Raw genomic sequence first — 57,671 nt, forward strand, 5'->3', positions numbered from 1 at the left:
TTGGAGCGGCACACGAGGTTCGAACTCGTGACCTCGACCTTGGCAAGGTCGCGCTCTACCAGCTGAGCTAGTGCCGCATTCCATAGTTAGCTCATTATATTGTCGGTAATTACGCAAGGTCGCGTTGATTACCTACTGCAGCTGAGCTAGTGCCGCATCACATTTTTTAGTTTATACACCTAAAGTAAGTGTTTGGAGCGGCACACGAGGTTCGAACTCGTGACCTCGACCTTGGCAAGGTCGCGCTCTACCAGCTGAGCTAGTGCCGCATTCCATAGTTAGCTCATTATGTTGTCGGTAATAAAGGCAAGGTCGCGTCCTTACCTGAAGCAGCTGAGCTAGTGCTGCATTACATTTTTTAGTTTATACACCTAAAACAAGTGTTTGGAGCGGCACACGAGGTTCGAACTCGTGACCTCGACCTTGGCAAGGTCGCGCTCTACCAGCTGAGCTAGTGCCGCATTCCGATATAGCTCTTAGTTTTCCGCTGGGCGCAACCTTGAGGTCGCGTCTAACGTTTTAGCAGCTGAGCTAGTGCCGCATCACATATTTAGCTCTGGATTTGTCGGTAACTACGCCAGATCGCGTCTTTACCTATAACAGCTGAGCTTATACTGCTTTATTAATGCTCAAGAAACCCCGCAAGGCTTGTCATCTCAAGCGGGGCAGGATTCTACAAGATAAAATTTGCTTTGCAAGTGTTTTTTAAACTTTGAAGAATTTTTCTTGGTAAACTTTCAGCTCCATGATGGAGTCTTTGATATCATCCAGTGCTAAGTGAGAGCTTTTTTTCTTTATCTCACCCAATAGTTCAGGCTTCCAGCGTCTCGCAAGTTCTTTTATCGTACTGACGTCCAAATTGCGATAGTGGAAATAAGCTTCTAGCTCTGGCATGTATTTGTTGAGGAATCTACGGTCTTGACCAATAGAGTTACCACACATTGGTGAAGCACCTGGCGGCACCCACTCTTTAAGGAAATCTAGTGTTTGCTTAACTGCATCTGCTTCCGTGAATTTACTCGCTTTACAGCGAGCAGTCAGACCTGAGCGACCATGTTGATTGGTGCACCACTCATCCATATTGTCCAACAGCTCATCACTTTGATGAATTGCCACTACTGGACCTTCAGCTAAAACATTGAGATCACCGTCTGTGATCACCGTCGCGATTTCTAAGATTTTATCTGTTTTCGGTTCTAGCCCCGTCATCTCTAGATCGAGCCAGATCAAGTTTGATTCATGAAAAGTCATACTTTACCTTAGCGGTACTTTCCTTTAGATCCAATGCAATTAGATATATCATATTAGTTTAAACACTCGACCTAAAGCTTTTTTTACCATGCGCGGCGTTTTATTGATTTATAGCCTAAATTTGAACGCTCTGCACGCCTAAGCTTAAACAGATTATAAACATGGCAAAGAAAAAGAAACTCAGTAAGGGCCAATCCCGTCGGATTAAAGCCAATCATCAGAAGCGAATCGATAAAGCGAAAGAGACAGAAGTATCTGATGTTTCATGGCAAAACGACAACTTAGGGCCAACAGAAGCCGCAGTGGTGATCAGCCGCTTCGGCCAACATGCGGATATAGAAACCACAGACCAAGAGGTTTTGCGTTGCAATATCCGTCGTACCGTAACAAGCTTAGTTTGCGGTGATGAAGTCATTTTTCGTCGTGCCAAGGTCAGTGATGGTGACTTAGCCGGCGTAATTGAGGCTGTACATGAAAGGCGCACACAACTCACTCGTCCGGATTTTTATGACGGTGTGAAAGTTGTCGCTGCGAATATTGACCAAATATTGATGGTGTCGGCCGTTGTGCCCGAATTTACCCCTCAAATCATCGATCGCTATTTAGTCGCGTGTGAGGATATGGGGATAGAGCCGATTTTATTACTCAATAAAATTGATTTGCTTGACCAAGAAAGCCTCGAATATATTGATGAAGTCTTAGATATATATCGTGAGCTTGGCTATCGCGTACTGTTAGTCAGTACAAAATCAGGCGAAGGCATTGACGAGTTAAAACACATGCTTGAGGACAAAAATAACATTTTTGTTGGACAATCAGGGGTTGGCAAATCAACGTTGGTCAATACGGTACTGCCCAATGCAGATATTCTCACCAAAGAAGTCTCCGAAAATAGTGGCTTAGGGCAACATACAACCACAGTATCGCGCTTACACCACTTGCCGTCCGGTGGAAACCTGATCGACAGCCCAGGGATCCGTGAGTTCGGCCTATGGCACTTAGACGTGGAACGCGTCACTTGGTGCTTTAAAGAATTTAGGGAATTTATTGGTGGCTGCCGCTTTAGAGACTGTAAACACCTGAACGATCCGGGATGCTTACTTCGTGAAGCCGTAGATGAAGGTAAAATCAGCGAATTACGTTTTGAAAGTTACCATCGTATTTTAGAATCTATGGCTGATGGCCGCGCAGGTGCGCGCGCGCCGAGAGTCTGATAATATTTGCTAAATTGGCTCAATGACTTGAGCCCGATAGCCACTTCGCAATACAAAAAAAGCGAAAGTGACAAGACTAATAATTAGGAACTGTTAAAAGTGAATTTGGATAAACTAAAAATTGCCATGCAATATGCATTACCTAAACATGCGGTTTCTCGTTTGGTTGGTAAGCTTGCCGCAGCAGAAGCTGGCGCCTTAACCACAAAGCTAATTAAGCTGTTTATCAAACAATATAAAATCGACATGAGCGAGGCATTGCACGAAGATCCAGCTCACTACAAAACCTTTAACGAGTTTTTTACCCGTCCACTGAAGCCGGGGATCCGTCCTTTGGCAGAAGAGAGCGATATCCTTGCCCACCCAGTGGATGGTGCAATCAGCCAACTTGGTGATGTCGTCGATGGTCAGATTATCCAAGCTAAGGGTCACAACTACAGCTTACAGACGCTGCTAGGCGGTAAAGAAGAAGACGTTGCGCCTTATGTTGGTGGTAAGTTTGCAACGATTTATCTAGCACCGAAGGATTATCACCGTATCCATATGCCGGTTGATGGTACACTTCGTAAAATGATTTATGTACCGGGCGACTTATTCTCAGTAAATCCACTTACCGCGCAAAATGTGCCTAATTTATTTGCTCGTAACGAGCGAGTTGTTGCTATTTTTGACACTGAGATTGGTCCGCTTTCTATGGTATTGGTTGGTGCAACTATCGTCGCGAGTATTGAGACGATTTGGGCCGGTACAGTGACACCACCAGCCGGAAGAGATGTCTTTACTTGGACATATCCAGCAGAAGGTGACAACGCGATAACGCTGAAAAAAGGCGAAGAGATGGGTCGCTTTAAACTTGGCTCTACCGTGATCTTAGCGTGGGGGGCAAATAAGGCTGAGTTCTTAGATGGCCAAAACCCAGAGACCGTCACACGCATGGGTACGCCTTTCGCAAAAATAGCAGAGTAGACTAATTGGTATTAGTGGCTTGAAACTATCTCAAGCCACAACATTCACACTCGGGGTTTTTACTGAGCCCATACAGCTTTTGCTGCAAACTCATACCCTCTAGCGTACAAAATACACTTCCTTGATGATGTCCAAGTAGCACATTTATGGTCAATAAAGCTTGCTGCGCGCCGATCACTCCCAGTAATGGACTAATGACGCCAAAGTTGTCACAACTCTCCACTGGTGTTTGCGAACCCTCAGGGAAAACGCAAGCATAACAAGGTGACTCAGCCCTAAAATCAAAGCACATGAGTTGGCCTTGTGTAGCGATAGCAGCGCCTGCTATCAACAACTTGCTCGCTTGATGACAATACCTATTGAGCAAATAACGGGTAGTAAAGTTATCGCTGCAATCCAAGACAATATCGGCATCACGGAGCAACTCGGCGACGTTCTTATCAGTCAGTCTCGCATTTATTGGTACTAGTGCGATCTCGTTATTAAGACTTGCCAGCACCTTTCCAGCTGCTTTGGCTTTTTGCTGGCCAAGGTGGTTCACCTTATACAGAATTTGCCTTTGTAAGTTAGACAATTCCACGTCGTCGTCATCAACAAAAGTAAGCTTACCAATGCCACTCGCCGCTAAGTAAAACAACGCAGGGCTTCCCAGCCCACCGCAGCCAACCACAGCCACATGCGCCTGTTTCAATGCGAGTTGGCCTTGCTCACCGACCTCTTTTAACAGCAAATGGCGACTATACCTCAACCGCTCTTTGTCATTGAGTTCAGTCATGTTGCGCCATAGCTTGCTTTAATTCAAGTACAGCCTGTTGTGGATCTTGGGCTTCAGTGATGGCTCTTACAACCGCAATACTAGATACGCCAGTTGCGGCCACTTCTGGCACGCGACTAAGATCAATGCCACCAATAGCGACGGTTGGATAGCTACTCTGCATCAAAGGTACAAAATGTGTCAGCTTTTCCAGCCCTTGGATTTGGCCGGTCATGTCTTTAGTCGTGGTTGGGTAGATAGCACCAAAAGCCAAATAACTTGGGCGATAGTTATGTGCCCGGAGCATTTCATAAAAACCATGGGTTGAAATACCTAAGCGCAGCCCTGCCTCTTGGATGACAACAAGATTAGCTTTATCGATATCCTCTTGGCCTAAATGAATTCCATAAGCGCCGTGTTTAATCGCTAACTGCCAGTAGTCGTTAATAAACACCTTCGCATCGTATTTTTGTCCAAGTGCAATGGCGGTTTGTATTTCAGCTTCAAGATTAGCTTGCTCTGGATCTTTAATTCTCAGCTGCACCGTATCGACACCTAATGCGAGACATTTTTCCACCCAATCAGCGCTGTCCACCACGGCATAAAGGCCAATAGGGTCGTCAACGCTGGCAAAGCCTGCGGCAAAATTAAACTCCTCAGGTAATGCAAACTCTAGTTCATCAGCAAGCCAAGAGCCCGCTTCTATCACTTGCGGGTAATCATTGAGATCAACAGGAAAACTCGTATGCGCAACAGGGCCCACTCCTTCACCATAACGTATCGCCGCTTTTAGCCCTGCATTGATGTATGCCTTAGCGAGAATAAAAGCATCTTTAAATGGGTACTCCTTGGCCATACATGCCGCGATCACTGACGATAAACTACACCCAGTACCATGGCTATGCGGTGTTTGAATTTTCTCATTGCCAAGCCAATACTCGGTATCACCCGCTAAGCCATAATCAATGCAGTAGCCTTTTGGGTAATCCCAATGACCGCCTTTAATGATCACCGACTTTGCACCGAATTCACGCAATTTGGCAGCAGCCTCTTTTACCGCTTCAGGACCTATCAAATACACGCCTGTCAGCAGCTGAGTTTCGTGTGTATTGGGTGTAATGATATCCACCAGCGGTAATAAATGGGTTTTTAACGCATCCACCGTGTCTTCTTCGGTTAATGAATCCCCGCTCGTCGCGATGGCTACTGGGTCATAAACCACAAGCGGCGGCTTTTCCCATGTTGCTTTATAATGCTCGAGGTGTTCAGCGATCAGTTGGATCTGCTGAACATTGGCGAGCATGCCAATCTTTATCACCGTTGCAGGCATATCTTGTGAAAGCGCCGTTAGCTGAGATTCGATAACTGTGGTCGAAACCGGGTTTAACGCTTCCACCCCTAAACTATTTTGCGCCGTCAACGCAGTTACTACGGTACAACAATGAACATTAAAGCTCTGTGTTGCTTTGATATCCGCTTGAATACCAGCGCCGCCGCCAGAATCAGAACCCGCAATACTCCAAACGATATGTGACAAAGAGAACTCCTTATATAGTTATCCGCAATTCAAGTTAGTTTGCGTGCCAAAAAGGCATGCCTAAGGTTGGCGTAGAAGGTGATGCCACCTCTTTTTGTGGCATTGCTTTTGCCAAATAAGACAGGCGCCCTGCAACCGTGCTGGCTTCAAACGCTTTTGCCATGGTGATAGGACAACCCGCCCCTGCCACTGCCGAATTCAATAGTACGGCATCATAACCCAGCTCTAGAGCTTGGCAAGCATGAGACGGCAAGCCGAGTCCCGCATCGACAATCAAGGTTTGATGAGGTAAACGCGTGCGAATGGTTTGCAGGTTATATGGATTTAACAGCCCTTTTCCCGTACCAATTGGTGCGCCCCAAGGCATTAAAACTTCACAACCAAGTGCATCTAAACGCTGACACAGCACCAAATCATCAGTGCAATAAGGCAATACCTTAAACCCGTCTTTTAGCAAAATTTCGGTGGCTTCGAGCAATGCAATTGGGTCTGGCTGTAAGTTATATTCATCACCAATGAGTTCAAGTTTAATCCAATCCGTGGCAAACACTTCCCGGCACATCTGCGCCAAAGTCACTGCTTCTTTTACGCTATGGCAGCCAGCCGTGTTTGGTAAGACTCGTAGTCCCATCTCTTTGATAAGCGACCAAAAGTCATCACCCGCCTGCTTAGTTTGCTGGCGTCTCAGCGACACAGTAACAATTTCAGCACCCGAGGTGGCGATAGCCCCCTGCATTACCTCCGGAGAAGGATAAAGTGCTGAGCCAATTAACATGCGGCTAGTAAATTGTTCACCATAAATAGTGAGCTTAGTATCAGTCAAAGACTGCATATTTATCCCCCTTGAATTGGCGATAAAAGCTCAATCTTATCGCCGTCGCTCAATGTCACGCTTGGCAGCTCCGTGCGGGAAACAAAAGTACCATTAAGCGCGACGGCAAAAGGCGGCTTGGCACCTCTGGCTTCAATAAATTCCTGAATATTTTGCTCGCGGTTGATATTAATCGTTTCGCCATTAAATTCGACTTTCATAATAACTCCTTAGATAGTGCTTGTTTCACGATAAGCGGTGCCAGCAGATAACCGTGTCTATATAAGCCATTGATACTGATCACATTACCTTGTTGTTCAATTTTGGGGTGATTATCTTTAAACGCAGGTCTAAGTCCTGCTAATAAAGACAATACTCGCGCTTCGGCAAACCCACGATGAACTGAATAAGCAGCAGAGAGTAATTCGAGTGTAGAACGTACCGTTATCTCACCATTATCTTGCGACTCAATTTCCGTCGCACCAATAACAAACTGATGGTCTGGCTTTGGCGCAATGTAAATGGGGTATCTTGGGTGCATCAAGCGCACAGGTCGAGTCAAGGTCACTTCTGGGGCATAAATTCTCGCCACTTCGCCGCGCACACCACGAAGCCCATTACACGTGGCTTTCGCACCAAGACCGCGACAATCAATCACCCAGTCATACGCTTGACTAAGCTGCGCCTTTTGCGCTTCGTCACAATGAACACCGTAGTTAATCTCTACCCCTTGCTTCGTCAATGTTGCCGCACTACTTTGATAAAACGCCTGATTATCAAGCTGGCCTTCGCAAGGTAAATACAAGCCTTGATGAAAGACACCGCCAAGCTCTGGTTCCAATTGCGCGATCCGAGCGCCATTTACCACTTCCGCGCTATGATCTCTTAACGGTTTTAAGCGCTGCTGAAAACTCACTAAATCACCACGGTCTTGACCATGTGCCACAATAAGAGAGCCTTGCTGCTGGAAAAATACCGGGCTTTCCAGCTTCGCCAGTAATTGTGGCCACAGTTTCATGGACTCCAGCCCTTGCAGCGCCAATGCTTCATCGCATATCACAGACTCAGCCAACGGCGCTAACATGGCCGCCGCCACACTACCTGCTGAGCTCTCCGTACCTTGCTTTGCTTGTTCAAATACGCTGATTTGATAACGCTCAGCGAGCATCAATGCAGCGATGCGCCCAGTTAAGCCAAAACCCAAGATAGCAACACGTGCTTGAGTAGACATAGCTACACTCCTAAAATTAACCACCCGACGGGCATCAAGGTGGCTATGATGGGATGAGTTATACCAATTTGCTTTATTAAGTGATCTATTTTGAGGCAAGAAAATCTTGTCGATAACAAGGCAAAAGTTTTGCTATTTAGTTGTTCTAAATAAGAAACTTTTAACGCAGTTAGCGTCAGATTTACTCCCTCAAATTGAGCAAGTATTAAGACAAAGTGGTATCATAAGGCTTTGTGGTAAAGCTCAGAGCCTGATTGCTTAAACTCTTCTGACTTTGCTTTCATCTCGGCTTCAACATCCACCATTTTAATGCTGATCTCTTCGCCTACATTATTAGGATCAATGCCTCGCGCCTCTAACTCTTTTGCATAGTCACGCACATCCTGAGTGATCTTCATCGAGCAGAATTTAGGACCACACATAGAGCAGAAATGAGCGACTTTGCCCGACTCTTGCGGCAAGGTCTCATCGTGATATTCACGAGCACGCTCTGGATCTAGACCGAGATTGAACTGATCGTGCCAGCGGAACTCAAAACGTGCTTTAGACAGCGCATTGTCACGAACTTGAGCGCCCGGATGGCCTTTCGCCAGATCCGCTGCATGCGCCGCTATTTTGTAGGTGATCAGGCCTTCTTTTACATCTTCTTTATTCGGTAAGCCTAAGTGTTCTTTTGGTGTCACATAGCACAGCATCGCACAGCCATACCACGCAATTTGCGCCGCACCAATCCCAGAGGTGAAGTGATCATAACCCGGAGCGATATCGGTAGTGAGTGGGCCAAGCGTGTAAAACGGTGCTTCATCGCAGTGCTTTAGCTGCTCTTCCATATTCTCTTTGATCATATGCATCGGCACGTGTCCTGGGCCTTCAATAAAGACCTGAACATCGTGTTTCCACGCAAGCTTAGTTAACTCACCAAGGGTACGCAGTTCGCTAAATTGCGCTTCATCATTGGCATCGGCAATAGAACCCGGACGCAAGCCATCACCTAACGAGAAACAAACATCGTATTGCTTTAAGATTTCACAGATGTCTTCAAAGTGCGTGTAGAGGAAGTTTTCTTTGTGATGCGCTAAACACCACTTCGCCATAATTGAACCACCGCGAGACACAATACCCGTCACGCGTTTTGCCGTCATTGGCACGTAACGCAGTAGTACTCCCGCATGGATAGTAAAGTAATCCACGCCTTGCTCAGCTTGCTCAATCAAGGTATCGCGGAAGATCTCCCACGTTAGATCTTCGGCAACGCCATTCACTTTTTCTAGTGCCTGATAGATTGGAACCGTACCGATAGGCACAGGAGAGTTACGTACCACCCACTCGCGGGTCTCATGAATGTAGCGCCCTGTCGACAGATCCATTACGGTATCTGCACCCCAACGGGTCGACCATACCATTTTTTCCACTTCTTCTTCGATAGAAGAGGTCACTGATGAGTTACCAATATTGGCGTTAACTTTGACTAAGAAGTTACGTCCGATAATCATCGGCTCAGTCTCAGGGTGATTAATATTGTTTGGTAGTACAGCACGACCACGGGCGATTTCATCACGCACAAATTCAGGCGTAATAAACTCAGGAATACTGGCTCCAAACGATTGGCCTTTGTGTTGCTGCGCGAGCAATTCTTCACGCAACTTAGCGCGTCCCATATTTTCACGGATCGCCACATATTCCATTTCAGGCGTCACTATGCCTTGGCGGGCGTAGTGCATTTGCGTGACATTTTTACCCGCCTTGGCACGGCGAATTTTAGGTAAATGTTCAAAGCGAATATGATCAAGTCCTTCATCCGCCATACGCTGCTGAGAAAACTGTGACGTCACCGACTCTAGCATTTCAGTATCATCGCGCTCAACTATCCACTGCTCTCTAAATTTAGGAAGACCAGCACGAACGTCAACCGGTACTTCAGGATCTGTGTATGGACCTGAAGTATCATAAACACGAATGGGATCGTTTGATTCAAATACGGGATTTTCCTCGGTGCCACCTACAAACGAATCACTTAGTGTGATTTCACGCATACCAACGCGTACGCCTGCTTGTTCACCCTCCACATAAACTTTATGTGAGTTTGGAAAAGGTTGGCCTTTAAGGTTATGGATAAATTCTGCCGCGGCTGCTCGCGCTTCACGACGACTTAGCTTGCTACTATTGTTTGACATGACGTTCCTCTTATTTTCATACAAAGGTGTCTTGTCAGATCTCCAAAAGGAGAGAGACGAGGATAGTCCTCGGGTAAGGTGGATAGCAATAAACCACTATTGCTACAGACAAACGCAGCGCGTTTGCTGTCTTGTTCCCTACGCAGGCATTAACCTGATCAGGTCCACGGATCCCGCAAAATGCGATCTCAGCCCGACTATCTGCAACAAATTTGCTGCAAAAATTCAAGGCACTCCGACAAGTAACGAATTAGCGCCAGTCTACTTGCTAACACGAAAGCTCGCAAGCACTGACACTGGAATTCTTATTTTCAGCTTATTGTTTAATAAAACTAAACTGAGGTTTTCCTTTTAAGGTCAACTTATTAGCATTTACTTCAAGCAAGACACCAATTTGTAATTGGTTAATAAGCTGCGATTCAACCTGAGCGATTTCTTCACCACAGTACTTACGCGTCATGCCTAAGTTTTTAACTTTTAACTGCCCTTCGACAATTTCGCCTTCGCCAAAAAAGCGATTACAACCCGCAAAACCATTGACTTGCAGTGCATCGATAAAACGAATATCAATAGGCTTTTCACCAAGTCCAGCGTCTGATTGTAATTGCGTAATATTTTGGCCATTAATACTCTGTAACTGCCAAGCGGAATACTTAAGTGCTTCCGTGTCTACCTTCCCTGTCGATATACATCCACTAAGCGCCATTATTGCGCCGATTATGCTGATGAATTTCATGGTAAACCATCTATTTTATGCCCTGAGTTTATTATAACGTTTCAAGATACAAAAATAGCAGTAAAATTCTGTAAAAATCACTCAATTGAGTATTTTACCGTCGCCATGTTTACATATCGTAGTATTTAGGGCCTGACTTGAAAGATAAACAGGCCCTAATTAAATAAGTGTGTAATAGCGTCTGGTAAAAACGGTCTACCGCGCTCATTCACCGAAGTTCCAGTGACCACAGCATCAAGCATGAGTTTATTGTCATGCGCTCTTATCACTTTTTGCTTAAATGCGAACTTTACTCTGCTTTCACGCTCAAGTGCGACTTCAACATAAAACTCATCGCCTGGACGTAACGAGTCTTTGTAATTCATTTCGCTACGAATAACGACTAAGTTCACTTTTTGCTCTGCAAGCGCTGCAAAATCAACGTTATTCGCCAATAAAAACTCATGTCTTGCGTGCTCTAAATAATTAAAATACACGCTGTTATTAACTATTCCCTGTAAGTCACACTCATAGTCTCGGACTTTAAAATCAACTTTAAAACTCATATCTGGCCTATTTGTTTAACATTTGCGGGCTAACATATAACACAATTTCACTGTCAACTGGTCTGGCTTTTGTTAAACTGTGCCCAATTAAAAATGGGACAAAGATTAAGCATGAAGTTAAAACTCTCTACGATCACCTTGGCACTGCTGCCATTTTTCTCTCATCAGGCACTTGCCGACGATAACCTAGAAACCATTGTCGTCACTGGCGATTTTCAGAATGAAACTATCCAGACATTAAGTGCAAGCGCTTCGGTGGTTGACGAACTCACTATCGCTAAGCGTGGTGCGCAATATTTAGATGAGATACTAGGTGCCACCGCTAACGTTAACTTTACGGCAGGTGCGTCTCGTGGTCGCTTTATGCAAATCCGTGGTATCGGCTTACGTTCACAGTTTGTTGATCCTATTTATCCCAGCGTTGGCTTATTAATTGACGGTATTAATTATTCTGGATTAGGCGCAAGTGCGCTGCTTTTTGATACTGAGTCAGTGGTGGTGTATCGCGGCCCTCAAGGCACTAAATTCGGTTCTGATGCTTTAGCAGGAATCGTTGAAGTAAATACCCAAGCCGCTACCACAGCGCCCTCATTAAAAGTGAAGTTAGGCGCAGGTAATTATAGTAGCTACGAAGCAGGCCTTGCGGCGGGCACAGGGTTAAGCGACGACACCGCTGTGCGCGTCAGCCTCTATCAACGAGAGTCTGACGGTTACGTAGATAACCTCTACCTAAACAAACCCACTCAGCAACAAGACGAGCAAGTAGCAAGAGTGAAACTTAACTCTCAAGTGAGCGATAATCTCGCACTAGAGTTTGCTTATCACCATATTGATACTGAAAACGGGTACGACGGTTTTACCTTGGATAATTCACGTAACAGCGTCGCTGATACCCCGGGCCAAGACAACCTCAGCTCCGATGCGTTTTCACTACGCGGAATTTACACTCGCTCAGACTTATTCAATGTCGAATTTAAAGTATCTGGGCTAGATGCTGATACTTTGTATAGCTACGACGAAGATTGGGTATGTAACGACGCAGCTCAACCAGCGCTATGCGCAGCAGGATTACACCCTGAAGGATATAGCTCAACCGATGCCTACGGGCGTAACCATGAAAATGGCAACATAGAGTTTTTAATCAAAGATAAACAAAATGACTGGGTGGTAGGTGTTTTTGCAAAGCGTAACGATGTTGATTTGACCCGTCATTACACTTGGCTTGAGAACCCATTTACGTCAGCATACACCGTAGAAAGTAAAGCGATTTTTGGTCAATACGTGCATCACCTTTCAGACAAAACTCGCCTAATCGGTGGTCTTCGCGCGGAGCAATATGACGCTGACTATTTAGATAGTAACGGCTTTAGTATCGAAACCGATGATGTAATGTGGGGCGGAAAAGTCGCACTTGAATATCAAGTTGTACCGCGCACTATGATCTACACCAGCCTTACTCGCGGTTACAAAGTGGGTGGTGTAAATGGTGAGGCTCTGGCAAAAGCCAAAGATGAAGGTTTAAACATTCCGGCCGAACACCATTACTTTGACCCTGAGTATGTTTGGAACGCTGAGTTTGGTGTAAAGGGTGAGTCTGAAGACAAACGTCACCTTGTACGGGTTACCGCGTTTTATATGCAACGCGATGATATCCAGTTAAAGCAATGGCAAGTTTCTAACCAGCAATTTGCAGGCTACATCGACAACGCCAGTAAAGGCAGTAACTACGGCCTAGAAGTTGAAGGTAACCTACAATATACGGACCGTCTTGGTTTTAGCTACAGCGCAGGCTATTTAGAGACCGAGATTGAAGACTTTGTGGCTGCCAGTGGCCTAAACCTTGATGGTCGCGACCAAGCACAAGCGCCAAATTATCAATACTCGTTTGCCGTTAATTACGAGTTAATGGATAACCTAGTGGTTGAATTAGGTGTGGAAGGCAAAGACAACTATTACCTCTCGGATAGTCACAACGAACAAGCGCGTAATCATAACCTGATCAACGCAAGCCTTAGTTACTATGGTGACAACTGGTCATTAACGGCTTGGGGTAGAAACCTAGCAGACGAAGACATTGTAGTACGTGGCTTTAGGTTTGGTAATAATCCACTAGACGGCTGGCAAGACAACACCTATGTACAATACGGCGAGCCACGCGTTTATGGCCTAAGTTTTACTTACGAACTGTAGTACGACCCGTTTATCGCCTACACATAAGGCGATAAACGGGCACAAAAAGAAAAAAGGGGGAACGTAAAATTAGAGTAAAACGTTCCCCCTCACCGCAAAAACTCAAAAAGCAATTACCCTTTTAGTTATTCCATGCTTGGGGCACTGGAATACACCAACTCAACCAGATTATTCATCGTTTTTGACTTCTGCATGTAAGCCTTTTCCATATGGGCAAGCTCTTGCAGTTCAAACAGGGTTGTTTCCACCAGTGCTAACCATTTGGTTGTGGTGTCTGGCACCTCGTTACCCTGCCTTGCCGCCTTCTTGAGGGCATCGTAATAAATCGTTAAGTCATGATATTGGCGTAGATAATCCATATTGCTCTCCAACATGTCACTTTATTTCACACTAAAGTAACAAAAGCTTCGAGCAAAAATCTGCGCGAAGAAAATTTTTTTGAATTTATTTGTAAATTAATTAAAAACGCCAGCACCATCGTAGCAACACCTCAGTTAAATAATGAGTTACTCATCTCAGGCTTCGCCTAAAAAATCGAGCGAAGATTAATTAAATGCAACAAAATGTTCATTTTTAGACGGACTACTCTTGAAAAAGAAATTTTCTACGATAGACTCGCGTTTACGGTTTAGATACAAAAATGCAACTTGGTTAAGCGAACAATAGAGACAAACAAATAGCGTACATCCAGCTAAATAGGGACTGATGCTGTTTGTTACGCGAGTGCGACAGGCAAAAAGGATTGAGTTGGTGGGGAAATTTGATAAGCGCTTTACAGGAGACGACCTGCGTCGCATGCGCAAAGTCGCCGGCAAAACCACGCAAGAAATGGCTAATTTGGTCGGCGTGGAGCGTGGCACTTACGAAAACTATGAAAAAGGCGTAAGCAAATTTCCCTACGAATATTTTGAAATATGGTGCGACACCTGCGGCATCAACCTCAACCCACTTAGAGAACAAATCCTTGCCCTAAGAGACAAAATTGACGACGCCAAATTATGGCGTAAGTCGCCAACACCGCGAAATAATAAATCAAGCAACGAGGATAACGGCTAATGAAAGACGCGCACTTTCATTGCCCCTCACCACAATGGCAAACAATAAAGTTACGAATAAGGTCCATTTGCAACACAATGTTTTCAACTTTATTGTTAAGGAGTAAAGTGGAGTGGAAATTAAACACCGCAAAACTTAACTTAGAAAGGACGTCATTATGCGCTTTTTTATAAAAAATATAGCTAACCGACTCGTAACTTTAACAGCACTTTCCCAAAAACAAGCTAACAGGGTATCTGGTGGATCGCTTGGGCCAAAAGTAAAAGACCCAAAAGTCGAAAGTGACTCAGCAGCGCCAAGTAGAAAGTTATCACTGAATATAAATTCGATCAATCAAGTGACTGGTGGAAGTCATGGAGATAAATTAGATGATCCAAAGCTCGATAAGCCCTCATCTCGCGGAATTACAACTAGTCCATTACTAAAGGGAAATAAATGAAAAACTCTTGGTACTTTTTTCTATTGGTGATCTTAATGACAGCTGCATTTGCAGCTATTCATTATTATACTGATTTTGCCTACCAAATTCACACAATGGTACTTTTGGTTGTTTTGACATGTCTCTCTCGTCAGTTAGTGAATTTGCAACATATATCAGCGGTGCTCCTTGCAATTACAGCCGTTGAATATGTTTTAATCAAGTATATCTTGGAATTAAGTGCCTCAGGGTTACCTGCGTATCAAGGAAATGGTTTTATTTTTGGGAGCCATTTTATTGTAGACTTCGTGACTCTGTTATTTCTTAAATATCGAGTTAGCTTGTCTTTACGCTATATCAAGCATACTAGTTCAAATAATTGGCGTTCCATATATATGACTCATGCAGACCCTATCCTATATGGCATTTACTTTGCGTTTATTCTAGTTGACCTCGCGGCCTTCGGTGAAAATATTATTCGTAATTTAGAACATTTCGGTGTAGATGAAAGCTTTGCCAAACAATTCTGGAGCTGGGGCTTAATATACTATAACTACGAAATCCTAAAGTCGATTTTACTTTCCTGCGTAGTCACCACCATACTGGCTACTATCTTTGTCGAACGGCAGCGCCCTGATACGCCAGATGAGGAATTGGAAAGCGAATCTTAGTGACTTTATAACTGTCACCTTATAAGCAGGTACAGTCGTGCTCTATGCGCTTATATGATGACTTAACAAGAAATTTCAGACATTAAAAAAGGCGCTTGCGCGCCTTTTTTAATTCCTCAATTTACCGCTGATTATTCAGTTTCTGGTAAATTGCGACCGTAGAACACTTCCTGAATTTCACGATTCAGCTTAAGACGAATTTCTTCCTCTTCGTCTGCATCTAAATCATCAGTACTAATTCCAAATAGATATGCATTTAGGTCTGTTTCCTTAAGCATCATCTTCGTATGGAATAGGTTCTCTTGATACACGTTTACGTCTACCATGTGGTATGCGTCTTTAGTATCTTCCGTCATGTAATTCTGGATCGAGTGAATTGCGTGGTCGATATAGTGTTTAACACCATTAACGTCACGAGTAAATCCACGAACACGATAGTCAATCGTCACCACATCTGACTCTAAAGAGTGAATTAAGAAGTTAAGCGCTTTAAGTGGCGAAATAATGCCACACGTTGAAACTTCGATATCAGCTCTAAAAGTACAAATGCCATCATCAGGGTGTGCTTCAGGATAAGTATGAACACAGATGTGACTCTTATCTAAGTGTGCTACCACTGACTCAGGAAGTGGACCTGGAGCTTCATTACTATCAAAAGTCTGTTGATCAACAGGCTCTTCTGATACTAATATCGTCACACTCGCCCCTTGTGGTTCATAATCTTGACGTGCGATATTCAGTACGTTTGCACCGATGATATCCGTTACGTCTTTTAGAATATCCGTCAAACGATCAGCACTGTACTGCTCATCGATATATTCTAGATATTCTTTACGTTGCTGCTCGGTCTTGGCGTAGCAAATATCGTAAATGCTAAAGCTTAAACTCTTAGTTAAGTTGTTAAAGCCATGGAGTTTAATTTTATCAAAGGGCTTGTTCACGATAGACCCACCTTAATACAAAAAATCTGCGCTGCAGAAACAAAAGTTCGCGGATTTTATACGAAAATAGCGCTATGAAAAAGCGTTATTTTTCGTCAATTTCAACCACTTCATGGCTATGCGTAATTTCTACTGCTTTTTCAAGCATTAATGCCACTGAGCAATACTTTTCAGCGGATAAACTTACGGCTCTTTCTAGGTGTTTTTCAGAGACATTACGCCCTTTCACCACGAAGTGTAAATTGATCTTGGTAAAAACCCTAGGTGCGCTTTCTGCGCGCTCTGCGGTTAATTTTACTTCCACGTCGGTAACATCCTGACGCGCTTTTTGTAGAATGCTGACTACATCGACTGACGAACAACATCCCGCTGACATTAATACCATCTCCATTGGACTTGGCGCAGCACTATCAGAACCGGCATCAAATACCACATTATGTCCCGACGCAGAGCGACCGATAAAGGTATCTCCTTCAACCCATTTTACGCTAGCTAACATAGTTATCCTCTATAAAGCATAACACCGCCAAATGGCGGTGTACTTAAACCTAGAATTGCCTCTAAGTGTGTTTTCTACACTGTCGATAGTGATTGTGCCAAGCTATACAGCAGAATCAAACAGGTTTTTGACCAAACCCGCGAATTCTTCGATAAATTCTTTTTGTTCTACGGTGACACGTCTGTCAACAACACTTGATAGCACTTCTTGTAAGTCGTACACAATGCCATCTACCTCACGCACGATCATGCTGCGCTGCTCTGTAGATAACTCAGTGTGCTGCTCGCATATACGGATAACGTTTTCAGCGATCACATCTTCGATTAATTCCATGACTGTTGGAGCCCCTGGTTCAACCGTCCCAGACTTCTCAAACAAGGCTAAGTTTTGCGTCAAATACATGACTAAATCATCGTACCCTTGTTTATCTAAAACCATACTTTGCTCACCCGAACCTATCAAAGACATCTCCTATTGATTTAAGCAGAAAGTTTTTTCGATTGCTACTTTTGTAGTCAACTAGACACAAAAAAGCAGCCGAAGCTGCTTTTCTTATCAATTTTTATTGAGTAAACCTCAATATTGGCATTTTAATCCAAAGATAAACCTGGGCTCAAGCTAGAAGGTAAAGTTACCTTTTCTAGTTCCACAGAAGCCACTGGGTATGCACAGTAATCTGCCGCGTAGTATGCACTTGCACGGTGGTTACCTGATGCACCGATACCACCAAACGGAGCTGCACTTGAAGCGCCAGTGATTGGGCGGTTCCAGTTTACGATACCTGCACGAATACGACGTAAGAAACGGTCGTAGTCAGCTTCGTTGTCGCCAAGCAGACCTGCTGATAAGCCAAAGCTTGTCTCGTTCGCTTTTTCAATAGCAGCGTCAAAGTCTGTGTAGCGGAATATTTTTAACAGCGGACCAAAGTGTTCTTCATCAGGGAAGTCTGCAATGTTAGTACATTCGATGATCCCTGGCGTCACAAAGCCTGTGCCTTCTGTGTGTGTAAGCTCGATAAGCGACTCACCACCAAGCTCAACAAGCTGTTGCTGTGCTTTTACCATGCCAGCGGCGGCAGCATTTGAGATCATTGAACCCATGAACGGTTGATCTGCATCGTCAAAGTTACCCACTTTAATCGCTTTAGTTGCTTTGATCAGTTGCTCAAGGATTGTGTCACCTTGTTCACCTGCAGGAAGGAATAGTTTACGAGCACAGGTACAACGTTGACCACTTGAGATAAACGCAGATTGAATAATGTCGTGTACTGCCGCTTTGGTATCCGCTACGTCTTTTACGATAAGTGGGTTATTACCACCCATTTCAAGCGCTAGGATCTTACCCGGTTGACCTGCATATTGTTCATGTAGCAAGTGACCCGTACGAGAAGAGCCTGTAAAGAATAAGCCGTCAATACCCGCGTGTGACGCAAGTGCTTTACCTGTTTCAACTTCACCCTGAACTAGGTTAATCACACCAGCAGGAAGACCCGCTTGTTGCCAGTATTTAAGCGTTAGCTCAGCAACATAAGGCGTCAGTTCAGATGGCTTAAAGATAACCGTGTTACCAGCAAGTAGCGCAGGTACGATGTGGCCATTAGGTAAGTGACCTGGGAAGTTATATGGGCCAAATACAGCAACTACACCATGTGCCTTGTGACGGATCACGGCACGGCCAACTGGCATTGGATTTTCAACAACACCTGTACGCTCTTGATAGGCTTTCTCAGAAATCGCGATTTTACCTACCATAGCACCCGCTTCTGTACGAGTTTCCCAAAGTGGCTTACCCGTTTCTTTAGCAATTGCGATAGCCAGCTCTTCGCTATTTTCTTTTAGTACTTCAGCGAAACGCTTAACAATTTCTAGACGCGCTTCAAAGCTCATGTCGCTCCATGAATAGAAAGCTTCACGAGCCGCTTTTACTGCGCCATCAACTTGCTCAGCAGTAGCTGCGTTTGCGCTCCAAATAACGTCGTTGTTTGCTGGGTTTACAGAGCTAAAGCTTGCGCCTTGTCCTGCAATCCACTCACCATTTATTAGTTGTGCTGCATGTGTTGTCATAATCTGTTCCCAATCTTAAATCTTTACTAGGCTTACTTGATCGCCTTCTTCAACTTTTAGCGCCGCGGCAACATGTGGAGCAAGCGTCACTTCATTGCTATCAGTCAGGGCTAACTCGATTACCGCCGCGCGATAATCAACAAGTTTACCATTTGCGACCATAACAGGGAATCCACCGTTGCTTTCGCCTATTTTCACAGTACGAGTTTCACTATTGCGAACCGTGCGGATATTCCCCACTTTTGCTTCTACCGTTGGACCCGCGTCGAAGATATCAACATAACCATTAAATGTGAAACCTTCGCTTTTTAGTAGCTCAATAGCAGGGCGCGTATTGTCGTGAACTTCACCAATCACTGCTTGTGCTTCTTTACTAAGCAGGTTCACGTAGATTGGGTACTTAGGCATTAATTCAGCAATAAAGACCTTTTGGCCAATCCCCGTTAGATAATCCGCTGTCGGGAAATCCATCGAGAAGAAATGCTCTTCAAGCCATTGCCAGAACGGACTTTCACCTTGCTCATTAGAAACACCGCGCATTTCCGCGATAACGGTTTCAGCAAAACGATCGCGATGTTGATTGATAAACATAAAGCGAGAGCGAGACAGCAGTTTGCCGTTTGCGCCTTTGCGATAGCCATCTTTCAAAAACAGGGTGCATAATTCCGTCGCGCCAGTGTAGTCATTACATAGCGTTAAAATATCCACTGCTTTATAAACATCGAGTGTGCGTGAAGAGTGGATCACTTTGCTTAGGTGATAATGATAAAACGCATCATCTAAACCAACCGCAGCTTCGATACCGCTGGTACCAACCACCTCGCCTGTTTCAGTATCTTCTAATACAAATAAATAACCTTCATCAAAAGGCTTGTCAGCTTGCTTGCCAAATGAAGCAACTGAGCGTGCAATCTTCTTCTGTAATAGCTCTTCGTTTACAGGCAAAGAGGTAAAACCGTGACCTGATTCGTGAGCAATGTTTAAAAGCGCTGGATAATCGCTTTCTTGGATTGGGCGAAGGATCATCATGAGCCCGCTTACTCCTCAAAAATGTGGATAACAACAAGGCCACCAAAAGGTGACCTTGCAACCAGTATTAAGCGTTGTTAGCAACTACCGCAGCAACGGCTTTTTCAAAACGTGCCATCCCTTCGCGGATGTCAGCTTCTGGAATAACAAGAGATGGAGTGAAACGTACTACGTTTGCACCTGCAACAAGTGACATCACGCCTTGCTTGATACCTTCAACCAAGAATTCTTTTGCTTTGCCTTCGTACTTTTCAGTGACTACACCACCAAGCAATAGACCTTTACCACGTACTTCGGTGAATACGTTGTACTTTTCGTTGATGTCGTTTAGCAGTTCACGGAACAGCTGCTCTTTTGCTTTTACGCCATCAAGTACTGTTGTTGTGTTTACTGTGTCGAATGCTGCTTCTGCAACCGCACACGCCAGCGGGTTACCGCCGTAGGTAGAACCATGAGTTCCCACTTTTAGGTGCGCAGCAATCTCAGTTGTTGTGATCATCGCGCCGATAGGGAAACCACCGCCAAGTGCTTTAGCCGTTGTTAAAATATCAGGGGTTACGTTTAAACCTTGGTATGCATACAAATCACCAGTACGGCCAACACCAGTTTGCACTTCATCAAAAATAAGTAGCGCATTGTGCTTGTCACACAGCTCACGAACACCTTTTACAAACTCAGCAGTTGGTGAAATGATACCACCTTCGCCTTGTAGCGGCTCCATCATCACGGCACAAGTGTTGTCTGAAATAAGCGCTTCAAATGCCGCTAAATCGTTATAGTCTGTGTGAACGATGTCGCCCGGCTTTGGACCAAAGCCATCAGAGTATGCAGCTTGACCACCTACAGTTACAGTGAAGAAAGTACGGCCGTGGAAACCTTTGTTGAAAGAGATGATTTGCGACTTTTCAGCACCAAACTTATCTAGTGCCCAACGGCGTGCTAACTTAAGCGCCGCTTCGTTCGCTTCTGCACCAGAGTTTGCAAAGTAGACTTTCTCTGCGAACGTCGCATCAGTTAGCTTTTTCGCTAAACGTAGTGCAGGCTCATTAGTCATCACGTTAGACAGATGCCAAATTTTCTCGCCTTGCTCTTTAAGCGCGCCCACCAAAGCTGGGTGACAATGACCTAGACAGTTAACTGCGATACCACCAGCAAAGTCGATGTACTCACGACCTTCCTGATCCCATACTCGAGAACCTTCACCTTTCACTGGAATTACCGCTGAAGGTGCGTAGTTAGGTACCATTACGTCGTCAAACAATTCACGATTGATAGTCATTTTATTTCCTCATATTTGGTGAGTGAAAGTGCAAACAAGGAGTCATTTCCTTTTGGAGGTCGGCGCGTTGCCGCCACTTGATAGGATATTTATTCACACCAATTCGGTGCTATGTATTTTGACCCGCCCCTTGATGGCACAAAATTCATACGCTCATTATTTCAGAAAAAGCGCCATTTGTCTCACTTATACCACGTTCTCAGCCCTTAGTATTCAAGGGTTTAACATATATTCTCAACTCAAGTGAATAACTATCTAGGGCAGATATTTAGGGCAAAGCAAGCGCCGTGCAGCCTTGCACAGATCATTTAAGATTAGGTTTTGAATGAATAGTCGCAAAAAAAATTTCAATTTTTTTTACAAAATCGTCAACTGCAGGTTATGGAACGCACATTTTGCCAATTGCTGACGCATTTCCTCGGTAAGTTCTAAATGATTGAGCAAAATCTCGGCTTCGTCATCTTCAATTAACTGACTATCTTTTAAAACAAGTAGTTGTGCGTAGCCATAGGCTTTTTGCATCACTTGTGTCAAAGGTAATGGGTCGGCAATGTTTTTATGCGCATTTGGTAGATAAGTTTGCGCATACTCTTCCATGACGGCATTAAAGGGCAAATAACGTAACTCCATTTTTTCAATTAGCTTACGTGAAATCTCTGCCGAATGTTCTATCAACAAGTTACGTAAAAATAATGGATCAGGAGATAACTCCATTAATGCGGTGTGTAGGTCTTTTTGCTTTTTGTCTCGTGCTATTTGTACCTTGGCTTGCCACACTTTTTCGAAGGTGCGTAAATAAAGACGGATCAAGGCCACTTTCCCAAGCTCTAGTAACATGCCTAAAGTAAACGCATGCTGTTCTTTTACCCCAAAAAATGGTGCCAGCTCTTTTGCCGCAATGGCTGTGCTCATGCTCAGCTCGCGTAATTTACGCTTCATTAAGCCAAATGGTTCTGTAGCATGCGGCATCCAGTGTCTTACCGCCATTGTCGGGATCACCATTTGCAAGTTCTCAAGGCCTAAATACCTTAATGCTAATGCCGGCGTGTCGACCTTAATGGACGTGCCTTTACTGTTTTTTTTGCGATACTGTGGCAAGTTGACTAGCGAAACCAGCTCACGACCCAACCAACTTAAGTCATTGACCAAAGGTTCTAAACGCCCAACCGAAGCTGAGCGCACGGCTAGAATATCTAAGATCGCAGGAACGGAGTCTTGAATGCCAATGACTTCATGATAGATGTTATCAAGGTCATGCAGTTGCTTTGTGATAGCTTCTTCGATAACGGAATGTAGATGCTTACTCGCTTTGGCAATATATTTGTGATGACTTGTGCTGCTTTCTTGGCGTTTTGCAGCCGCAGCAATTTCCACCTCTAGCATAGTGCGCTGTGCGATATTCTCACCATAGCTGATATCAAATGTATGGATATAGCCTATTTGCTTCTGCGCAAAGTTGAGGCTGATAAGGAGGTCATGGGCACGCTCGGATAGCGCTTGTGCCATTCTAATTTGCTTATTTTCTTGCGTCATGCATGCTACTTATCTAAAAGAAAAACACTGAGTTAAGCACTCAACAGAATCGTCTTACTGATTAGTATTATACCAGTAAAAGCAATATTATGATTTGATATTGCGCACAATAGAATCAAAAAGTTATATATCAAAAGCCAGTCTAACCAACGAAAGCGCAGCGAATATGGATATATTACACCTAGGCGAAACCCTGTTGGTTTTGTTTAAACTTTAGAAGCGTTTTATAAAGTTATCAAGTAATGCTAAGCCGTGTTCCGTGAGGATAGCTTCTGGGTGAAATTGCACACCTTCTAGCGCTCTATCGGCAGCCAAGAGTCCCATAATTTCATCACGTTCACCCTCTTGTGTCTGTGTCCAAGCCGTTACGGCTAGAGCATTTGGCAGGCTACTTTGTTCAACAACCAAAGAGTGGTAGCGGCATACTTCGTATGGTGATGGCAGGCCTTGAAATACGCCTATATTGTTATGATGAACTTGAGACGTCTTACCATGCATCACTTGTTTTGCTCGAATGACTTTGCCACCTAAAGCTTGTGCAATAGTTTGATGACCAAGGCAAATGCCAAGAATAGGAATTTGTCCCTGTAGACGTTTTACTACTTCAAGCGAGATCCCCGCTTCATCAGGACTGCAAGGGCCAGGAGATAGCACAACATATTTGGGATTAAGCTGCTTGATTTGTGAGGCGCTGATTTCATCATTCCGCTTTACCAGCACGTCCACGTCTAAGCGCTGAAAATACTGCACTAGGTTGTAAGTAAAGGAATCATAGTTATCAATCATCAACAGCATGTAGGTACCACTAAAAGAACCAAGCAGCCTATTCGCCACTGGGGTAAAGATGTTCGTTATAAGTCTATTTTATCACGAACTCAACAGGAGGGTTTTCTTATATCTAGTATCTGCTTTAAGCCAAGGGGCTATCGCCCCTTGTAATACAAAAAGACACCATAAATGGTGTCCTTTCTTTGTGTTTTATTAACCGCGAGGAATAAAACCGACGGCGTCATACACAGCTTTAAGCGTTTTCTCGGCACGAATACTTGCTTTTTCCGCGCCTTTTTTCATGATTTCGTTCAGCAGAGTTTGATCTTCACGGATTTCTTTAAAGCGCGCTTGAATAGGCTCAAGCATATTCACTACCGCATCGGCAGTGTCTTTCTTCAAGTGACCGTACATTTTGTCTTCGTACTCTGGCACTAACTCTTCAATTGAGCGTTTAGTTGCAACACTAAGTAGAGTCAGTAAGTTGGATACACCAGGTTTTTCAACACGATCAAAGTAAATGCGTGCTTGCTCATCTGAATCCGTTACCGCTTTTTTCAGCTTTTTCTCTATCTTCTTAGGTTCATCCAACAGCATCACAAAACCATTTGGGTTTTCGTCTGATTTTGACATCTTCTTGCTCGGATCTTGCAAGCTCATAACACGAGCGCCAAACTCTGGAATATAAGGTTCTGGGATCTTAAAGACATCGCCATACAGGTTGTTAAAGCGCGTTGCGATATCGCGGGTCAACTCAAGGTGCTGCTTTTGGTCTTCACCAACCGGTACTTGATCCGCTTGATACAATAAAATATCCGCAGCTTGCAATACTGGATAGGCGAATAAGCCAACGTTTACGTTATTGGCGTGCTTTGCTGATTTATCTTTAAACTGCGTCATGCGGTTTAATTCACCCATTTGTGCATAACAGTTCAGCACCCAACCTAGCTGTGCATGCTCAGGAACCTGTGATTGTACAAATAGTGACGATTTATCTGGGTCGATGCCGCAAGCGGTATATAGTGCTACGCCGTCTAATACGCGATCGCGTAGTTGCTGCGGCTCTTGGCGAACCGTAATGGCATGCAAGTCAACCAACATAAAGTAACAATCATGATCATTTTGTAGTTTAAGCCACTGGTTAATGGCACCTACGTAATTGCCTATTGTCATACCACCGGTTGGCTGAATACCACTTAATACTACAGGTTTACTCATGTCGTTCCTTTATTTCTTCATTGAATTAACGTTGATTGATAATGGGAATAATATCTAAGAATCCATCACAAAGGTACTGTGGATTGAACTCTTTCAAATCGAATCCCTGATTATACCCATAATTTAGCGCAATCACAGGTATCTTAGCGCCCTGAGCGGCCAAAATATCGCTTTTAGAATCTCCAACCATAATAAGCTTATCCGCTGGTATACCAAGACGCTCGGCAGCCAGCAATAGCGGAGCTGGTGATGGCTTTTTGTCAGTATCATCACCACAGACGATACAATCAAAATGCGATGTGAGATTTAATTTATCTAGCAGCTTTAGCGTAAATGCACGATTTTTATTGGTCACGATGGCTTTTGGCACTGTGGCAAATGCAGATAACCCCGTCTCAACATGCGGATACAAACCTGCATACTGACCAACTAATTCATCATAATGCACTTTAAAACGCTCAATGGCGGTGTGCGCTAAACTTTCGGATAGCGCTTCGCTAACTTCATGGCTACCGCTTAGGCCTCTTTTTACTAACATATCGATGCCGTTACCCACCCATTCACGCACTAGAGCATGACTAACAATTGGGTGAGCAAGCTCAGACAGTGTTAAATTGAGCGCCATGTACATATCCTCGACGCTATCAACTAACGTGCCATCGAGGTCAAATAAAATACCCTCAAAACGCATTATTTTACCTTTGCTAATTCTTGACGCATGGCGTCTATTACCGCTTTGTAATCGGGTTGATTAAAGATAGCGGAACCCGCAACAAACATGTCTGCACCGGCAGCTGCAACTTCAGCAATGTTGTCCACCTTAATCCCCCCATCCACTTCAAGACGAATATCGCGACCGGAAGCGTCAATACGTGCTCTCGCTTCTTTTAATTTTTCAAGTGTATGTGGGATAAAACTTTGGCCGCCAAAACCAGGATTTACCGACATCAAGAGGATTTGATCAATTTTATCCATCACATGATCGAGATAATGCAGCGGTGTGCCTGGGTTAAATACCAAGCCAGCTTTACAACCTGATTCTTTAATCAGCGCAAGGCTTCTGTCTATATGCTCGCTGGCCTCTGGGTGAAATGTAATAATGCTCGCTCCGGCTTTAGCAAACTCGGGAATTAGACTATCTACAGGCTTTATCATCAAGTGTACGTCGATAGGAGCTGTAATTCCGTAATTTCTTAATGCGTCACAAATCATTGGACCAAAAGTTAAATTTGGCACATAGTGATTATCCATTACATCGAAATGAACCACGTCGGCACCTGCTGTCAGTACCTTTTCAACATCTTCGCCTAACCTCGCAAAATCTGCGGATAGAATGGATGGTGCAATTAAAAAATCAGACATACTTTTCCCCTAAACGTAAGACCGCGATACTGTACCGTAAATTGCCCAAAATGTCTGCGATTTAAGGCGCTTTATGATTGTGCAATAAACGAACATTGTGTATCATTATGTGATATCTAACTTCTGGGGATAGGGTTATGGTTTCTAGATATAAAGCACGGATTGCTCTGCTTGGGACGGTATTAGCCGTGTCGGCAGGGGTATTTTCTTTCGACAATGATGAAAGTCTTGCCGCAAATTACTCCGCATGCACTTGTAGCACTGGCAATTTAAGCAGTCGAATAAATGCAGTGGAATGTCAGCAAGAAGCGCACACCAGTTGGGCTGCGTGGTTGACTGGCGGTAGTTCGAGTGGCCAATTCCATTATTTGGATTTGCTTGAGCTATTACTTGGCTCTAAAGACAATCAAAGCAGTAGTAAAGTTTCATCTCCTTACTAATACCAGTTGAGCCAATCAACTGGTAAGAGGTAAACACTATGGCTTCTTCCAATAGTAAATTCGCATTAGTTCAAAGTGTCTGTGCAGCAATGTTTGGTGTGCAGAGTGGTCAAAAACAAGCATATGACTTTAACAAAAAGCATTTTTGGCCGTTTGCTTTTGCAGGCATCGTTTTTGTCGCCGCCTTTGTCATTGGCTTAATTTGGTTTGTAAATGGTGTAGTTTTGGCTTAGTCCTTTATGCCGCAGAAAATTACGGACGGTGATATAACGCCATTAGTTCGTCAACTTTATTTCGCCCATTACCTTTAGGGCTAATTGTACGTTTCACCTTTATCACATCTAGCTTCGCTTGATTATAAATCTTTCGTGTCCACACTGTATCGTGATTGGAGATTAACACTGGCGTTTGTTTTTCAAAAGCCGCGGTTTCCGCAAGATTCGCCAGCTGTGCTTGATCGTCTAAGTTAAACCCACCTTTTGCATAGCTAGTAAATGACGCAGTTTTGCTCAAAGGTACATACGGAGGATCGCAATACACTACCGCATTCTTTGGCATGGTTTCAAATACTTGGCTGTAACTTTGACAGGTAAAAGTAGCCTGTTGAGCCTTTTCAGCAAACACATATAACTCGCGCTCTGGAAAGTAAGGCTTTTTGTATTTACCAAAAGGGACGTTAAAGATCCCTTTGAGGTTATAACGACATAAACCATTGTAGCCATGGCGGTTCATATATAGAAATAGAATCGCACGCTCATACACATCAATGCTTTCGTTAAACTGTTGTCGATACGCGTAATACGCATCTGGATGGTTATTCAGCTCGACGAATAGCCTTTTAGCGTCACTGATAAATTCATCAGGAATACGCTTCAACTCTTTATACAGGTTGATTAGATCAGCGTTAATGTCATTTAAGACATAATGCTTAAACTGAGTGTTAAGGAAAACAGATCCCGCTCCAACAAAAGGTTCTACTAGCGTGTCGGCTTCATTACTTGCTGCTTGTAGGCGCTTAGAAATATCTTCTACTAAGCTGTATTTTCCGCCTGCCCATTTTAAGAAGGCTCTAGTCTTTTGTTGCATGCTCGTTCTATGTCGTGAGTGGTTGCGCGATTTTACACTAAATGTGGCTAATTACCGAGAGACTGAGTAATTTCTTGTTTAATTTTACTCATTCTCTTAAAAAATGGCTGACCTTTTCGTAGCGCTTCTGGCAATACTGCCTTTGCTTGCTTCGCTGAGGCCAAACTCTCGTAAGCATCAGTAGTAACTACAAACCAAGTTCGGCCGTTTCTTAAGACAGTAAACTGCTGTGTCACTACCTCGTTATGCTCCGCCATAAACCCAGCTGCAATCTCACTTTCTGTCACCGCAAGTAACTGGATCACCCATTCATCATCTGAACGACTGAGATACCAAGGGTTTCCCGTCAATGCTTCAGGCTCTGCGTACTGAGGCTCTTTTACCGGCGATAAAGTGGCCGGAGTACTATCAACATTGGCTTCTTCAGCTGCATTCGCTTGCTCTGATAGCGTGTTATTGTTGTTTGTAGTATCTTCTTTTGTTTCGGTTAGTGCAGATAAAATACTGCCAACAGGCGCAGTTTCGACTTGCGTTGGCGCTTCGGCTGGCAACTCTGGTTGCACGCTGTTTTCAATTTCAACTTTTTCAACTGTAGTAGTTGGCGCTTCAAATACAGCTTGCGCATCAATAGCAGTAGCGACAGTTTCTTCATTACCTTGAGTCGGTGTCCAGTATCGTTTTAATTCTTGCTTATACACTAAAGCAACCATCAACGCTGTCAGTATCAAACAAAGCGCAATGACATACCATTGCCATTGTGATTTGCTACCCACTTTTGAACTTTGTTCACGTAAATTCAGACTCTGTTGCTGCGGCTGCCAAGAAAGTAAAACACTCGGATTACCTCTAGCTTCAGCAACAAACGTATTAAAAATAGGATCTTCGTCAGGCGGTAAGTCTTTGTAAAACATGCTCATCAAGCGCTTACTCTCGAGCACGGATAAAGGCTCGATATGAATATCCAGACTTTCAGGGAGCAGCTGAGGCTGCTGCGCCGTAGCGAGTATGTAAATTGTTTCGCGAGAAGATTTTGCGAGCTTTTGTAGCTGTTCTGCAAGCTCTTGGGTTAAATGCCTAACGTTGTCTAAAACCCATAAGCATGGTCCACAAGCTTGTTCATCGTGGAGCAACATGAAGTTTTCACTTAGAGATAACTTCTGATCAATGAGAGGACTGCGAAAGCTATGCTCAAGCAGCTGCCTCACCACATCAAACTCTTGAGTACTGGCTGTCAGCTTTACAAACGCTTTGTTAAAGTCTGGATATTTATCGGTAAGAAACGATTCTGCAAGGTAGCTTTTACCAAGACCCGAAGAACCGACTAAGGTTATCAGGTTTTGGCCATAGTCGAATTGCATAGCAATTCTATCTACCAATGCAGCTCTGCTTGGTAAAATTTGCGACTGCATTTAACGACCTATTAGAGTTACCACGGTTTCATCGCTAACATCATCCACTAGCGCACATTGCCCTAGTTGCGTTGGCAGAATAAAGCGAATTTTGCCTTGTTTGTTCTTTTTGTCTTTGCGCATATGTTGTAAAAACTGCGCTGCGCTCATCTCGCTAGGCGCTTCTGTCGGTAATTGATAAAGCGCAATAACGCGACGGATCTTTTCAACATCAGCAGTACTAAGCGCGCCACGCTGGCAAGCCAGGTTTGCAGCTATCATCATTCCAGCAGCAACAGCCTCACCGTGCAACCAATTACCATAGCCCATTTGCGCTTCAATCGCATGGCCAAAGGTGTGACCCAAATTAAGTAATGCACGCAATCCAGCTTCGGTTTCGTCTTTGGCGACGATCTCAGCTTTTATTGCACAACACTTATAAATAACTTGTTGAAGGCTTTCAGCATCTAGTGTGCTGAGCTGAGGGTGCTGATCCGTTAATGTATCAAGAAAGGATGCATCATAGATCAACGCATATTTAATGACTTCAGCCATACCCGCAGCAAACTCTCTTGCAGGTAATGTACTTAAGGTCTTAGTGTCGATAAAAACCGCTTTTGGCTGATAGAAAGCACCAATCATGTTTTTACCTAACGGATGATTTACCGCAGTTTTACCACCAACTGACGAATCGACTTGTGACAACAAAGTCGTAGGGATCTGAATAAACGGAACACCACGCTGGTAGCATGCCGCAACAAAACCAGTCAAATCACCAACCACACCGCCACCGAGGGCAATCAAACACGTATCTCGACCACAATTATGCTCGAGCAAAAAGGCAGAGATCTTTTCAAACCACTCTAGTGATTTGTATTGTTCACCATCAGGGATAACAAAATGTAGCGGTTTTTGAGCGTCAAATATCGCTAACAGACTGTCTAAATATAAAGGTGCAATGGTGGTGTTGGTGATGATAACAGGACGACTTTGCCCAACGTACTGTTTAAGTCGCCCTTCATCTGATAAGAGATGTTCACCGATGAAGATGGGATAGCTTCGCTCGTTTAAATCAACCTTTAATTCAAGCATGGCTTCCCTCCTACGGTGTTGTTATTAGAAATCTAATTTTTCAATAATTTGGTTTGCAACTACTTTAGCGCTTTGCTCATCCGTACGAACAACGTGATCTGCCACTTCTCTATATAGTGGTTCACGCTCATCGGCTAAGCGCTCTAGTACGTCACGTGAGTCTTCACTGGTTTGTAGTAATGGACGACGCTTATCACGCTGAGTACGAGCTACCTGTTTTTCGATCGGCGTTTCTAGGTAAACAACAATACCGCGCGCAGACAACTTGTTGCGCACTTCTTTGCTGATCACAGAGCCACCACCTGTCGCTAACACAATGCCTTGCATTTCTGTTAGGTCAGAGATGACGCTTTCTTCACGCTTGCGGAACCCCTCTTCGCCTTCAATATCGAACACCCAAGAAATATCGGCACCTGTGCGGCGCTCAATTTCCTGATCCGAATCGAAAAATTCAAGGTGTAATTGATCTGCAATGTGACGACCAATCGTGCTTTTACCAGCCCCCATCGGGCCTACTAGAAATATATTACGTTTCTCAGCCATATCTTTTTAGTACAAACGAACTCTAAAATTTGAAATAAAACCCCGCCTAACGACCTGGCCCCAAAATTAAGGAGGGGATTATCTCAGTAATCCGTGAACAATTTCAAGTCAAACCACGCAAAAAGCGTAATACTTTTACTGTCAACGGGCCTATAAACTGTCTTGAATGATCTTAGGCGTCACAAATATCAGCAATTCTCGCTTTTCGTTAATATCACGAGAGTTCTTAAACAATAGACCTAAATATGGGATGTCGCCCAAAATTGGGATCTTACTTACTGCTGTTTTCACTTCTTGCTGATAGATACCACCCAGTACGATAGTTTGACCATTTTCGACCAGTACTTGTGTTTGGATCTCTTGGGTATTGATTGCCGTCGCCGGGCCATTTGGCGTTTGCACGGTATCACCTTTAGTGTCTTGTGTAATCACTAAGTCGAGAATTATTTTATTATCAGGTGTAATTTGCGGTGTCACCTCCAAGCTTAAAACCGCTTTTTTGAAACTCACCGTCGTTGCACCACTTGACGATGCCTCTACGTAAGGAATTTCTGTACCTTGCTCGATACGCGCCTTTTTCTGATTCGCCGTGGTGATACTTGGCGTCGCAATTATCTCGCCTTTGTTCTCTTGCTCCAAAGCTGACAACTCGAGATCAATCAGTGTGCCGTCCGCCAATTTGGCAATGTGCATACCAATACTACCAGCAGGAACCCCTTTCACGCCTAAATTAACGTTTAAGCGGTTTTCCAAAGACGGGATGTTACCATTGGACAAAGCATCAGCGCCTTCCAGCGTACCAGATATAGCATCGCTACCTTGCTGGTCGCTAAAGCCCCAGCGGACACCTAAGTCTTCTTGTACGGTATCATCCACAGTAACCATACGCGACTCAATACGCACCTGTTTTACTGGCACATCTAAGGTTTCCACCATCCGGCGCACACTTTCAATACTGCGCGAGGTATCTTTAATTAATAAAGTATTGGTACGTTTGTCAACGGACACACTACCACGATGGCTAATAATAGAGTTGATATCTGTTTTAAGTAAGTCTGCAAACTCTTCCGCTTTCGCGTAATTGAGTTGAATATACTCGCTATATAATGGCTCTAGCTCTTCCACTTGCTGACGCGCTTGTAATTCTTTGGCTTCTCTCGCTGCGAGTTCTTCTGATGGTGCAACCATCAAAATAGAACCATCCATACGCTTATCTAGCCCTTTCACACGTAACACAACATCAAGCGCCTGATCCCAAGGTACACCGTCTAAACGCAGAGTTATATTGCCAGATACAGTGTCACTCGTTACCAGATTAAAGTTGTTTGTATCTGCGATGATCTGTAGTACAGAGCGAATTGGAATATCCTGAAAATTCAGCGTGATTGGCTGACCTTTATACTCCTTTTTATCGCCAAAGGTTTTATTACCTTCGTCTTTTTCAACTGATAACGTAAAGATGTTATCAAGCTGCTGATAGGTAAACTTGAATGCCGCATTTGGCTCAATCACAATGCGGCTTTTATTGTCTTCTTTAAAGGTCTCGATACGAGATACCACAGTGCCAAAATCTAACACATCAAGTTCATATAACAGGTCTTCCGCAATATCAATATGGTGGAAGTCCGCAATGATTTTGCCACCGCGCTCTTGTACATCAATAGCCGCTTGATTGTGCTCTAGAAACGCTAGTACCTTCGCCTCACCTTTCTCACCGCGACGAAAATCGATAGCTTGAATTTGGTTAATAAATGCGGTGACTTTTTGACTTTGATCTTGTTCGGAGACAATCGGTTTGTTAGATACTTCCACTATCACAAGATTATTCTTAACCTCGGTTTTATATAGCTTCAGCTCATCCATGTTGATGGAAACGGCAAAACCGCCATCTCTGAGTTCACTGGTAATGCCTTGAATGCCAGCCTTGTTAATGCTCAATGCTTTTAAGCTTTCTTCAAACTCAGCCTGCTGGAAAAATAATTCGATACTAGCACTTTCACCAACAACTCGAACTTTTGGCTCTGTATTGAGTTTTTCGTCAAACACCAGTTGTAGCTGGGTTTCCCCTGTTGGCACAGGGTTATAGCGAATGTCATACAACATAGGAATGGCATGCGCTATTGACGAAAGGCCAACTAAGGCAACACCGAGCACGGAACGCCATAGTGTTCGAGTGCTTTTAATAGTTGATTTTATAACGTTATTGTTAGTATTCACTCGCGCCACCTTGTTCCGCTTCTAACATTTCCACTTTTGTTAGCCTTTCTTTCCAACATCCCGTTCCATCTGGGATCAATTCTAATAATTCTAAATGATCGGCATGTACACTTAGCACTTTGCCATGATACAAACCCATATATTCGCCACGTTTAACACGATATAACCCCTGCGTTGCCGCTTCGATTAGCGCCCAACGACCATCAGACTTGGCGATAATGCCTTTCATACGCAGATTATCCAATGGAAACTTCTCTAACGGATAGCGATCTCTATCTGGATCTGGATGTAAGCAGTTTTTAATTTGAACTAGTTTATTTTCAATCACTTCGGGCTGTGGCGCAACAAAAGGGCTACGTAACTCCGAAGCGCTATACCTAAACGGTTCATAATTTTGCATTTCAGGTATAGGCTCGATTTTTGGCGTTGAGCTTGCTTTTACCTGATCAATAAATTCTTTTTGTTCTGCCGTACTATCATTACAACCAGAGATGAACATCAATGTGGTCACGCAGAGCATCAGTCGGATCATTTCTGACCTCCTTGCTCATAGCGATAAGTTTTTGCCACAACACTAAATACCAGCTCGCCGTTTCCTGCATTTTCGATTCTAAAATCGTGTAGGCTGACTATTCGAGGTAACTCAGATACTTTACTCACAAACTGACCAAATTCATGATATTTACCTATCACTTCTAACTTAATAGGCAATTCAGTATAAAACTCTTTGCGTACCTCTGGCATCCAGCCAATTTTTAGGAAGGTTAATCCGCTTGAAGTACCAACGTAAGTCAGATCATCAAGTAACCCAGGCGTTTCGTTGGAACTTGGCAGTCGCCTCAACAGCTCTGTAAATTGCGCTTCCATATCAATCATTTGCTGTTTATAAAGCTCTAGATTGTTTGCTCTTGCGTATTTTATTCGGTAGCTCGTTCTTAGCTCCTGCTCTTTTTTAACCGCTTGATCGTAGCGATCAATTGAGCTTGAGACCATCAGGTTATAACCCAATACCATCATTAATAAAACCACGAGAATGGAACATAAAACTTTTACAGGAAAAGGCCAATGACCTATGTTGTCGAGCTCCAGCTCATTCCAATCGATTTCTTTTAAACTGTTTAAGTCAAAATTCATGCACTGTGCCTCCGCCCTATTTCGCTTTATCGGCTAAGTGGATGTCTTCATGAGACTTAACATAAAAATGCATCGTAAAATCACTCAGTAATTTTGAACTTTGCTCACCGGCTACTATGCCCTGGATCACAGGTCGCTCTAATAAATAAGACGATTCAACTTGTCGTAGCATTTGCGATAACCGGTTATTTGATTCACTACGACCAATGACTTTGATCATATTTTCTTGCCGCTCAAGACTGGTGAGATAAACCCCAGCCGGAACTACTCGCGCTATTTCATCGATAATTTGCGTGCCGAGACTACGGTTGAGTTGTAACTCTTCAATAAGCCGAATACGGCGCTGTAAATTTTCTTTTTGCTTATTCAGATCGTTAATCGCGGCTATTCGTGAATCTAGTTGAGAGATCTCACTTTCGAGATAACGGTTTTTAACTTCTTGTCCGGTTTTTAAGCCATCATAAAAACTACCAAGCATGTACATTATCAATAGACAAGCCGCGATGATCACCGCAATGATAGTCAAAAAGATTTGTTGCGACGCTTGCCTTTGCTGCTCGCGCCAAGGTAGCAAATTTATATGTGGCATGATGAAAAGCTCCTTAGTGCCAAGCCTGTCGCTAAGGCAAACTGCGCTTTATGCTTTTGCAGCACATGCCTATCTACTTTTGGTGCGATCTCCATGTCGGTAAACGGGTCTGCCACGATTGTGTGGATCCCAAGCTCATCAATGAGCAGTTTATCTAAGCCACTCACCAAAGCCGTTCCCCCCGTCAACACGATGTAGTCTATATGATCTTTACCACTGGTTGTCATGAACATTTGTACCGCTCGACGAATTTGCTGCAGCATAGAAGTTTGGAAAGGAGCTAAGACTTCAAAGGTATAGTTTGGCGGTAAATCTCCCGTTGTTTTCGCCAGTTCAGCTTCATCGTAAGTTTTGTTGTAATAAGCAACAATACTGTTGGTATATTGCTCACCACCAAACACTTGGTCACGGGTATAAATCGTTTTCCCAGATTGAATAACGCTTATCAACGTAAGCACCGCGCCAATATCTATCATTGCTACGATTTTATCAAAGGCATCATTTGGCAGTTCAGGGTAAATGACGTCCATGGCTCTACTTAGTGCGTAGTTTTCTACATCAACAACTTTCGCTTTGAAACCAGCTTCTTCCAATGCGCCTACCCGTGCTTGCACGCTTTCGGTACGAGCCGCAGAGAGCAGCACATTCATTTTTGACGGATCGGCTTCGTTTACTCCAATTTTTTCAAAATCTAGACTAACTTCATCTAACGGGTAGGGGATCAGGCTATCCGCTTCAATAGCTATCTGGGACTCGAGTTCAGCATCAGTTAATGACACATCCATAAAGATCACTTTTGTAATCACGGTCTGACCGGATACGGCAACTGCTGCATATTGCGTGAGCTTTGGAATGCGCCGCTTCATTTTAGTTATCGCGTTGCCGATCGCTTCAATGTCTTGAATGGCCCTTTCATTTACTGCTCCTTTCGGAATAGGTTCAATCGCAACGGCTTCTACTCGGTAGCTGGAACTTGTCTTCGACAGCAACACCGCTTTGACACAATGGGAACCGATATCGATCCCTATCATCAGAGGTGCTTGTTTTTTTAGTAGTTGGCTCAGCATGTGAAGCGCCCGTTTCCTTTTAAGACTGTGTACCATAAAAATTTAGCACACAAAAATATTAATCGTTTTTTAATCAAGATATACTAGCAGTGTCTACCTGTAATTGGGAGTCTAACTAGGGATAATTCCGTGAAATTATTGAAAAGATTTTTACAATTCGTTTTTGTTTGTACCCTTTTAGGCGTGTTGACACTTATCAGTCTTTATTATTATGTCAAATCTGACATACCAAGTGTAGAGGTTTTGAAAGATGTTCAACTACAAACACCCATGCAAGTCTTTACACGAGACGGAAAACTCATCAATCAGTTTGGTGAAAAGCGCAGGATCCCTGTACGTTTGCAGGATGTTCCACTCCCCATGCGCAAGGCATTCTTAGCGACAGAAGATAACCGTTTTTACGATCATTTCGGTATTGATCCGATAGGTATCGTCCGCTCCGCTTTAGTGCTTATCACCACAGGGCAAAAAAAGCAGGGAGCCAGTACGCTCACCATGCAACTTGCCAGAAACTTTTTCTTAACAAGAGAGAAAGCCTATATTCGTAAAGTGAAAGAAATCTTTATTGCGTTGCATATTGAGCAGCTATTAACGAAAGACGAAATTTTTGAGCTTTACTTAAACAAAATTGAACTGGGTAATCGCGCCTTTGGTATCGGTGCAGCAGCACAAGTCTACTACGGTCGCTCACTATCAGAATTAACTTTAGCAGAAATGGCAATGATTGCAGGCCTGCCAAAAGCGCCTTCTGCGTTAAATCCAATTCGTAACCCAGAGCGCGCGCAATTGCGCCGGAATGTTGTGCTCGGACGAATGCTTGCTGAAAAGTATATTACCCGCGCAGAATATGATGAGGCGACACAAGCTCCTATCACGGCTAAATTCCATGGCGCCGAAATTGAATTATATGCACCTTATATTTCTGAAATGGTTCGCGCCTATATGGTTGAACGTTATGGTACTGATAAAGCTTATAACTCTGGCATGAAAGTTTACACCAGTGTGGAATCTGACATGCAACAGGCTGCTCAGCATGCATTAGTTGATAATTTACATGCCTACGATATGCGTCACGGCTTTAGAGGCGCAGAAGAAACCTATTGGCATGCTGAGACGGAATCGCCGCTCAGCCATGAAGGCATTATTACTCGCCTTAAAAAGGTCAATGAAATTGGGCCGTTAAAAGCCGCTGTAGTGCTAAACATTGCAGAGAAAACGGCCGACCTGCTCTTAAAAACCGGTGAGCAAATTACATTGGAATGGTCAGGCTTAAGTTGGGCCAGACAATACATCAGTGAGACGCGTCAAAGCTTACCACCAAAAACAACCGCAGATATCCTCGCGCCAGGCATGCAAGTGTTTGTCCGTAAACAAGACGACGGCTGGATGTTAAGTCAGTTGCCACAGGCATCCAGTGCCCTTGTCTCACTCGACCCACAGGATGGGCGTGTAAAGGCGATTGTGGGTGGCTACAGCTTTGAGCTTAGCCAATACAATCGCGCTACTCAAGCTAAGCGTCAGGTGGGTTCAAACATCAAACCCTTTATTTATTCATCCGCATTAGAAAATGGCTATACCCTAGCCACCATTCTTAATGACGCCCCGATTAATCATTGGGACAGAAGCGTTGGCGTGGCTTGGCGTCCGAAGAATAGCCCTGAAGTGTATAACGGCCCGATCCGTATTCGCCGAGCGCTTGCACAATCGAAAAACGTGGTATCTGTTCGTTTGATCAAAGGCGTTGGCATAAATAAGGCCGCTGATCATTTGCTTAAATTTGGTTTTCAAGACGCAGATATTAATCGCAGTGAGTCATTGGCGCTTGGTAGTGCTGCACTGACTCCTATTGAAATGGCGCGCGGCATGGCCACTTTTGCCAATGGCGGTCACCTCATTGAGCCGTACTTTATCGATAGAATTACCGACTCATTCGGCACTGAACTGGGGTCGGCAGAACCGTTATTAGTCTGCGACGAGCAGCAGCTGGAAGAACAACCTGAGCGCTGTGCACCGCAAGTGATTTCGGAGCAAAACGCATTTCTGATTGCCGATGCACTTCACAGTGCTATCTGGGGTGGTGGTAGCTGGAAACACGACACGGGCTGGAGCGGCACAGGCTGGCGTGGTCAGTGGTTAAAACGTCGTGACCTTGCTGGAAAAACGGGTACCACCAACGACTCCGTAGATACTTGGTTTACGGGCTTTAACCGCAACGTTCTCACTACAGTTTGGGTTGGCTTTGACGATGCGAGTAAATCCTTGGGTCGTGCGGCCTACAACGCTAACCTTGGTGATAATCAACTTGTTGGGGCAGAAGCCGGCGCAATTTCAGCACAACCAGCTTGGATAGACTTTATGCGTGAGGCACTTAGAGATGAGCCTTTGGCCCCGATAGAGCCGCCTCCAGGGCTTATTTCAACTCGGATAGACTTAAAGACAGGGCTTTTGTCTCGTAAGAACGACTACACATCTCGGTTTGAGTATTTCGAACAAGGTACGGCCCCAACCAAATACGTATTAGATACGGATAGCAGCACACCGTTTGACGATACCGCGCCGCTACCAACTCACGAAGAGTTATTCTAGAATAAAAATGCCGATACAGATGTATCGGCATTTTTGTCTTATACTAGTAGTTATTATATCTATTTTCTTAATAGAGCTATTTTAGATTTTGCGTTAGCCAGAATAAATCGGAATGTATTCCCGCTGCTGTCACTTCTTTACCTGCCCCCGGGCCTTGGATCACCAGCGGGTTTTGTTCATACCATTTAGTGTGGATCACAAAAATATTATCACCCGGCGTTAAATTCGCGATTGCCGAGCCATTTGGTACCTGTGCAATGCCTACTTTTGCAGACACTTTACCATTGCTTGCAATTTCAAGCGCACCAGTATAGCGAAGCGCAGCGTCATTCGCAGTGGCCTTTGCATAGTGTGTCGCATAAAAGTCATCGAGTTGCTGGCGATTTTCTAAAAACGTTTGCCATGAACCCACACTCAAGGACTCAGGCATTAATGCCTCTAATTCAATATCTTCAAGCTCAAGTTCAATGCCTAACTCTCGTGCTAAGATCAAAAGCTTACGCTGCATATCACGGCCAGATAGATCTTCGCGCGGATCGGGCTCGGTAAAACCAAGTTCTTGCGCCCCAAGCACTAGCTCAGAAAATGCTTCAGAACCATCATAGCGACTACAAAGCCAAGATAAAGTGCCGGAAAAGACGCCTTCAATTCTCACCACTTCATCGCCACTATTTTGCAGATCAGCCAATGCAAAGTTAATGGGAAGACCTGCGCCAACACTGGTATTGTAACGCCATAACAGGTTACGCTCTTGTAACTGCTGACGCAGCTTTGAGTACCAACCTTGTTGTGCCGTGCCGGCATATTTATTGGCGCTGATCAAATGGCAGTCATGTTCAACAAACAGCGGATACAACTCACTGAAACGCTCGCTCGCAGTAATATCGACCACCACTTTATGCTCGTAATCTAGCTCTTTAATACGAGTGAATAGCTCTGCTTCATTGTATTCGATGGCCTCATTTTGCCATTGCTGTTGCCACGATGCTAAATTCAACCCGCTTGGACAGAACAACATTTGCTTAGAACGCAGTAAGCCAACCAACTTAAGATCAAAGTGCTCACTCAGCTTAGCGACTTGGTTTTTGCATTGTTCGATGAACACTTCACCCACATTGCCAACACCCGCCACTATCACAGCAAGCTCCCTGCCTTTATTCACCAAACGTTCGTGCAATATAGCAAGTAGATCGCTATCAATAGCTTGATCGGTTAACACTAAGCTGTAATGACGCTCTTGCAGCACAAAACGGGTGACAATCGCATGTGCGTCCAATAATTCCAGAGCTTGCTGATGCAACCCAGCAATATCCTGACTTGGGGCAACAATAGCAAAGCCTTGTACTTGCGACTCAATAATATTGGCTCGCGAATCCAGCGCTTTGATCACAACATGGCTAAACTCAGATGGCACCAGTAAGTGTGCCTCTCCACCTTTAACAAAATGATGGATGCTATGCTGGATAAGCTGGCTTAGCTGTTTCACTTCTCCACTTTTTAACTGTTCAACACGTAACAGGTCAAGTTGTCCAAAAGTGGTAATAAAGCGCTTCTCTTTGCTATAGCCTGCCTTTACTATCTCAGTGCCAAGCGCATCGGCATCAAAGCTGCTACGAACTTGTAGTTTTATGTCGGTATCTTTAAGTGGAGACAGCGTTTTTGCATGCAGTACCGGATTACCTAATCGTGCGAGTAATTCAGCTTGGCCACGACATACTTTAGTGTATTTTATGGCATTAGCGACTTTACGTGGATCTGTGCTGAACACACCAGTTGTATCCGTCCAAATTGATACTTGAGCCGCATCAAGATAACTTGCCAACAAAGTTGCGCTATAGTCACTGCCATTTCGGCCTAAGGTCACCGTTTCACCTTGTGCATTTGCAGCAATAAAACCGGTAACGATATAGATAGCGTGATCATCAATGGCGCGATAGCACGCTTCTTTGTTATGGGCGTGTAGTAACACCCCCTCTTGTTGTACAAATAACCTACGAGCGTCGATAGCTTTGGCTTCAACACCTTGAGAGCTTAGGTAGTTTGCTAATATACGAGCCGACCATAGCTCTCCATGTGCAAGTAAACTCGCGTAGTGAAGATGTTGCTCTTCTCGCCCTAAAGCGATTGCTTGCAGCTCATTGACAAGCTGTTTGAGTAACACACTGTGTTGTTCACCTACAAACAAGGCATCAATTAATTCACGTTGATGATTTTCAACTTGTAACAAGACATCGTTGAATGCGCGAACATCTTGCTGCTCAAAGCTTTGCCATAACTTCACTAGGGTATTCGTTGTTTTTCCTGCAGCAGAAACCACAACACTGTCACCTAGCTGACATTGCTCTAACACTATCTTGGCAACCGCCTGATAACGCTCTGGCGAGCTTAAACTCGAACCACCAAACTTATGTACTACTTTTGCCATTTACTCACCACAACGCTACTGTATGTGCAGGCGTTAATTTGAATGACTTAGCATCATCACTCGCCTGACTTTCATCAATACATGCAAATCCTGATTCCAGATCTGCAATGAGATCCTGTGCATCTTCAATGCCTACAGAAATACGAATCAACGTGTCGCCCACTCCCGCTTCTAAACGCGCTTGCGGATCCATACCTGCGTGTGTCATCGTCGCTGGATGGCAAATAAGACTCTCAACCCCACCTAAAGATTCTGCCAATGAAAAGTGCGTTAGAGACGTTAAAAACTTCGCTGATGTTTGCAGATCGCCTTTGATATCAAAGCTCACCATGCCACCAAAGCCGAGCTGTTGTTTTTTCGCAAGTTCGTGTTGAGGATGCGACTCAAGGCCAGGGTAATAAACTTGGCTAACATACGGCGACTTTTCTAAATACTCCGCAATAAGCTGAGCATTTTCTTGATGTTGGCGTAAACGCACGTTTAAGGTGCGCAGTCCACGTAGAGTAAGGTAACTATCAAAAGGTGCACCGGTAATACCGATATTATTCGCCCACCAAGCTAACTCATCACCCAACTCCTGTGTACGCGCGATCACCGCCCCCCCCACGACATCAGAATGACCATTGATATATTTAGTAGTTGAATGCACGACTACATCTACGCCAAAAGCAATGGGATTTTGTAGTGCCGGAGACAAGAAGGTATTGTCGGCGGCGACCAAAGCCCCCACAGCGTGTGCTGCATTTACGACAGCTTCTATATCCGTTAGCCTTAATATTGGGTTACTTGGTGTTTCAATCCAAACTAATTTAGGTTTGATCTGCTGCAGCTGTGCAAGACTTTCTGATTGTGTGAGATCCAAGACGGCTAATTTGAGCAATCCACGCTTAGCAAGCGATGTAAACAAGCGATAGCTACCACCATAACAGTCATGTGGAATAACCAGCGTATCGTCATGGTTAAGTAGCTGAGTTACTAGGTGAACGGCAGCCATGCCAGTCGCGGTAATAATGCCACGAGCACCACCTTCAAGTTCGGTAAGTGCCTGTGCAAGCACATCACGATTAAAGTTACCACTGCGGCCATAATCGTAGTCGCGTTTGGTATCAAAATCGGCAAAAGAATAGGTGGTAGAAAGGTAAAGCGGTGGCACTACTGCCCCATGTGCTTTATCAGCTTCTATACCATGACGTACTGCAACCGTCGATTTGTTAACTTGACTCATAAGGTCACCTAGATAGTTGGATGTTTAGACGTCTAAAAGGTTAGAGCAACATAAACTAGAAGTCAAAACATTTATACTGCTAAATGGCTAAATAACTAGTATTTGACTATCTTTTTTAAACCGATAAAATTTCGCCACTCTAGGCGTTGCTAATACGACTGAGTTATTGAAAACTATGGCAGAGATTCTTCTATCTCGCTATGGCGGATTAGTTTATTCATCTATTTGAGTTTGGGATTTATCTTTAATTCGTAAGGTTATCCCTATATTCATGCGGTTGGTGAATAATGTAGACCAGAACCCAGTCATATTGGCATTGATGTAACTGAGGCAAGTACACAATTATGGCAAAATGGAACGGTGAGTATATTCACCCATATGCAGAACACGGTAAGAAAGCAGAGCAAGTAAAAAAGATCACGGTGAGCATACCTCTGAATGTACTCAAAGTGCTAACTGATGAGCGTACACGTCGCCAAGTGAATAACTTACGTCATGCCACGAACAGTGAGCTTTTATGTGAGGCGTTTCTACATGCCTTCACAGGTCAGCCACTGCCGAGCGATGAAGACTTGAGAAAAGATAACCCAGAGCGTATTCCGTTAGAGGTAAGACAAATAATGGAAGAGCGCGGTTTGGAGATCCCAGAAATAAACGAAGAGTGATAACTACTCTTTCTCTGTGGACATACAGACACAAAAAAAGCCTCAATCGAGGCTTTTTTCATTTGGATAATACCAATGGTACTATTCCATATATCCAGCTGGCATATCGATTTGTGCCACACCTGATTCAATTGCAGCTACCGCTACCGCTTTTGCGATACGAGGTAACAAACGCGGATCCATTGGTTTTGGAATAATGTACTCAGGACCAAACTCAAGACTATCCACATCAGCCGCTTTTAACACTTCAGCAGGCACAGGCTCTTTCGCAATCGTTCTAATTGCTTCAACCGCTGCAATCTTCATCTCGTCATTGATAGCGGTTGCACGTACATCAAGCGCACCACGGAAGATAAACGGGAAACACAGCACGTTATTTACTTGGTTTGGATAATCTGAGCGACCTGTCGCCATGATCAAATCATTACGTGCACCGTGTGCAACCTCAGGGCTGATCTCTGGATCTGGGTTAGAACAAGCAAATACCACTGGCTTGTCAGCCATTAGCTTTAGATCCTCAGCAGAAAGTAAGTCTGGGCCAGAAACACCAACAAATACGTCCGCATCTGCAATCACGTCTTGTAACGTACGCTTATCCGTGTTGTTTGCAAACAGCTCTTTGTATTCATTTAGGTCATCACGACGAGTATGGATCACGCCTTTTCTGTCCAGCATATAGATGTGCTCACGTTGAGCACCGCATTTGATCAGTAATTCCATACAAGCAATAGCGGCTGCACCCGCGCCAAGACACACAATAATCGCATCATGAATATCTTTACCCTGGATTTCCAACGCATTCAGCATACCCGCAGCGGTTACAATTGCAGTGCCGTGCTGATCATCATGGAATACAGGAACGTCACAGCGTTCAATTAGCGCGCGCTCAATTTCAAAACACTCTGGCGCTTTAATATCTTCAAGGTTAATGCCACCAAATGTGTCTGCGATATTTGCCACAGTATTAATGAAGTCTTCGGTGGTGTTGTGCTTAACTTCGATATCGATTGAATCAAGGCCCGCAAAACGCTTAAATAATAGCGCCTTACCTTCCATAACAGGCTTTGACGCCAAAGGACCTAAGTTACCTAAGCCAAGAATTGCCGTACCATTACTGATCACCGCAACCATATTTCCTTTACCCGTGTAACGGTATGCATTCGCCGGATCAGCCGCGATTTCACGTACTGGCTCTGCAACACCTGGGCTGTATGCAAGTGCTAAGTCTTTTACGGTCTCGGCAGGTTTAGTGAGTTCAACACTGATTTTACCTGGAACGGGCTTCTCGTGATAATCTAGAGCTTGTTGACGAAAGTCTGTCATGGCGCGATATTTTCCTACGAAGTTAATGTGAGAGTGTGGTAAACGTTCGCATTCTGAATGTTGGCAACCTAGCTAGCTGGTTACAGCAACACACAGTGCGATTAACTATATGAGCGACGACATTCAACCACTCAACAAGCGTATGTGCTTTGCTGTCGCGGTATGTCAATAGGACATATAGTTAATCGACCGTATTCACACAATACCGAGTTTTGCTCATTATTCAAGTAAAATCAGGTCTATCCACTAGCACGGCATTTTCTATACTTTTCCGAGAAGATAAGCTCAATTTTAAGAAATATTTCACAAATAAAATGACTAAAACTTAAAAAACAAGACGCTAAAACCAGCACAAAATGTATAAAATTAGCACAAATGTACACCAACTATAAAAACAATAAGAAAATTGCAACTTAACTAATTTTAACGTCAAGATACCGACATTTAATCGCAATATACTGACTTTAGTTTATATTAAGTGCTCATACCTGATACTAATTACTATATGAGCTTTGATTATTTTCACAACTTAAGCTCGTAAATGTTCAATATTTATCTGCTAAATAGAGTTTTTACTCTACCCAAGAAATCAGTAAAGTTTTGCTGCCAAACTGGCAAGTTTTTTATTTTAGAAGAATAAAAGACACAATAAGACGGGATGACTGACGGTCTGTCTGTTGATGCAGAATAGGATGTATAAATCAGGAAGGTATTTTCAAACAGGCACAAAAAAAGCACCATAGGGTGCTTTTTTCGACTAGACCAACAAGATTACTTCTTGCTGCTAAGTGCACCGAAACGCTTGTTAAAGCGATCTACACGGCCACCTGTGTCAAGGATCTTCTGCTTACCAGTGTAGAACGGGTGACATGCAGAACATACGTCTAGGTGAATATCTTTACATAGCGTTGAACGAGTTTCGAACTTGTTACCGCAAGAGCACGATGCAGTGATCGTCTCGTAATTAGGGTGAATACCTTCTTTCATAGCAACCTCTAGTTAAGGCCGTATCGCTCTCCAAACCCGAAGTCTGGCACCATACGTAGTTATACAAAAATGTGGACGCGTATTTTAGTGCCTAACTGAACAATCTACAAGCAATATTTCAGAGTTTTTTATCACCGCCTCTGAGTACGTTTTCAATTCGTACCACCTTAGGTATATACTTCGTCACTGCGCTCACTTTATGGAATTGTAATACATGCTCATTCTTGAAGTAGCTTTAAAGCTGCCACTGCACCGAACATTCGACTATTTGCTAGCACCAACCATGCAAGTTGAAGCAGGAATGAGAGTCACCGTCAATTTCGCCAACCGTCGCTGCACAGCGATTGCGCTTGCTAAAAAAGACGACACCGATGTACCAAAAGAAAAACTCAAGCAAATTATTGAGGTGTTGGACGAGCATCCTGTCTTTAGCCAAGCACAACTTAGCTTCTTACACTTTGTCTCTCAGTATTACTGTCATCCAATTGGCGATACCTTATTCACAGCACTACCGGCAGTGCTTAGAGAGGGTGGAAGCCCAGACAAAACTCAGATCCCTGTCGTCAGATTAACGGAAAAAGGGCAGAAACTACCAACACTGCGAGCCAAAAAGCAACAAGCACTGCTTTCTCAATTATATGAAGGTGGCGCAATAAAATTAAGCGAACTAAAAGCGCTCGGATTTGCTAGCCAAACAATTAAAGCATTGGAAGAAAAATCGCTTATCTCACAATCTATTGAGCATGATAGCGATTGGTCGCAAAATGAATTACAGCTAGGCGAAAAGCCACGCCTAAACGACCAGCAAGCGACTATCTGCAGCGCCGTCAATGCACAAGTCGGTTACCGTACCTTTTTAATCGAAGGTGTAACGGGAAGTGGTAAAACCGAAGTCTACTTACAGAGCCTTGAAAACATAATAAAAGCGGGTAAACAAGCACTGATCTTGGTGCCTGAAATTGGACTTACACCACAAACGGTCAACCGCTTCAAAAAGCGCTTTAATAACCTGCCCATTGATTTATGGCACTCAAATCTAACCGATAACGAGCGCCTACATACTTGGCGTCGCGCCGAAAAGGGTCTGAGCGCCTTGGTTATCGGTACTCGCTCGGCCATTTTTTTGCCATTTCAAAATCTCGGCATGATCATCGTTGACGAAGAGCACGACAACTCGTTTAAACAGCAAGAAGGCCTGCGCTATCACGCCAGAGATCTCGCTGCATTTCGAGCGCATCAGGCACACTGCCCTTTGCTTTTGGGAACAGCAACACCGGCATTAGAAACATTACACAAAGCCATTACCAACAAATACCAACTCGTCACACTGAGTAAACGAGCGCAGACCCAGCACGATAACCAATTTCACCTTGTAGACATGAAAGGTCAGCCAGAACAAGGCGGGTTTTCACCAATGAGTTTACATTGGATGGAAAAAACACTCGCTCGCGGTAAGCAGGTTATGGTGTTTCTAAATCGTCGGGGGTTTGCACCAACATTGATGTGTCACGAATGCGGATGGCTTAATACCTGTAAACATTGCTCTACCAGCGCCACGTACCATAAAAACATGAACCGCTTGGTATGCCATCATTGCGGTGAGCAGGACTTTGTACCGCGACAATGTCCAGATTGCGGCAGCACCCAAATTATGCCCACAGGGCTTGGTACAGAACAACTCGAAGGCTTTTTAAGCGAACGCTTCACTGATATTCCCGTCACTCGCATTGACCGAGATTCTACGCGCCGTAAGGGCAGCCTTGAAAGCGCCCTTGAAGAAATTAATCAAGGTGGCACGCGAATTCTGGTCGGCACTCAAATGCTTGCCAAGGGCCACCATTTTGCTGATGTCAGTCTTGTGATTATCTTGGATGTGGACTCAGGACTTTACTCTTGCGACTTTAGAGCAACCGAGCAAATGGCGCAGCTTATTACGCAAGTTGCTGGACGAGCCGGACGCGCCGGTGAAGCGGGAACCGTGTTATTGCAAACGCATTTTCCAGAACATCCATTATTGCAAGATTTAATCAATAATGGTTATGGCGACTTCGCGCGATATGCCTTACAAGAGCGTGAAGAAGCTATGCTTCCCCCCTTCGCACACTTAGCTATCATCCGCGCCGAGGCAACAAATATAAATACAGTATTGCGCTTTTTGTCGGATTTGGTTCCAGCTACCCCCTATCCTGGTATACAATTGCTGGGTCCAATTCCAGCACCACTTGAACGAATAGCTGGAAAGTTCAGATATCAATTACATATACACGCACAACAACGCACTGTGCTGCGGGACTACCTTTCGCAACTTGCGCGCTATATTGCTACGCATGAGTCTGCCAATCGAGTACGCTGGAGCATAGATGTTGATCCAATGGATAGCTATTAAAATCAAATAACCTATGGCACAGCACGATTACATCAATAAGAAACCTAAAGGCAAGGGGAAAGACAAGCCAGAAAAATCGGCAAAATTTCCTGTTATTGCTGCTATTTTTGCATTTCTACTGATCGGTGGGTTTGCCTACGGTCTTTGGTTTATAAAAACCAATGCCGATCCTAAAGAAGTAGAGCAAGCCAAAAATCCGCACCCAGTTGCCGAGCAAAAGGTTAGTAAACCAAAGCCTCGCCCACCTGAGTTCATTGAAGAAATTAAAAATCATGAAATCAAGGTCGAAGTTAAAGAGATCGAGAGCAAAGGCCCCTATCAAATGCAGTGTGGTTCATTTAGAACCCATAGCCAAGCCGAAGCCATGAAAGCCAAAGTTGCGTTTGCTGGATTAATCGCAGAGATCCGTCGTACCGAAGGGAGTAACGGTGTCTGGTATCGTGTCCGTCTTGGTCCCTACGATACCAAACGTTTAGCCGAGAGCGATAAAAACAAATTGCAACGTGTTGGGATATTTGGCTGCGGGATTTGGGGCTGGACTTGATTTTTATAAGTCTACCCATATTTCCTACTAATCTAGAGTTACACGGGCACAGGCCCAAATAAGGATTACTATGACTACCATCGTTAGTGTTCGTCGCGATGACAAAGTGGTTATCGGCGGTGATGGCCAAGTTTCGCTTGGTAACACAGTTATGAAAGGCAACGCACGTAAAGTTCGTCGTCTATACAATGGTAAAGTACTGGCAGGTTTCGCTGGCGGTACAGCTGATGCATTTACATTATTTGAACGCTTTGAAGCAAAGCTAGAGATGCACCAAGGCCATCTCACTAAAGCAGCCGTAGAAATGGCAAAAGACTGGCGTACCGACAGAGCATTAAGAAGGCTTGAAGCCCTACTTGCGGTAGCCGATGAAACCGCCTCGCTAATCATCACAGGTAACGGCGATGTGGTGCAGCCAGAGCATGACCTTATTGCTATCGGCAGTGGTGGTAACTTCGCACAGGCGGCTGCAACCGCACTACTTGAAAATACAGACTTAAGTGCGAAAGAAATCGTGGAAAAGAGCCTGAAGATCGCTGGCGATATCTGCGTATTTACCAATAATTTCCAAACTATCGAAGAATTGTAATAGGACTCGTCATGACAGCTATGACTCCAAGAGAGATTGTGCACGAGCTTGATCAACACATTATCGGTCAGGACAAAGCCAAAAAAGCCGTCGCGATTGCACTGCGCAACCGCTGGCGTCGTATGCAGCTTGATGAAGAGCTGCGTGCAGAAGTTACACCAAAGAATATTTTGATGATCGGCCCAACGGGTGTGGGTAAAACTGAAATTGCCCGCCGTTTAGCAAAGCTCGCTAACGCGCCATTTATCAAAGTAGAAGCGACTAAGTTCACCGAAGTGGGTTATGTTGGTAAAGAAGTTGAAACCATCATCCGTGATTTAGTCGAAGTTTCTTTTAAACTAACACGTGAACAGCAAACCAAGAAATTCAAATTCCGCGCTGAAGAAGCCGCCGAAGAACGTATTTTAGATGCACTTTTGCCACCAGCAAAAGACGCTTGGGGTGAGTCTCAGCCAAATGAAAATTCGTCAACACGTCAAGTATTTCGCAAGAAACTACGTGAAGGTCAGTTAGACGACAAAGAGATTGAGATCGACATCGCAGAAACGGCGCCTCATGTTGAGATCATGTCACCTCCTGGTATGGAAGAAATGACCAGCCAGCTACAGAGCATGTTCCAAAACATGTCGGGTGACAAGAAAAAGAACCGTAAGCTAAAGATTAAAGAAGCACTTAAGCTATTGATTGAAGAAGAAGCTGCAAAGCTTGTTAATCCAGAAGAGCTTAAAGAGCAAGCTATTGAGTCAGTTGAACAAAACGGTATCGTGTTTATTGATGAAATCGATAAAATTTGTAAGCGTGGTGAATCTTCTGGCCCAGATGTTAGCCGTGAAGGTGTACAACGCGACTTACTACCACTTATCGAAGGTTCAACCGTTAATACTAAACACGGTATGGTAAAAACCGACCACATTTTATTTATCGCGTCAGGTGCGTTCCAAATGGCCAAGCCGTCGGATTTAATCCCTGAACTACAAGGTCGTTTACCTATTCGCGTTGAACTAGAAGCACTGACTGCGGGTGATTTCAAACGTATTCTAACTGAGCCAAATGCATCTCTTACAGAGCAGCAACAAGCGCTACTGAAAACAGAAGACGTCACTATCGACTTTACCGATGACGCTATCACCAAACTGGCTGAAGCTGCATATCAGGTCAACGAGAAAACTGAAAACATCGGTGCGCGCCGCCTTCACACTGTGATGGAAAAGCTGATGGAAGAGATTTCATTCGATGCCAGTGAAAAGGCCGGTGATACCTTGACGATTGATGCCGCCTACGTTGAACAGCATTTAGACATGCTTGTTCAGGATGAAGATTTAAGCCGCTTCATTCTGTAAATTAAAATCAAAAGCGGAGCCTTGCTTCGCTTTTTGAGTTATACCAATTATGTATCAAGTCACCAAACTTCATTATCATACGCTCAGTAAAGTGCTCGATGTTTATTTTGAGGACGGCCGCTGTTTTGCGCTAAGTGCCGAATTCTTACGAACACATTCACCATCAGCCGAAGTGCAAGGACATAGTCCGGCGCAAAAGCAACTCGTGCTAAACAAACAGAATGTCGCCATAAAGAAAATTGAACCCGTTGGTCACTATGCTGCACGCTTTGTTTTTGATGATGGTCACGACTCAGGGCTCTACAGCTGGCAATACTTATACACTATAGCTACACAACACGATGCGCTATGGCAGGAATATGTAAACGCGGTAGAAGAGTATAAAACCCAAAAGGACAGCGTACCTATCAAGTTTGTGCCTTAACCAAACCGCCATAGCAATGCATGCTGCTCATGGTATTGAATAAAGTCATTCTTAAATGCAATGTACTTCTCCATATTCTGGTTACAGGCGTTTACAGCTTCTTGCTTAACCCTAGCGTATTGCCTCGCTATATCTGGAAAAGTAATTAACCTGAGCTGCGGATAATTAATGCCTTTCTAGCAGCCAGTTTTAGCGCTAACTGCGTTGAATTCACTTCCAATAGCCAGCTATTGGTGCGTAAATTCGCCTTGTTTTCCCTAAATCTTGCTGGCTAGACAAGGAAAAAACTAAGTTGTGCTTTAGCAACAATGAGTTGGAACATTCCTTATCCAAACCTCAGGTTAATTAAATAGTCACGAAAGGCAAGGTGACGTTTAACTCCATAAGAACCGGCTAAAAAAGCATGCAGATGATGAGTTCTAGACGCTATGCCTTTACGAAAATAACGACGCCCAGCAATACCAAACTCTCCCATTATCTCATAACCTAAATCACGCAGTTTTTCTGACTCTATGTCTAATTTATCTAAGTCATTTACTTCCAATAATACCAGTTGTATTAAGTAAATGATCTATCTTGAAGCGGGGAAATAGCTTTAGTAGCAAGGCAAAAATTTTACTATTTAGTTGTTCTAAATGAGAAATTTTTAACGAAGCTAATATGCTATTTCACCCTTCAAATTGATTAGAGAATTAATTCAATTGGTATAACATATCAACTATTGGTTTAGCACACAACTGTGGCACCGATGTACTGCCTATATGGTGTACAGCAGCTACATTTGCCTTGGATAGATGAGCGAGTATCGCCTGTTTCTCTTTATTGAACTGGTGCGGCCAATCCGAATTGTAACTTACCACTGCTACATTGGTATTCATTTAAGCGATACCTATCTTGAGTCTAAATAAAAGCCCCACTATAAATAAAGTGGGGCTTTGACATTAAGAACCTCAGGTTGAATTGGTGTTTATACCTGATACTTAGCCACGGCTTCGTGTAATACGCGCGCTTGTTCTGCGACTTCTTCACTACTTTGCGCATTAGAGCGAGCATGCTCTGACGCACCTTGCGCAATGTCTCTGATTTTAACCACGTTTTTATTCACTTCTGAAGCAACTTGGTTTTGTTCATCAATTGCCGTCGCGATATGCGTGCTCATTTCCATAATCGTTTGCACATCTTGGGTGATCATGCTGAGCAACTCCCCAGCCTTTTCAGCTTGCGACACACTTTCATTGCCTTGCTCACGACATTGTTCCATGATGTTCACCACTTCTCGTGTACGCTGTTGTAGTGTAGAAATGATGCTTTCGATTTCTTGTGTGGAGTCTTGAGTACGCTGCGCAAGTGACCTAACTTCATCCGCTACAACAGCAAAACCTCGACCTTGCTCACCTGCGCGCGCAGCTTCAATAGCAGCGTTTAGCGCAAGTAAGTTTGTTTGCTCTGCAATACCACGGATCACATCCAATACCGAGCCAATGGTTTCACCGTCACGCTCTAACTGAGCAACAACGCTTGAAGCACCACCTAACGATTCCGATAACTGCATGATGTGCTCAATTGTTGCAGTGACCTCACGGCGACCTTGTTGCGCATTTTCATTCGTTGTCTCGGCTTTATGCGCCGCTTCACCCGTATTATGAGAAATGTCTTGGATCGTCGCTTGCATCTCGGTCGCAGCGGTTGCGACCATATCCGCTTCGTGTAACTGCTCAGCCATACCAGTACTCGTTTGGGCTGTTGTCTCCGTTAAATGATCCGTGGCTTCATTAATGGTTGCCAACGCTCCATTCACATCTGCAATAAGATCTCTAAAGTCAGAAATTAAGCTATTAAAATCACGAGTCATAATCGTGATTTCGTCATTACCGCTTTGTTCAATTTGTAGACTTAAATTATTTTCACGACGAATGCGCTCAATGGTTTGGTAAACACGCTCTACGGGCTGAATAATTGAGCGACTAGTCGATAACACCAAAGTCATCACAATAATACCAGCAGTCACAAACACACCAATGGCGAGCATCTGAGTTTTATCAACGTTTTCTTTGATCTCTGTTTTTGCCTGTTCAACAACCTCAGAGACCACAGCATCACTTTTTTCAACACTCACTTTCATTTTGCCTAGCGCACCGCTCGTCAAATCTAAGCCAAGTGCCTCTTGTGCTCGAACTAAACCCGCAAATTTGGATTGATAGGTGCTCAATAAACTAAGCAGCTTAGATTGATATTGAGCGTTAAACCCAGCACTACGAATTTCCTGCGAAAACTGTGCAACAAGCTCGTCAAAACGCTTAAGATATTTGGTATCAAAACGTAACATAAAGTCTTTTTCGGCTCGGCGAAGCTGCAGCATGGTTGAAAGGAGTTGATAATTCTGCTGCTCTTTTAGTAGTGTTTCTACCTCGTGTACCGCACCACGAAGCTCACCGTAAAGAGCATCCTTTGGATGCAAACCAATTGTTTTTTGTAATTGCACCACTTTTTGAAAGTCATCGTAATAACTTTTTGCTAAACGTTCAAATTCGTTGATCCGACCTAAATCGATATCAAAATCAGAAAAAGTACCTTGCAACAAAGCGAGCTTAGTTTGCAACTCTCGATACTCGTTTTCAAACTCATCAAGTGAATCCACCTGCTTGTAAAAAAGGAAATTTTTCTCGTGTTTGCGCATTGCTAATTCATGAATGTCGAGCTCTTCTGCATATTGAATGGTTTCATTCAATTTCAGCATAGTACGAGCTTCGTACATGATCATAATTAACATAACAACCAAGGCAATCCCTACCACTAATGCATTCACTTGCAAACGACGTCTGATAGTCAGATTTTCTAATACCGCCATCGGCTTACCTACAATGTTAATAGACTGGCTAAAGTATAGCTGAAGCCTTTCTGCCTTGCCTCATAATAGGTAATTATTCTGGGTTCATATTACAAATTAATATATTTACGCCGCTTTTACATACAAATTATTAACACCGTTCCAGAGTTGATTGTGTAATAAATCAATATTATGCCATTGACCTCCCATCAACCACTCCACTAGCAAGCTAGGATCGGATGGAAAATAAAACGATGCCTTCGCGTCTGTTTGCAGCCACTCTTCCAGCGCGCCAGCATTGAGATAATTCATCACTTGGGCATGACCGAGCTCCGCTAGCGTCTGCGCATTATTCTGCTGTTCAAATTGACCATCTAATGGTTTAAGTAGCAGTTTCTTACCGAGTTTTAATGCTTCACTAGAAAGCTCAAACCCAGCATTTGCAATCACGCCACTGGTATTTTTTAAGTCTTGAATAAACCCAGAACGACTCGGTTTTCTTAGGTGAATATGTTGCAACGAAGCATTGTCGGCATCCGGGTGATAGCAATAAAACTCCTTATCGGGGAAGTCTTTTAACAACTCAATAATGCTATCCAAAGCTTCAAACGGCAGATAAACCAAAACTTTGTTAATTATCGATGCACATTGCTCTTGCTCAGCCTCGTAAGGAATAAAAGGCGGAATAATATGCTTATCAAACGGTTGCCAGTGCACCCCAAGATGAATATCAGCTGGTGCAAAATACCGGATCAGGGCTTTGTGCCAAGGCTGTACGGCAAATTGTGGGACAGCATCATATAAATATGACGCTTGATGACTCATTGCTATCACCGGAACCTTTGCCAGCTTTCCTGCCCACGCACTGACAGGCTCAAAGTCGTTAAAGATCAAATCATAACCTGATACATCTAATTTTCTAACATCGCGAATAAACTCACCAAACTTGAGCGATTGGAAGGTTTTTATGCGATTTAACTGGCCGCGCTCGGTAACGAATGACAGCCCTCGGCAACTGCGATAATCACCAAAATCATGCATATCGAAATAGTTTTCCGAAGGACGTCCAGAAAAAAAGTAGTCAACAGAAATTCCCATGTTGCGAAAGCAATTTGCCATTACCCGAGCTCGAGTCGTATGGCCATTTCCCGTTCCTTGAACACCATATAGTATTTTCATACGCTTCCTAATATCACTATCGCTAAACTTGCACAGGCAACACCCATTGCCGCACCAAGCACCACATCAAGTGGATAATGTACCCCTACAATTACGCGTGACAATGACACTCCTGAAGCCCAAATCATCAACGGAAACGCAGCCAGTGGAATTTGCTCCATCAAGCAAGTCGCATATAGCCAAGCGCCAGCACTATGCCCCGAGGGCAGACTAAATTTATCGCTCGGCGTCAACAAGGCTTTCACTGCGTAGCAGTCACATGGTCGTAATCGTGCAAAACGATTTTTTAGATAGAAGTAAAGCGGCCTTTCAATTGCAAAGGCCAAAATCACGGTGAGTGCAAATTGCTGACCTAACTGCTCCAAAAATAGAGCACACGCAATTGCGACCAACACATAGAGTCCACCGTTGCCACTTTTGGATAGACCTAATGCTATCAATCTAAACCAGTTTCTTGGTTTAGGGCAAAACACCACAAAGTATAATGCAGCGTCCAGCTCGGCTAGTTTTGCTTTCATCATTCGAGTCACGCCTAATTGCTCACAATATCAGCATAGAAGAGCAAAATAACAAATGGGTGACACTTTTAAGACACAAATATGTAAGTTGAATCAAAGCATTGCTAAGCACAAGTATGAGAGTATACTGGTTATCGACAATCAATATTCGAGGATTCAATATGGAATACAGCACTTCTGATCTTTGCGACCACTTTGCTGATGTGGTTGATGTGCTAGAGCCTATGTTCATCAATTTTGGCGGCCAGACGTCATTTAGTGGTCGTATCACTACCGTCAAATGTTTTGAAAACAATGAGCAAATCCAAGATGTACTACAACAAGACGGTACTGGTCGTGTGCTGCTCGTTGATGGTGGTGGTTCAACTCGTCGTGCACTGGTTGATATTGATTTAGCTGAGCTGGCGGTCGAGAACAACTGGCAAGGCATCATCGTTTACGGCGCGGTGCGCCATGTTGATGAACTAGAAGAAAGCGATATTGGCATTCAAGCTATCGCTTCTATCCCTGTGGCAGCAGATAGCAGTGGCAGCGGCGAAGTCGGTATTCCCGTTAATTTCGCAGGTGTCTCTTTTTACGAAGATGATTTTGTTTACGCCGACTCCACCGGCATTATCATCTCTGCAGAAGAGTTAGTTTTAGAAGACGATAACGAAGACAATTAAGCGCTAGAAGTAACAGTCATGAGTACAGCAGTCCGTATATATGATGAAAGTAATATTGCCACTTTTGTCAGTGCAAGAGCTGGTGAAACCAGAATTTGGCAAAGCATAAGCTTTTTACAATGTGATCATGACTACGCGGCTTCGCTTAGAGACGCGGCCCAATTTGGGATCCGTTATGTGTTGTTGGGGATCCCTGAAGATATAGGTCCGCGCGCCAATTGCGGGCAAGGCGGCGCCGAGCTTGGTTGGCGAGCCTTCCTCAAACGCTTTTTAAATCAGCCCGATAACCAGTTTTTGTCGGGCGATAAGATTTTGTTGCTAGGCGAGGTGGATACCCAGGCTATTCAAACGCGCGCACTATCGCTCGATAACACTAATAGCGAACAGCTAGCGCTGTTACGCGCTCTCTGTGCCGACCTCGACAACCAAGTTATTGCAACCCTAGCACCTATCTTTGCTGCAGGCTTGGAGCCAATTATCATTGGTGGTGGTCACAATAATGCTTTTGGTATTTTGCAGGCACATTTTGAGGCCAGCAAGCGTGCCGCTGGTGCCATCAACTTTGACCCTCATGCTGACTTTCGAGCTTGTGAAGGTAGACACAGCGGTAATGGCTTCAGTTACGCGCATCAAGCTGGTAGCTTGTCGCATTATCATGTCATCGGCTTGCACGAGCACAAAAATAACCAAACAATCCTTACTCAATTGCAAAACGCTGGATTCGGATTTTCAAGTTATCAAGCGATAAAAACCAGACAAACTCTGAGTTTATCCACATCACTAGACAAAGCGTTGGCAACGATGCCAAGCGACATTCCATTAGGCGTAGAGTTAGACGTTGATGCCATCGTCGGTATGCCTGCAAGTGCCCTGACCTATCAAGGCTTCACAACTAGCGATGCCGAATATTTTGTTTACCGTATGGCTCAGGCTCGACATGCTAAATATTTGCACTTATGTGAAGCAGCCCCGGCTAGACACCCACTTGGTGAGCAGGCGGGTATCGAACATTGTGGCCAAATACTAACGAACCTTGCGAACGCTTATTTAAGTACCCGTCAACAGAGGCGCTAAACACTGTAACAGCCAAAATCCATGTAAAGGTAAGGCGCACCTAGTTATTGAGGCAGCCTTTGTTTCAGCCAACTGATCAAAATATTACTGTTCTGTGGTCGAGAAAAGTAAAACCCTTGCGCTGCCACCGTGCCAATGCTTTTTACAAACTCGAGTTGCCCGAGAGATTCAATACCCTCGCCAATCACGCGACAGTGCTTTTCTTGATGCATCTCTACAATACCTTTTACCAAGGATTTGGTATGCCCCATATGCTCAGGCTCTTGCGTCATATTGCGCGACAGTTTCACGTACTCAAAACGCAGTGCCGGTAATTTAGCTAGCACCAGCGGCGCATCACCAAAACTATCGACACACATTTTTACACCCAAGTTCTTCAAACGACTGATCATCGCAATTTCTTGCTCATCTAGTTCGGCAAGCATACTAGCTGGACACTCAATAATGATAGCACCTGGGCTTAATTGATGGTTGAGCATGGTGTAGTCAATAAACTCGATAAAGCTTTCGCTCAACAGCTCAGCACCAAAGACATTTATACTGATGGGAACGCTGATCCCTTCCATCTTCAGTGCTAATGCAATTTCGCAAGCACGCTCTAGTACATATTCAGCAACAGGAATAGCAAGTCCAACTAAACGAATATCATCAATAAACTCATTGGCACTTAAAATCCCTTGCTTTGGATGCTGCCAGCGCAACAGTAATTCCACAAACTCAATGCTGTTATCTTCATGACGAACGACTGGATGAAAATAGAGCTCAAATTCAGATCTAAAGTTGATTTTAGCTAACTCCGACAACCTAACTTGTTGCTCCAGCCGATGAATTTGCATACGTTGTTGATACGGCACGACTTGTTGATGGCTATGCTGATGCGCTTCTGATTGTGTATCTAGCGCTAAAAACACGCAAGAAATCAGGTTCTCAAGTTGCCCCATTTCTTCATCGCAATTCACGTAACTCGCACGCATCATGATCTCTAACGTACAGCTACCAACATTGAATGGCTTTAAAGTGCTGTTTGATATTTCCTCTATCAGCTGCTCATGAAAGTGCTTACCATGCTTTAACGAACAGACAAACGCAAAGTTAAGACCACCTAGATGCGC

At 44.0% G+C, this 57,671-nt stretch carries 58 protein-coding genes, 3 tRNA genes and 1 riboswitch (1 of these 62 running past the window's edge); of the genes, 17 read left to right on the forward strand and 44 right to left on the reverse strand.

The window, feature by feature from the left end; translation table 11 throughout:
- Window position 1: 1 nt before the first annotated feature.
- The 4 genes from EXT48_RS14975 to orn all read right to left on the reverse strand — a co-directional run bounded on the left by EXT48_RS14975 (window position 2) and on the right by orn (window position 1,251).
- Window positions 2–77, reverse strand: a tRNA-Gly gene (locus EXT48_RS14975).
- A 116-nt stretch (window positions 78–193) separates the two neighbouring features.
- Window positions 194–269: transfer RNA gene (locus EXT48_RS14980), tRNA-Gly, on the reverse strand.
- Between the two features lie 116 nt (window positions 270–385).
- Window positions 386–461 (reverse strand) — tRNA-Gly (locus EXT48_RS14985).
- A 244-nt stretch (window positions 462–705) separates the two neighbouring features.
- On the reverse strand, window positions 706–1,251 hold the full coding sequence (gene orn, locus EXT48_RS14990) for an oligoribonuclease (RefSeq protein ID WP_010607090.1): 546 nt from the start codon (window positions 1,249–1,251) through the stop codon (window positions 706–708).
- A gap of 161 nt (window positions 1,252–1,412) precedes the next feature.
- Between orn and rsgA the strand changes: the two genes are divergently transcribed.
- Both rsgA and asd read left to right on the forward strand, forming a co-directional pair.
- Window positions 1,413–2,465 (forward strand): small ribosomal subunit biogenesis GTPase RsgA, encoded by a 1,053-nt coding sequence (gene rsgA, locus EXT48_RS14995; protein WP_010368812.1) that lies wholly within the window; start codon window positions 1,413–1,415, stop codon window positions 2,463–2,465.
- Window positions 2,466–2,564: 99 nt separating this feature from the next.
- Window positions 2,565–3,431: an archaetidylserine decarboxylase gene (gene asd, locus EXT48_RS15000; protein ID WP_039494070.1), complete on the forward strand. Its 867-nt coding sequence runs from the start codon at window positions 2,565–2,567 to the stop codon at window positions 3,429–3,431.
- Window positions 3,432–3,456: 25 nt separating this feature from the next.
- Here asd and EXT48_RS15005 read toward each other — a convergent pair whose 3' ends face one another.
- The 8 genes from EXT48_RS15005 to EXT48_RS15040 form a co-directional block, all read right to left on the reverse strand.
- Window positions 3,457–4,206 (reverse strand): HesA/MoeB/ThiF family protein, encoded by a 750-nt coding sequence (locus tag EXT48_RS15005; protein ID WP_130164939.1) that lies wholly within the window; start codon window positions 4,204–4,206, stop codon window positions 3,457–3,459.
- Window positions 4,199–5,722, reverse strand: coding sequence for a thiamine phosphate synthase (gene thiE / locus EXT48_RS15010; RefSeq protein ID WP_130164940.1), 1,524 nt, complete (start codon window positions 5,720–5,722; stop codon window positions 4,199–4,201). The genes EXT48_RS15005 and thiE overlap by 8 nt, the downstream gene beginning before the upstream one ends.
- 34 nt (window positions 5,723–5,756) lie before the next feature.
- Window positions 5,757–6,554, reverse strand: coding sequence for a thiazole synthase (locus tag EXT48_RS15015; protein WP_130164941.1), 798 nt, complete (start codon window positions 6,552–6,554; stop codon window positions 5,757–5,759).
- A 2-nt stretch (window positions 6,555–6,556) separates the two neighbouring features.
- The gene (thiS, locus tag EXT48_RS15020) at window positions 6,557–6,754 is read right to left on the reverse strand and encodes a sulfur carrier protein ThiS (protein ID WP_010368823.1); all 198 of its coding nucleotides are present in this window, start codon (window positions 6,752–6,754) and stop codon (window positions 6,557–6,559) included.
- Complete coding sequence (locus EXT48_RS15025) at window positions 6,751–7,764, reverse strand: FAD-dependent oxidoreductase (protein ID WP_130164942.1); 1,014 nt, start codon at window positions 7,762–7,764, stop codon at window positions 6,751–6,753. Before EXT48_RS15025 ends, thiS begins: the two co-directional genes overlap by 4 nt.
- 221 nt (window positions 7,765–7,985) lie before the next feature.
- Window positions 7,986–9,938, reverse strand: a complete 1,953-nt coding sequence (gene thiC / locus EXT48_RS15030) for a phosphomethylpyrimidine synthase ThiC (RefSeq protein WP_039494060.1) — start codon at window positions 9,936–9,938, stop codon at window positions 7,986–7,988.
- Window positions 9,939–10,056: 118 nt separating this feature from the next.
- Window positions 10,057–10,186: riboswitch (TPP riboswitch) on the reverse strand.
- A gap of 68 nt (window positions 10,187–10,254) precedes the next feature.
- On the reverse strand, window positions 10,255–10,674 hold the full coding sequence (locus EXT48_RS15035; RefSeq protein ID WP_010368829.1) for an META domain-containing protein: 420 nt from the start codon (window positions 10,672–10,674) through the stop codon (window positions 10,255–10,257).
- A gap of 155 nt (window positions 10,675–10,829) precedes the next feature.
- Window positions 10,830–11,219, reverse strand: coding sequence for a thioesterase family protein (locus tag EXT48_RS15040; protein WP_045962603.1), 390 nt, complete (start codon window positions 11,217–11,219; stop codon window positions 10,830–10,832).
- Between the two features lie 111 nt (window positions 11,220–11,330).
- On the opposite strand from EXT48_RS15040, the gene EXT48_RS15045 reads away from it, so the two are divergent.
- On the forward strand, window positions 11,331–13,409 hold the full coding sequence (locus EXT48_RS15045; RefSeq protein WP_130164943.1) for a TonB-dependent receptor: 2,079 nt from the start codon (window positions 11,331–11,333) through the stop codon (window positions 13,407–13,409).
- Window positions 13,410–13,534: 125 nt separating this feature from the next.
- Here EXT48_RS15045 and EXT48_RS15050 read toward each other — a convergent pair whose 3' ends face one another.
- Window positions 13,535–13,768: a hypothetical protein gene (locus EXT48_RS15050; RefSeq protein WP_010368835.1), complete on the reverse strand. Its 234-nt coding sequence runs from the start codon at window positions 13,766–13,768 to the stop codon at window positions 13,535–13,537.
- Between the two features lie 346 nt (window positions 13,769–14,114).
- Here EXT48_RS15050 and EXT48_RS15055 point away from each other — a divergent pair, with 346 nt between their 5' ends.
- The 3 genes from EXT48_RS15055 to EXT48_RS15065 all read left to right on the forward strand — a co-directional run bounded on the left by EXT48_RS15055 (window position 14,115) and on the right by EXT48_RS15065 (window position 15,554).
- Window positions 14,115–14,465, forward strand: a complete 351-nt coding sequence (locus tag EXT48_RS15055) for a helix-turn-helix transcriptional regulator (protein WP_130164944.1) — start codon at window positions 14,115–14,117, stop codon at window positions 14,463–14,465.
- A 157-nt stretch (window positions 14,466–14,622) separates the two neighbouring features.
- On the forward strand, window positions 14,623–14,904 hold the full coding sequence (locus EXT48_RS15060) for a hypothetical protein (RefSeq protein WP_239358910.1): 282 nt from the start codon (window positions 14,623–14,625) through the stop codon (window positions 14,902–14,904).
- Window positions 14,901–15,554 (forward strand): hypothetical protein, encoded by a 654-nt coding sequence (locus EXT48_RS15065; RefSeq protein ID WP_130164945.1) that lies wholly within the window; start codon window positions 14,901–14,903, stop codon window positions 15,552–15,554. Before EXT48_RS15060 ends, EXT48_RS15065 begins: the two co-directional genes overlap by 4 nt.
- 131 nt (window positions 15,555–15,685) lie before the next feature.
- On the opposite strand, the gene speD is transcribed toward EXT48_RS15065, so the two are convergent.
- The 11 genes from speD to rpe all read right to left on the reverse strand — a co-directional run bounded on the left by speD (window position 15,686) and on the right by rpe (window position 26,246).
- Entirely contained in the window at window positions 15,686–16,495 is an 810-nt protein-coding gene (gene speD / locus EXT48_RS15070) for an adenosylmethionine decarboxylase (RefSeq protein ID WP_010607075.1), read from the reverse strand.
- 85 nt (window positions 16,496–16,580) lie between these two features.
- The gene (locus tag EXT48_RS15075; protein ID WP_010607074.1) at window positions 16,581–16,994 is read right to left on the reverse strand and encodes an OsmC family protein; all 414 of its coding nucleotides are present in this window, start codon (window positions 16,992–16,994) and stop codon (window positions 16,581–16,583) included.
- Between the two features lie 102 nt (window positions 16,995–17,096).
- Entirely contained in the window at window positions 17,097–17,432 is a 336-nt protein-coding gene (locus EXT48_RS15080) for a DUF3802 family protein (protein WP_029215895.1), read from the reverse strand.
- Window positions 17,433–17,584: 152 nt separating this feature from the next.
- Complete coding sequence (gene astD / locus EXT48_RS15085) at window positions 17,585–19,057, reverse strand: succinylglutamate-semialdehyde dehydrogenase (RefSeq protein WP_010368876.1); 1,473 nt, start codon at window positions 19,055–19,057, stop codon at window positions 17,585–17,587.
- A 15-nt stretch (window positions 19,058–19,072) separates the two neighbouring features.
- Entirely contained in the window at window positions 19,073–20,086 is a 1,014-nt protein-coding gene (astA, locus tag EXT48_RS15090; protein WP_010368879.1) for an arginine N-succinyltransferase, read from the reverse strand.
- 67 nt (window positions 20,087–20,153) lie between these two features.
- Window positions 20,154–21,365, reverse strand: coding sequence for an aspartate aminotransferase family protein (locus EXT48_RS15095; RefSeq protein ID WP_010607071.1), 1,212 nt, complete (start codon window positions 21,363–21,365; stop codon window positions 20,154–20,156).
- Window positions 21,366–21,722: 357 nt separating this feature from the next.
- Window positions 21,723–22,898 (reverse strand): HDOD domain-containing protein, encoded by a 1,176-nt coding sequence (locus EXT48_RS15100; RefSeq protein WP_010607070.1) that lies wholly within the window; start codon window positions 22,896–22,898, stop codon window positions 21,723–21,725.
- Window positions 22,899–23,111: 213 nt separating this feature from the next.
- Window positions 23,112–23,693, reverse strand: a complete 582-nt coding sequence (locus EXT48_RS15105) for an aminodeoxychorismate/anthranilate synthase component II (RefSeq protein WP_045990222.1) — start codon at window positions 23,691–23,693, stop codon at window positions 23,112–23,114.
- 186 nt (window positions 23,694–23,879) lie between these two features.
- The gene (gene trpS, locus EXT48_RS15110; protein WP_039494036.1) at window positions 23,880–24,884 is read right to left on the reverse strand and encodes a tryptophan--tRNA ligase; all 1,005 of its coding nucleotides are present in this window, start codon (window positions 24,882–24,884) and stop codon (window positions 23,880–23,882) included.
- 25 nt (window positions 24,885–24,909) lie between these two features.
- Window positions 24,910–25,575 (reverse strand): HAD-IA family hydrolase, encoded by a 666-nt coding sequence (locus EXT48_RS15115; protein WP_095726634.1) that lies wholly within the window; start codon window positions 25,573–25,575, stop codon window positions 24,910–24,912.
- Window positions 25,575–26,246, reverse strand: a complete 672-nt coding sequence (gene rpe / locus EXT48_RS15120) for a ribulose-phosphate 3-epimerase (RefSeq protein ID WP_010368892.1) — start codon at window positions 26,244–26,246, stop codon at window positions 25,575–25,577. Before rpe ends, EXT48_RS15115 begins: the two co-directional genes overlap by 1 nt.
- Before the next feature lie 137 nt (window positions 26,247–26,383).
- Between rpe and EXT48_RS15125 the strand changes: the two genes are divergently transcribed.
- Together EXT48_RS15125 and EXT48_RS15130 are read left to right on the forward strand one after the other, a co-directional pair.
- On the forward strand, window positions 26,384–26,686 hold the full coding sequence (locus tag EXT48_RS15125; protein ID WP_010368894.1) for a hypothetical protein: 303 nt from the start codon (window positions 26,384–26,386) through the stop codon (window positions 26,684–26,686).
- 38 nt (window positions 26,687–26,724) lie between these two features.
- Window positions 26,725–26,919 carry a DUF2970 domain-containing protein gene (locus EXT48_RS15130; RefSeq protein WP_010368896.1) on the forward strand — a complete coding sequence of 65 codons (195 nt, stop codon included), beginning with the start codon at window positions 26,725–26,727 and terminating at the stop codon, window positions 26,917–26,919.
- Window positions 26,920–26,938: 19 nt separating this feature from the next.
- Here the strand turns inward: EXT48_RS15130 and EXT48_RS15135 are convergent, their stop codons facing one another.
- The 9 genes from EXT48_RS15135 to EXT48_RS15175 form a co-directional block, all read right to left on the reverse strand.
- Complete coding sequence (locus EXT48_RS15135) at window positions 26,939–27,772, reverse strand: Dam family site-specific DNA-(adenine-N6)-methyltransferase (RefSeq protein ID WP_010368897.1); 834 nt, start codon at window positions 27,770–27,772, stop codon at window positions 26,939–26,941.
- 47 nt (window positions 27,773–27,819) lie between these two features.
- Window positions 27,820–29,181 (reverse strand): AAA family ATPase, encoded by a 1,362-nt coding sequence (locus tag EXT48_RS15140; RefSeq protein WP_130164946.1) that lies wholly within the window; start codon window positions 29,179–29,181, stop codon window positions 27,820–27,822.
- A complete protein-coding gene (aroB, locus tag EXT48_RS15145) occupies window positions 29,182–30,252 on the reverse strand; it encodes a 3-dehydroquinate synthase (protein WP_130164947.1) in 1,071 nt (356 codons plus the stop codon).
- A gap of 24 nt (window positions 30,253–30,276) precedes the next feature.
- Window positions 30,277–30,795: a shikimate kinase AroK gene (aroK, locus tag EXT48_RS15150; RefSeq protein ID WP_010607062.1), complete on the reverse strand. Its 519-nt coding sequence runs from the start codon at window positions 30,793–30,795 to the stop codon at window positions 30,277–30,279.
- A 150-nt stretch (window positions 30,796–30,945) separates the two neighbouring features.
- Window positions 30,946–33,012 carry a type IV pilus secretin PilQ gene (locus tag EXT48_RS15155; RefSeq protein WP_069020527.1) on the reverse strand — a complete coding sequence of 689 codons (2,067 nt, stop codon included), beginning with the start codon at window positions 33,010–33,012 and terminating at the stop codon, window positions 30,946–30,948.
- A complete protein-coding gene (locus EXT48_RS15160) occupies window positions 33,002–33,544 on the reverse strand; it encodes a pilus assembly protein PilP (RefSeq protein WP_130164948.1) in 543 nt (180 codons plus the stop codon). The genes EXT48_RS15155 and EXT48_RS15160 overlap by 11 nt, the downstream gene beginning before the upstream one ends.
- A complete protein-coding gene (locus EXT48_RS15165; protein WP_010368909.1) occupies window positions 33,541–34,146 on the reverse strand; it encodes a type 4a pilus biogenesis protein PilO in 606 nt (201 codons plus the stop codon). Before EXT48_RS15165 ends, EXT48_RS15160 begins: the two co-directional genes overlap by 4 nt.
- A gap of 16 nt (window positions 34,147–34,162) precedes the next feature.
- On the reverse strand, window positions 34,163–34,735 hold the full coding sequence (locus EXT48_RS15170; RefSeq protein WP_130164949.1) for a PilN domain-containing protein: 573 nt from the start codon (window positions 34,733–34,735) through the stop codon (window positions 34,163–34,165).
- Window positions 34,723–35,802: a pilus assembly protein PilM gene (locus EXT48_RS15175; protein ID WP_045990228.1), complete on the reverse strand. Its 1,080-nt coding sequence runs from the start codon at window positions 35,800–35,802 to the stop codon at window positions 34,723–34,725. The genes EXT48_RS15170 and EXT48_RS15175 overlap by 13 nt, the downstream gene beginning before the upstream one ends.
- Before the next feature lie 129 nt (window positions 35,803–35,931).
- On the opposite strand from EXT48_RS15175, the gene EXT48_RS15180 reads away from it, so the two are divergent.
- The gene (locus tag EXT48_RS15180; protein WP_130164950.1) at window positions 35,932–38,388 is read left to right on the forward strand and encodes a penicillin-binding protein 1A; all 2,457 of its coding nucleotides are present in this window, start codon (window positions 35,932–35,934) and stop codon (window positions 38,386–38,388) included.
- A 76-nt stretch (window positions 38,389–38,464) separates the two neighbouring features.
- On the opposite strand, the gene metL is transcribed toward EXT48_RS15180, so the two are convergent.
- Both metL and metB read right to left on the reverse strand, forming a co-directional pair.
- Window positions 38,465–40,813: a bifunctional aspartate kinase/homoserine dehydrogenase II gene (gene metL, locus EXT48_RS15185; protein ID WP_130164951.1), complete on the reverse strand. Its 2,349-nt coding sequence runs from the start codon at window positions 40,811–40,813 to the stop codon at window positions 38,465–38,467.
- A 4-nt stretch (window positions 40,814–40,817) separates the two neighbouring features.
- Entirely contained in the window at window positions 40,818–42,038 is a 1,221-nt protein-coding gene (gene metB / locus EXT48_RS15190) for a cystathionine gamma-synthase (protein ID WP_069020523.1), read from the reverse strand.
- Window positions 42,039–42,382: 344 nt separating this feature from the next.
- Here metB and metJ point away from each other — a divergent pair, with 344 nt between their 5' ends.
- Entirely contained in the window at window positions 42,383–42,703 is a 321-nt protein-coding gene (gene metJ, locus EXT48_RS15195; RefSeq protein WP_010368921.1) for a met regulon transcriptional regulator MetJ, read from the forward strand.
- 81 nt (window positions 42,704–42,784) lie between these two features.
- Here metJ and EXT48_RS15200 read toward each other — a convergent pair whose 3' ends face one another.
- Window positions 42,785–44,026, reverse strand: a complete 1,242-nt coding sequence (locus tag EXT48_RS15200; RefSeq protein ID WP_069020522.1) for a malic enzyme-like NAD(P)-binding protein — start codon at window positions 44,024–44,026, stop codon at window positions 42,785–42,787.
- Window positions 44,027–44,797: 771 nt separating this feature from the next.
- Window positions 44,798–45,013 (reverse strand): 50S ribosomal protein L31, encoded by a 216-nt coding sequence (gene rpmE / locus EXT48_RS15205; protein WP_010607053.1) that lies wholly within the window; start codon window positions 45,011–45,013, stop codon window positions 44,798–44,800.
- Window positions 45,014–45,227: 214 nt separating this feature from the next.
- Between rpmE and priA the strand changes: the two genes are divergently transcribed.
- From priA to EXT48_RS15230, 5 genes are all read left to right on the forward strand, one after another.
- Window positions 45,228–47,399: a primosomal protein N' gene (gene priA, locus EXT48_RS15210; RefSeq protein WP_130164952.1), complete on the forward strand. Its 2,172-nt coding sequence runs from the start codon at window positions 45,228–45,230 to the stop codon at window positions 47,397–47,399.
- A 13-nt stretch (window positions 47,400–47,412) separates the two neighbouring features.
- Entirely contained in the window at window positions 47,413–47,943 is a 531-nt protein-coding gene (locus EXT48_RS15215) for an SPOR domain-containing protein (RefSeq protein WP_010368930.1), read from the forward strand.
- A 70-nt stretch (window positions 47,944–48,013) separates the two neighbouring features.
- The gene (hslV, locus tag EXT48_RS15220; protein WP_010368932.1) at window positions 48,014–48,532 is read left to right on the forward strand and encodes an ATP-dependent protease subunit HslV; all 519 of its coding nucleotides are present in this window, start codon (window positions 48,014–48,016) and stop codon (window positions 48,530–48,532) included.
- 11 nt (window positions 48,533–48,543) lie between these two features.
- Window positions 48,544–49,872: an HslU--HslV peptidase ATPase subunit gene (gene hslU, locus EXT48_RS15225; RefSeq protein WP_010607051.1), complete on the forward strand. Its 1,329-nt coding sequence runs from the start codon at window positions 48,544–48,546 to the stop codon at window positions 49,870–49,872.
- 49 nt (window positions 49,873–49,921) lie between these two features.
- Entirely contained in the window at window positions 49,922–50,296 is a 375-nt protein-coding gene (locus EXT48_RS15230; RefSeq protein WP_130164953.1) for a gamma-butyrobetaine hydroxylase-like domain-containing protein, read from the forward strand.
- Here EXT48_RS15230 and EXT48_RS24095 read toward each other — a convergent pair.
- The 6 genes from EXT48_RS24095 to EXT48_RS15260 form a co-directional block, all read right to left on the reverse strand.
- On the reverse strand, window positions 50,293–50,466 hold the full coding sequence (locus tag EXT48_RS24095) for a GrpB family protein (RefSeq protein ID WP_130164964.1): 174 nt from the start codon (window positions 50,464–50,466) through the stop codon (window positions 50,293–50,295). The genes EXT48_RS15230 and EXT48_RS24095 overlap by 4 nt on opposite strands.
- Before the next feature lie 155 nt (window positions 50,467–50,621).
- Window positions 50,622–50,840, reverse strand: coding sequence for a GrpB family protein (locus EXT48_RS15240; RefSeq protein WP_130164954.1), 219 nt, complete (start codon window positions 50,838–50,840; stop codon window positions 50,622–50,624).
- Window positions 50,841–50,988: 148 nt separating this feature from the next.
- Window positions 50,989–51,174, reverse strand: coding sequence for a GrpB family protein (locus tag EXT48_RS24100; RefSeq protein WP_130164955.1), 186 nt, complete (start codon window positions 51,172–51,174; stop codon window positions 50,989–50,991).
- A gap of 89 nt (window positions 51,175–51,263) precedes the next feature.
- On the reverse strand, window positions 51,264–53,144 hold the full coding sequence (locus EXT48_RS15250; RefSeq protein WP_130164956.1) for a methyl-accepting chemotaxis protein: 1,881 nt from the start codon (window positions 53,142–53,144) through the stop codon (window positions 51,264–51,266).
- A 105-nt stretch (window positions 53,145–53,249) separates the two neighbouring features.
- On the reverse strand, window positions 53,250–54,302 hold the full coding sequence (locus tag EXT48_RS15255; RefSeq protein ID WP_130164957.1) for an MJ1255/VC2487 family glycosyltransferase: 1,053 nt from the start codon (window positions 54,300–54,302) through the stop codon (window positions 53,250–53,252).
- Window positions 54,299–54,823, reverse strand: a complete 525-nt coding sequence (locus tag EXT48_RS15260; RefSeq protein WP_010368944.1) for a phosphatase PAP2 family protein — start codon at window positions 54,821–54,823, stop codon at window positions 54,299–54,301. The genes EXT48_RS15255 and EXT48_RS15260 overlap by 4 nt, the downstream gene beginning before the upstream one ends.
- A 158-nt stretch (window positions 54,824–54,981) precedes the next feature.
- On the opposite strand from EXT48_RS15260, the gene rraA reads away from it, so the two are divergent.
- Both rraA and EXT48_RS15270 read left to right on the forward strand, forming a co-directional pair.
- Complete coding sequence (gene rraA, locus EXT48_RS15265) at window positions 54,982–55,485, forward strand: ribonuclease E activity regulator RraA (protein ID WP_010368946.1); 504 nt, start codon at window positions 54,982–54,984, stop codon at window positions 55,483–55,485.
- An 18-nt stretch (window positions 55,486–55,503) separates the two neighbouring features.
- Window positions 55,504–56,559 (forward strand): formimidoylglutamase, encoded by a 1,056-nt coding sequence (locus EXT48_RS15270; protein WP_130164958.1) that lies wholly within the window; start codon window positions 55,504–55,506, stop codon window positions 56,557–56,559.
- Between the two features lie 44 nt (window positions 56,560–56,603).
- Here EXT48_RS15270 and EXT48_RS15275 read toward each other — a convergent pair whose 3' ends face one another.
- On the reverse strand, window positions 56,604–57,671 hold the 3' portion of the coding sequence (locus EXT48_RS15275; protein ID WP_130164959.1) for an EAL domain-containing protein. 717 nt of this gene lie beyond the right edge of the window; only the last 1,068 of its 1,785 coding nucleotides appear in the window; the start codon falls outside the window, past its right edge; the stop codon is at window positions 56,604–56,606.

Source organism: Pseudoalteromonas sp. CO348 (assembly GCF_004208845.1).
Lineage (GTDB): Bacteria > Pseudomonadota > Gammaproteobacteria > Enterobacterales > Alteromonadaceae > Pseudoalteromonas > Pseudoalteromonas maricaloris.

Bases quoted from the DNA above. Each gene is read 5' to 3' on its own strand.
- EXT48_RS15170 (WP_130164949.1), bottom strand. From the start codon at position 34,735: ATGCCACATATAAATTTGCTACCTTGGCGCGAGCAGCAAAGGCAAGCG.
- aroK (WP_010607062.1), bottom strand. From the start codon at position 30,795: ATGGCTGAGAAACGTAATATATTTCTAGTAGGCCCGATGGGGGCTGGT.
- EXT48_RS15060 (WP_239358910.1), top strand. From the start codon at position 14,623: ATGCGCTTTTTTATAAAAAATATAGCTAACCGACTCGTAACTTTAACA.
- rpmE (WP_010607053.1), bottom strand. From the start codon at position 45,013: ATGAAAGAAGGTATTCACCCTAATTACGAGACGATCACTGCATCGTGC.
- priA (WP_130164952.1), top strand. From the start codon at position 45,228: ATGCTCATTCTTGAAGTAGCTTTAAAGCTGCCACTGCACCGAACATTC.
- rsgA (WP_010368812.1), top strand. From the start codon at position 1,413: ATGGCAAAGAAAAAGAAACTCAGTAAGGGCCAATCCCGTCGGATTAAA.
- aroB (WP_130164947.1), bottom strand. From the start codon at position 30,252: ATGCTTGAATTAAAGGTTGATTTAAACGAGCGAAGCTATCCCATCTTC.
- EXT48_RS15165 (WP_010368909.1), bottom strand. From the start codon at position 34,146: ATGAATTTTGACTTAAACAGTTTAAAAGAAATCGATTGGAATGAGCTG.
- EXT48_RS15200 (WP_069020522.1), bottom strand. From the start codon at position 44,026: ATGACAGACTTTCGTCAACAAGCTCTAGATTATCACGAGAAGCCCGTT.
- EXT48_RS15100 (WP_010607070.1), bottom strand. From the start codon at position 22,898: ATGACGCAAGAAAATAAGCAAATTAGAATGGCACAAGCGCTATCCGAG.
- EXT48_RS15130 (WP_010368896.1), top strand. From the start codon at position 26,725: ATGGCTTCTTCCAATAGTAAATTCGCATTAGTTCAAAGTGTCTGTGCA.
- metJ (WP_010368921.1), top strand. From the start codon at position 42,383: ATGGCAAAATGGAACGGTGAGTATATTCACCCATATGCAGAACACGGT.
- EXT48_RS15040 (WP_045962603.1), bottom strand. From the start codon at position 11,219: ATGAGTTTTAAAGTTGATTTTAAAGTCCGAGACTATGAGTGTGACTTA.
- EXT48_RS15135 (WP_010368897.1), bottom strand. From the start codon at position 27,772: ATGCAACAAAAGACTAGAGCCTTCTTAAAATGGGCAGGCGGAAAATAC.
- EXT48_RS15080 (WP_029215895.1), bottom strand. From the start codon at position 17,432: ATGGTTTTAGATAAACAAGGGTACGATGATTTAGTCATGTATTTGACG.
- orn (WP_010607090.1), bottom strand. From the start codon at position 1,251: ATGACTTTTCATGAATCAAACTTGATCTGGCTCGATCTAGAGATGACG.
- trpS (WP_039494036.1), bottom strand. From the start codon at position 24,884: ATGAGTAAACCTGTAGTATTAAGTGGTATTCAGCCAACCGGTGGTATG.
- EXT48_RS15215 (WP_010368930.1), top strand. From the start codon at position 47,413: ATGGCACAGCACGATTACATCAATAAGAAACCTAAAGGCAAGGGGAAA.
- thiS (WP_010368823.1), bottom strand. From the start codon at position 6,754: ATGAAAGTCGAATTTAATGGCGAAACGATTAATATCAACCGCGAGCAA.
- thiC (WP_039494060.1), bottom strand. From the start codon at position 9,938: ATGTCAAACAATAGTAGCAAGCTAAGTCGTCGTGAAGCGCGAGCAGCC.
- EXT48_RS15125 (WP_010368894.1), top strand. From the start codon at position 26,384: ATGGTTTCTAGATATAAAGCACGGATTGCTCTGCTTGGGACGGTATTA.
- metB (WP_069020523.1), bottom strand. From the start codon at position 42,038: ATGAGTCAAGTTAACAAATCGACGGTTGCAGTACGTCATGGTATAGAA.
- EXT48_RS15005 (WP_130164939.1), bottom strand. From the start codon at position 4,206: ATGACTGAACTCAATGACAAAGAGCGGTTGAGGTATAGTCGCCATTTG.
- EXT48_RS15260 (WP_010368944.1), bottom strand. From the start codon at position 54,823: ATGATGAAAGCAAAACTAGCCGAGCTGGACGCTGCATTATACTTTGTG.
- EXT48_RS15250 (WP_130164956.1), bottom strand. From the start codon at position 53,144: ATGGCGGTATTAGAAAATCTGACTATCAGACGTCGTTTGCAAGTGAAT.
- hslU (WP_010607051.1), top strand. From the start codon at position 48,544: ATGACAGCTATGACTCCAAGAGAGATTGTGCACGAGCTTGATCAACAC.
- EXT48_RS15050 (WP_010368835.1), bottom strand. From the start codon at position 13,768: ATGGATTATCTACGCCAATATCATGACTTAACGATTTATTACGATGCC.
- EXT48_RS15175 (WP_045990228.1), bottom strand. From the start codon at position 35,802: ATGCTGAGCCAACTACTAAAAAAACAAGCACCTCTGATGATAGGGATC.
- EXT48_RS15095 (WP_010607071.1), bottom strand. From the start codon at position 21,365: ATGACTATCAATCGTGAATTGTTTGACGACGTAATGGTACCTAACTAC.
- EXT48_RS15160 (WP_130164948.1), bottom strand. From the start codon at position 33,544: ATGATCCGACTGATGCTCTGCGTGACCACATTGATGTTCATCTCTGGT.
- astD (WP_010368876.1), bottom strand. From the start codon at position 19,057: ATGACAACACATGCAGCACAACTAATAAATGGTGAGTGGATTGCAGGA.
- hslV (WP_010368932.1), top strand. From the start codon at position 48,014: ATGACTACCATCGTTAGTGTTCGTCGCGATGACAAAGTGGTTATCGGC.
- astA (WP_010368879.1), bottom strand. From the start codon at position 20,086: ATGATGATCCTTCGCCCAATCCAAGAAAGCGATTATCCAGCGCTTTTA.
- EXT48_RS15065 (WP_130164945.1), top strand. From the start codon at position 14,901: ATGAAAAACTCTTGGTACTTTTTTCTATTGGTGATCTTAATGACAGCT.
- EXT48_RS15105 (WP_045990222.1), bottom strand. From the start codon at position 23,693: ATGCTGTTGATGATTGATAACTATGATTCCTTTACTTACAACCTAGTG.
- EXT48_RS15230 (WP_130164953.1), top strand. From the start codon at position 49,922: ATGTATCAAGTCACCAAACTTCATTATCATACGCTCAGTAAAGTGCTC.
- rpe (WP_010368892.1), bottom strand. From the start codon at position 26,246: ATGTCTGATTTTTTAATTGCACCATCCATTCTATCCGCAGATTTTGCG.
- EXT48_RS15055 (WP_130164944.1), top strand. From the start codon at position 14,115: ATGCTGTTTGTTACGCGAGTGCGACAGGCAAAAAGGATTGAGTTGGTG.
- EXT48_RS15015 (WP_130164941.1), bottom strand. From the start codon at position 6,554: ATGCAGTCTTTGACTGATACTAAGCTCACTATTTATGGTGAACAATTT.
- EXT48_RS15035 (WP_010368829.1), bottom strand. From the start codon at position 10,674: ATGAAATTCATCAGCATAATCGGCGCAATAATGGCGCTTAGTGGATGT.
- EXT48_RS15075 (WP_010607074.1), bottom strand. From the start codon at position 16,994: ATGTTAGCTAGCGTAAAATGGGTTGAAGGAGATACCTTTATCGGTCGC.
- rraA (WP_010368946.1), top strand. From the start codon at position 54,982: ATGGAATACAGCACTTCTGATCTTTGCGACCACTTTGCTGATGTGGTT.
- EXT48_RS15255 (WP_130164957.1), bottom strand. From the start codon at position 54,302: ATGAAAATACTATATGGTGTTCAAGGAACGGGAAATGGCCATACGACT.
- EXT48_RS15270 (WP_130164958.1), top strand. From the start codon at position 55,504: ATGAGTACAGCAGTCCGTATATATGATGAAAGTAATATTGCCACTTTT.
- EXT48_RS24100 (WP_130164955.1), bottom strand. From the start codon at position 51,174: ATGAATACCAATGTAGCAGTGGTAAGTTACAATTCGGATTGGCCGCAC.
- EXT48_RS15140 (WP_130164946.1), bottom strand. From the start codon at position 29,181: ATGCAGTCGCAAATTTTACCAAGCAGAGCTGCATTGGTAGATAGAATT.
- EXT48_RS15045 (WP_130164943.1), top strand. From the start codon at position 11,331: ATGAAGTTAAAACTCTCTACGATCACCTTGGCACTGCTGCCATTTTTC.
- EXT48_RS15025 (WP_130164942.1), bottom strand. From the start codon at position 7,764: ATGTCTACTCAAGCACGTGTTGCTATCTTGGGTTTTGGCTTAACTGGG.
- EXT48_RS15115 (WP_095726634.1), bottom strand. From the start codon at position 25,575: ATGCGTTTTGAGGGTATTTTATTTGACCTCGATGGCACGTTAGTTGAT.
- metL (WP_130164951.1), bottom strand. From the start codon at position 40,813: ATGGCAAAAGTAGTACATAAGTTTGGTGGTTCGAGTTTAAGCTCGCCA.